53 protein-coding genes and 1 riboswitch (1 of these 54 running past the window's edge) are annotated in these 56240 nt (G+C 71.7%); of the genes, 32 read left to right on the top strand and 21 right to left on the bottom strand.

Going from position 1 to position 56240, the window contains the following annotated elements; translation table 11 throughout:
* A protein-coding gene (locus BG418_RS19005) for a sugar-binding transcriptional regulator (RefSeq protein WP_188275103.1) crosses the window boundary here: on the top strand, positions 1–721 show its 3' portion. The gene continues 332 nt to the left of window position 1, outside the view; only the last 721 of its 1053 coding nucleotides appear in the window; its start codon lies beyond the left edge, outside the window; the stop codon is at positions 719–721.
* Between the two features lie 53 nt (positions 722–774).
* Here the strand turns inward: BG418_RS19005 and BG418_RS19000 are convergent, their stop codons facing one another.
* From BG418_RS19000 to BG418_RS18990, 3 genes are read right to left on the bottom strand one after another with little or no spacing between them, the layout of a single operon-like run.
* The gene (locus BG418_RS19000) at positions 775–1920 is read right to left on the bottom strand and encodes an amidohydrolase family protein (RefSeq protein WP_223185094.1); all 1146 of its coding nucleotides are present in this window, start codon (positions 1918–1920) and stop codon (positions 775–777) included.
* Entirely contained in the window at positions 1921–3249 is a 1329-nt protein-coding gene (locus tag BG418_RS18995; RefSeq protein ID WP_188275102.1) for a glutamine synthetase family protein, read from the bottom strand. It lies immediately after the preceding gene.
* Positions 3250–3254: 5 nt separating this feature from the next.
* Positions 3255–4799 carry an ATP-dependent DNA ligase gene (locus BG418_RS18990; protein WP_188275101.1) on the bottom strand — a complete coding sequence of 515 codons (1545 nt, stop codon included), beginning with the start codon at positions 4797–4799 and terminating at the stop codon, positions 3255–3257.
* A gap of 59 nt (positions 4800–4858) precedes the next feature.
* On the opposite strand from BG418_RS18990, the gene BG418_RS18985 reads away from it, so the two are divergent.
* The 3 genes from BG418_RS18985 to BG418_RS18975 all read left to right on the top strand — a co-directional run bounded on the left by BG418_RS18985 (position 4859) and on the right by BG418_RS18975 (position 7209).
* Positions 4859–5287: a ribonuclease domain-containing protein gene (locus BG418_RS18985; protein ID WP_188275100.1), complete on the top strand. Its 429-nt coding sequence runs from the start codon at positions 4859–4861 to the stop codon at positions 5285–5287.
* Entirely contained in the window at positions 5284–5628 is a 345-nt protein-coding gene (locus tag BG418_RS18980; protein ID WP_188275099.1) for a barstar family protein, read from the top strand. The genes BG418_RS18985 and BG418_RS18980 overlap by 4 nt, the downstream gene beginning before the upstream one ends.
* Before the next feature lie 99 nt (positions 5629–5727).
* Entirely contained in the window at positions 5728–7209 is a 1482-nt protein-coding gene (locus BG418_RS18975) for a GuaB1 family IMP dehydrogenase-related protein (RefSeq protein ID WP_223185092.1), read from the top strand.
* A 129-nt stretch (positions 7210–7338) separates the two neighbouring features.
* Here BG418_RS18975 and BG418_RS18970 read toward each other — a convergent pair whose 3' ends face one another.
* Positions 7339–8322 carry a GDSL-type esterase/lipase family protein gene (locus tag BG418_RS18970; protein WP_188275097.1) on the bottom strand — a complete coding sequence of 328 codons (984 nt, stop codon included), beginning with the start codon at positions 8320–8322 and terminating at the stop codon, positions 7339–7341.
* A gap of 362 nt (positions 8323–8684) precedes the next feature.
* On the opposite strand from BG418_RS18970, the gene BG418_RS18965 reads away from it, so the two are divergent.
* From BG418_RS18965 to BG418_RS18950, 4 genes are all read left to right on the top strand, one after another.
* Complete coding sequence (locus tag BG418_RS18965; protein WP_188275096.1) at positions 8685–10169, top strand: amino acid permease; 1485 nt, start codon at positions 8685–8687, stop codon at positions 10167–10169.
* Between the two features lie 10 nt (positions 10170–10179).
* Positions 10180–10635, top strand: a complete 456-nt coding sequence (locus tag BG418_RS18960; protein WP_188275095.1) for an Lrp/AsnC family transcriptional regulator — start codon at positions 10180–10182, stop codon at positions 10633–10635.
* 188 nt (positions 10636–10823) lie between these two features.
* A complete protein-coding gene (locus BG418_RS18955) occupies positions 10824–11621 on the top strand; it encodes a carbon-nitrogen hydrolase family protein (RefSeq protein ID WP_188275094.1) in 798 nt (265 codons plus the stop codon).
* A gap of 59 nt (positions 11622–11680) precedes the next feature.
* A complete protein-coding gene (locus BG418_RS18950) occupies positions 11681–13375 on the top strand; it encodes an NAD(P)/FAD-dependent oxidoreductase (protein WP_188275093.1) in 1695 nt (564 codons plus the stop codon).
* 87 nt (positions 13376–13462) lie between these two features.
* Here the strand turns inward: BG418_RS18950 and BG418_RS18945 are convergent, their stop codons facing one another.
* Together BG418_RS18945 and BG418_RS18940 are read right to left on the bottom strand one after the other, a co-directional pair.
* A complete protein-coding gene (locus BG418_RS18945; RefSeq protein ID WP_188275092.1) occupies positions 13463–14392 on the bottom strand; it encodes an LLM class F420-dependent oxidoreductase in 930 nt (309 codons plus the stop codon).
* Positions 14356–15156 carry a DUF5995 family protein gene (locus BG418_RS18940; RefSeq protein WP_223185091.1) on the bottom strand — a complete coding sequence of 267 codons (801 nt, stop codon included), beginning with the start codon at positions 15154–15156 and terminating at the stop codon, positions 14356–14358. The genes BG418_RS18945 and BG418_RS18940 overlap by 37 nt, the downstream gene beginning before the upstream one ends.
* A gap of 179 nt (positions 15157–15335) precedes the next feature.
* On the opposite strand from BG418_RS18940, the gene BG418_RS18935 reads away from it, so the two are divergent.
* Positions 15336–16433: a glycoside hydrolase family 6 protein gene (locus BG418_RS18935; RefSeq protein WP_188275124.1), complete on the top strand. Its 1098-nt coding sequence runs from the start codon at positions 15336–15338 to the stop codon at positions 16431–16433.
* On the opposite strand, the gene BG418_RS18930 is transcribed toward BG418_RS18935, so the two are convergent.
* The 3 genes from BG418_RS18930 to BG418_RS18920 all read right to left on the bottom strand — a co-directional run bounded on the left by BG418_RS18930 (position 16415) and on the right by BG418_RS18920 (position 21586).
* Positions 16415–17827, bottom strand: coding sequence for a uracil-xanthine permease family protein (locus BG418_RS18930; protein WP_188275091.1), 1413 nt, complete (start codon positions 17825–17827; stop codon positions 16415–16417). The two genes, BG418_RS18935 and BG418_RS18930, sit on opposite strands and share 19 nt — an antisense overlap.
* Positions 17828–17970: 143 nt before the next feature.
* Positions 17971–19134, bottom strand: a complete 1164-nt coding sequence (locus tag BG418_RS18925; protein ID WP_317453695.1) for an MFS transporter — start codon at positions 19132–19134, stop codon at positions 17971–17973.
* A 106-nt stretch (positions 19135–19240) separates the two neighbouring features.
* Positions 19241–21586 carry a chitinase C-terminal domain-containing protein gene (locus BG418_RS18920; RefSeq protein ID WP_188275090.1) on the bottom strand — a complete coding sequence of 782 codons (2346 nt, stop codon included), beginning with the start codon at positions 21584–21586 and terminating at the stop codon, positions 19241–19243.
* Between the two features lie 291 nt (positions 21587–21877).
* A riboswitch (FMN riboswitch) is annotated at positions 21878–22008 on the top strand.
* Between the two features lie 162 nt (positions 22009–22170).
* Between BG418_RS18920 and ribD the strand changes: the two genes are divergently transcribed.
* From ribD to BG418_RS18870, 10 genes are all read left to right on the top strand, one after another.
* Positions 22171–23283, top strand: coding sequence for a bifunctional diaminohydroxyphosphoribosylaminopyrimidine deaminase/5-amino-6-(5-phosphoribosylamino)uracil reductase RibD (ribD, locus tag BG418_RS18915; protein ID WP_188275089.1), 1113 nt, complete (start codon positions 22171–22173; stop codon positions 23281–23283).
* A 2-nt stretch (positions 23284–23285) separates the two neighbouring features.
* Positions 23286–23894: a riboflavin synthase gene (locus BG418_RS18910; protein WP_188275122.1), complete on the top strand. Its 609-nt coding sequence runs from the start codon at positions 23286–23288 to the stop codon at positions 23892–23894.
* Positions 23891–24535, top strand: coding sequence for a nicotinamide riboside transporter PnuC (locus tag BG418_RS18905; RefSeq protein WP_188275088.1), 645 nt, complete (start codon positions 23891–23893; stop codon positions 24533–24535). The genes BG418_RS18910 and BG418_RS18905 overlap by 4 nt, the downstream gene beginning before the upstream one ends.
* Positions 24532–25821, top strand: coding sequence for a bifunctional 3,4-dihydroxy-2-butanone-4-phosphate synthase/GTP cyclohydrolase II (locus tag BG418_RS18900; protein WP_188275087.1), 1290 nt, complete (start codon positions 24532–24534; stop codon positions 25819–25821). The genes BG418_RS18905 and BG418_RS18900 overlap by 4 nt, the downstream gene beginning before the upstream one ends.
* A gap of 56 nt (positions 25822–25877) precedes the next feature.
* A complete protein-coding gene (ribH, locus tag BG418_RS18895) occupies positions 25878–26363 on the top strand; it encodes a 6,7-dimethyl-8-ribityllumazine synthase (protein WP_188275086.1) in 486 nt (161 codons plus the stop codon).
* 34 nt (positions 26364–26397) lie between these two features.
* Positions 26398–26679 (top strand): phosphoribosyl-ATP diphosphatase, encoded by a 282-nt coding sequence (locus BG418_RS18890; protein WP_188275085.1) that lies wholly within the window; start codon positions 26398–26400, stop codon positions 26677–26679.
* A gap of 45 nt (positions 26680–26724) precedes the next feature.
* Entirely contained in the window at positions 26725–27573 is an 849-nt protein-coding gene (gene hisG / locus BG418_RS18885) for an ATP phosphoribosyltransferase (RefSeq protein WP_188275084.1), read from the top strand.
* 47 nt (positions 27574–27620) lie between these two features.
* On the top strand, positions 27621–28076 hold the full coding sequence (locus BG418_RS18880) for a PH domain-containing protein (protein WP_188275121.1): 456 nt from the start codon (positions 27621–27623) through the stop codon (positions 28074–28076).
* Between the two features lie 203 nt (positions 28077–28279).
* The gene (locus BG418_RS18875; RefSeq protein ID WP_188275083.1) at positions 28280–29620 is read left to right on the top strand and encodes a hemolysin family protein; all 1341 of its coding nucleotides are present in this window, start codon (positions 28280–28282) and stop codon (positions 29618–29620) included.
* Positions 29617–30693, top strand: a complete 1077-nt coding sequence (locus tag BG418_RS18870; protein WP_188275082.1) for a hemolysin family protein — start codon at positions 29617–29619, stop codon at positions 30691–30693. The genes BG418_RS18875 and BG418_RS18870 overlap by 4 nt, the downstream gene beginning before the upstream one ends.
* Before the next feature lie 316 nt (positions 30694–31009).
* On the opposite strand, the gene BG418_RS18865 is transcribed toward BG418_RS18870, so the two are convergent.
* The gene (locus BG418_RS18865; RefSeq protein ID WP_188275120.1) at positions 31010–32905 is read right to left on the bottom strand and encodes an AAA family ATPase; all 1896 of its coding nucleotides are present in this window, start codon (positions 32903–32905) and stop codon (positions 31010–31012) included.
* 347 nt (positions 32906–33252) lie between these two features.
* The gene (locus BG418_RS18860; protein ID WP_188275081.1) at positions 33253–33882 is read right to left on the bottom strand and encodes a uridine kinase; all 630 of its coding nucleotides are present in this window, start codon (positions 33880–33882) and stop codon (positions 33253–33255) included.
* A 166-nt stretch (positions 33883–34048) separates the two neighbouring features.
* Between BG418_RS18860 and BG418_RS18855 the strand changes: the two genes are divergently transcribed.
* A complete protein-coding gene (locus BG418_RS18855) occupies positions 34049–35425 on the top strand; it encodes a peptidase C39 family protein (protein WP_188275080.1) in 1377 nt (458 codons plus the stop codon).
* Positions 35426–35542: 117 nt separating this feature from the next.
* Positions 35543–35707 (top strand): SCO1431 family membrane protein, encoded by a 165-nt coding sequence (locus tag BG418_RS18850; RefSeq protein ID WP_188275079.1) that lies wholly within the window; start codon positions 35543–35545, stop codon positions 35705–35707.
* Here BG418_RS18850 and BG418_RS18845 read toward each other — a convergent pair.
* Genes BG418_RS18845 through BG418_RS18835 form a run of 3 tightly spaced genes read right to left on the bottom strand, consistent with a single transcriptional unit; the run spans position 35685 to position 38051 of the window.
* Entirely contained in the window at positions 35685–36572 is an 888-nt protein-coding gene (locus BG418_RS18845) for a hypothetical protein (protein WP_188275078.1), read from the bottom strand. The two genes, BG418_RS18850 and BG418_RS18845, sit on opposite strands and share 23 nt — an antisense overlap.
* Before the next feature lie 19 nt (positions 36573–36591).
* Complete coding sequence (locus tag BG418_RS18840; RefSeq protein ID WP_317453694.1) at positions 36592–37512, bottom strand: DUF6114 domain-containing protein; 921 nt, start codon at positions 37510–37512, stop codon at positions 36592–36594.
* Complete coding sequence (locus BG418_RS18835) at positions 37503–38051, bottom strand: DUF6230 family protein (protein WP_223185100.1); 549 nt, start codon at positions 38049–38051, stop codon at positions 37503–37505. The genes BG418_RS18840 and BG418_RS18835 overlap by 10 nt, the downstream gene beginning before the upstream one ends.
* A 168-nt stretch (positions 38052–38219) precedes the next feature.
* Here BG418_RS18835 and BG418_RS18830 point away from each other — a divergent pair, with 168 nt between their 5' ends.
* From BG418_RS18830 to BG418_RS18815, 4 genes are all read left to right on the top strand, one after another.
* Positions 38220–38846 (top strand): TetR/AcrR family transcriptional regulator, encoded by a 627-nt coding sequence (locus tag BG418_RS18830; RefSeq protein ID WP_188275076.1) that lies wholly within the window; start codon positions 38220–38222, stop codon positions 38844–38846.
* 268 nt (positions 38847–39114) lie between these two features.
* Positions 39115–40287: an acyl-CoA dehydrogenase family protein gene (locus tag BG418_RS18825; RefSeq protein WP_188275075.1), complete on the top strand. Its 1173-nt coding sequence runs from the start codon at positions 39115–39117 to the stop codon at positions 40285–40287.
* A 116-nt stretch (positions 40288–40403) separates the two neighbouring features.
* Positions 40404–41525: a hypothetical protein gene (locus BG418_RS18820; protein ID WP_188275074.1), complete on the top strand. Its 1122-nt coding sequence runs from the start codon at positions 40404–40406 to the stop codon at positions 41523–41525.
* 40 nt (positions 41526–41565) lie between these two features.
* Complete coding sequence (locus tag BG418_RS18815) at positions 41566–42660, top strand: phosphotransferase family protein (RefSeq protein WP_188275073.1); 1095 nt, start codon at positions 41566–41568, stop codon at positions 42658–42660.
* A gap of 6 nt (positions 42661–42666) precedes the next feature.
* Here BG418_RS18815 and BG418_RS18810 read toward each other — a convergent pair whose 3' ends face one another.
* Positions 42667–43095 carry a hypothetical protein gene (locus tag BG418_RS18810; protein WP_188275072.1) on the bottom strand — a complete coding sequence of 143 codons (429 nt, stop codon included), beginning with the start codon at positions 43093–43095 and terminating at the stop codon, positions 42667–42669.
* A 203-nt stretch (positions 43096–43298) separates the two neighbouring features.
* Here BG418_RS18810 and BG418_RS18805 point away from each other — a divergent pair, with 203 nt between their 5' ends.
* From BG418_RS18805 to fxsA, 4 genes are all read left to right on the top strand, one after another.
* Positions 43299–43739 carry an Lrp/AsnC family transcriptional regulator gene (locus BG418_RS18805; protein ID WP_188275071.1) on the top strand — a complete coding sequence of 147 codons (441 nt, stop codon included), beginning with the start codon at positions 43299–43301 and terminating at the stop codon, positions 43737–43739.
* A 9-nt stretch (positions 43740–43748) separates the two neighbouring features.
* The gene (locus tag BG418_RS18800) at positions 43749–45428 is read left to right on the top strand and encodes an amidohydrolase (RefSeq protein WP_188275070.1); all 1680 of its coding nucleotides are present in this window, start codon (positions 43749–43751) and stop codon (positions 45426–45428) included.
* 413 nt (positions 45429–45841) lie between these two features.
* Entirely contained in the window at positions 45842–46609 is a 768-nt protein-coding gene (locus BG418_RS18795; RefSeq protein ID WP_188275069.1) for a polyprenol monophosphomannose synthase, read from the top strand.
* A gap of 102 nt (positions 46610–46711) precedes the next feature.
* Positions 46712–47296 (top strand): FxsA family membrane protein, encoded by a 585-nt coding sequence (fxsA, locus tag BG418_RS18790; RefSeq protein ID WP_188275068.1) that lies wholly within the window; start codon positions 46712–46714, stop codon positions 47294–47296.
* Between the two features lie 132 nt (positions 47297–47428).
* On the opposite strand, the gene BG418_RS18785 is transcribed toward fxsA, so the two are convergent.
* From BG418_RS18785 to BG418_RS18770, 4 genes are all read right to left on the bottom strand, one after another.
* Positions 47429–47803, bottom strand: a complete 375-nt coding sequence (locus BG418_RS18785) for an RNA polymerase-binding protein RbpA (protein ID WP_067155573.1) — start codon at positions 47801–47803, stop codon at positions 47429–47431.
* Positions 47804–48057: 254 nt separating this feature from the next.
* Positions 48058–49407 carry an MFS transporter gene (locus BG418_RS18780; protein WP_188275117.1) on the bottom strand — a complete coding sequence of 450 codons (1350 nt, stop codon included), beginning with the start codon at positions 49405–49407 and terminating at the stop codon, positions 48058–48060.
* Positions 49408–49465: 58 nt separating this feature from the next.
* Positions 49466–50230: a glycerophosphodiester phosphodiesterase gene (locus BG418_RS18775; RefSeq protein WP_188275067.1), complete on the bottom strand. Its 765-nt coding sequence runs from the start codon at positions 50228–50230 to the stop codon at positions 49466–49468.
* The gene (locus BG418_RS18770) at positions 50227–50979 is read right to left on the bottom strand and encodes a YitT family protein (RefSeq protein ID WP_223185087.1); all 753 of its coding nucleotides are present in this window, start codon (positions 50977–50979) and stop codon (positions 50227–50229) included. Before BG418_RS18770 ends, BG418_RS18775 begins: the two co-directional genes overlap by 4 nt.
* Here BG418_RS18770 and BG418_RS18765 point away from each other — a divergent pair.
* On the top strand, positions 50978–52474 hold the full coding sequence (locus tag BG418_RS18765; protein WP_188275066.1) for a PLP-dependent aminotransferase family protein: 1497 nt from the start codon (positions 50978–50980) through the stop codon (positions 52472–52474). The two genes, BG418_RS18770 and BG418_RS18765, sit on opposite strands and share 2 nt — an antisense overlap.
* A 48-nt stretch (positions 52475–52522) precedes the next feature.
* On the opposite strand, the gene BG418_RS18760 is transcribed toward BG418_RS18765, so the two are convergent.
* Positions 52523–54079 carry a hypothetical protein gene (locus BG418_RS18760; protein ID WP_188275065.1) on the bottom strand — a complete coding sequence of 519 codons (1557 nt, stop codon included), beginning with the start codon at positions 54077–54079 and terminating at the stop codon, positions 52523–52525.
* Between the two features lie 37 nt (positions 54080–54116).
* Positions 54117–54311 (bottom strand): hypothetical protein, encoded by a 195-nt coding sequence (locus BG418_RS18755; protein WP_188275064.1) that lies wholly within the window; start codon positions 54309–54311, stop codon positions 54117–54119.
* 323 nt (positions 54312–54634) lie between these two features.
* On the opposite strand from BG418_RS18755, the gene BG418_RS18750 reads away from it, so the two are divergent.
* Both BG418_RS18750 and BG418_RS18745 read left to right on the top strand, forming a co-directional pair.
* The gene (locus BG418_RS18750; protein ID WP_188275063.1) at positions 54635–55027 is read left to right on the top strand and encodes an ankyrin repeat domain-containing protein; all 393 of its coding nucleotides are present in this window, start codon (positions 54635–54637) and stop codon (positions 55025–55027) included.
* Positions 55028–55284: 257 nt separating this feature from the next.
* A partial coding sequence (locus BG418_RS18745; protein ID WP_188275062.1) for a HEAT repeat domain-containing protein occupies positions 55285–56240 on the top strand: 956 nt, incomplete at its 3' end.

Here is a 56240-nt window from a genome sequence, read left to right as displayed (position 1 = left end):
GCCGGACCCGGAGAACCTGGGCGAGGTGGCCGCCGACCTGCTCGGCGAGCTGGTCAGCGAGGGCGATGTGCTGGGCCTGGCCTGGGGCCGGTCCACCATCCACATGGCGGCGGCCCTGGACCGGCTGCCCCCGTGCACGGTCGTGCAGCTCACCGGTGTGTACGACGCGGGCACCGCAGAGCGCGGCTCGGTCGAGGCCGTACGGCGTGCCGCCCAGGTGTCCGGCGGTGACGCCCACCCGATCTACGCGCCCATGCTGCTGCCGGACGCGGCCACCGCGGCCGCGCTGCGCAACCAGACCGGGATCGCGCGGGCCTTCGAGTACTTCGACAAGGTAACGGTCGCCGCGGTCTCGATCGGGTCGTGGGAGCCGGGCATCTCGACGGTGCACGACATGCTGACCGACGAGGAGCGGGCGCACTACGCCTCGCTCGGCGTCGCGGCCGAGATGTCCGCGCACCTCTTCGACGCCGACGGCCGCCGGGTCGGCCGCGACCTCGGGGAGCGCTGCATCACCGTCGAGGCGGACCGGCTGCGCCGGATCCCGGAGGTCGTCGCGATCGCCGGGGGCCAGCGCAAGGCGTCGGCGATCGACGCGGTGCTCCGGTCCGGCCTGGTGACCAGCCTGGTCACGGACACGGCCGCGGCGGACTTCCTGCTGCACGAGACGGGGCCGCAGCCCCGCCCCGCGCTCGACCGTGCGGACCCGGACGGTGACTGAGCCCTGGGGTGCCCGGGGTCTGTCGACCCAGGGCACCCGGTGAGCCGTACCGGCTAAATCCCGTACACCCGGCGGGAGTTGTCCGCCGCGATCAGCCGCTCCACCCGGGCCGCGTCGCCCCGCGACCACGCCCCCGACGCCGTCCACGCGGCCAGCAGCTCGTCCAGGCCCTCCCGGAAGAGGCGGGCCCCGACCACGTACAGCTCGGGGAGCCCGTACGCGTCGGTGGAGAACAGGAGCTTGCCGAACGGGGTGAGTTCCAGCATCTCGGCCAGTACGGCCCCGGCGCGGGCGCCCGTGTGGCTCAGGGTGAGGCCCATGTCCGCGTACACATGCGGATAGATATGGGCGAGATAGGCGGCATTGCGGTGGTACGGGTAGCCGTGCAGCAGGATCAGCGGGGTGCCCGACGCGCGCGAGGCGCGGATGAAGTCGGTCAGGAGCAGCGGGTCGCAGCGCTGCAGCCGTAGGTCCGGGTCGCCGAAACCGGTGTGCAGCTGGAGCGGCAGGCGGGTGTGCACCGCCGACCAGAGCAGATGGCGCAGCAGCACCGGATCGGTCAGACGGCCGCCCGCCGGACGTTTTTTCAGCCATTTCGCGGCGGCGTCGCGCACATCGGCCAGCGCGGGCGGCTCGGGGGCGAGATCCAGGCCGTGCCGGTAGGCGGCGACCGACTTGAAGCCGACGGCCTGCGTCGCCGCCGACCGGATCGCCGCCGCAAGCTCGGCGAGAAAGCGGTCCGCGTCCCGGGCCGTGTTGGCCACCCGCTCGGCCAGCAGCTCAAGCCGGACGATCTCGTGCACCGGGGCCCCGCTGAGCTCGGCGAGCTCGCCCGGGGTCGTCAGGTCGCCCGGCAGTCCGGTGTCCATGAGGTAGCCGCCGATGCCGCTGCCGCCGAGCAGCAGTCGCGTCGCCTCCACGGCGCCGAGCTCGCGCCGCCGGGCCAGATAGCGCTCCGGCGAGCTGTGCGGCTCCAGGCCCAGCAGCGGCGGGCACCAGCGGCGCACCGCGAAGCCCAGCTGCGTGTCGAAGAAGCTGGTGCCGGGCGCGGCGGGCGCGTCCGCCTCGGTCAGGAACGCCTCGAAGGCGCCCAGGTCGGGGTCGGTGCGCAGCACTCCGTGGCAGTGGTGGTCCAGGAGCGTGCCCTCCGGGATCTCCCCGGGCGTCTCATGGGGCATCCCGGGCGTCTCGTGGGCCATTCAGTACCGTCCCCGCGTCGCGTCCGCGATCTCCTGCGGGGACTTGCCCTCGAACAGGGCCGCCTCCGCGTGCCGCACGGCCGCGAACGCCTCGAAGAGCCTGGTGCCCATGGCCTCGCGCAGCATGTCCGAGGCGATGAAGTGGGCGAGCGCTTCCGGAAGAGAGGCGGGCAGGCGCCGCTGGCCGCTGTCGCGCGCCGGGTCGCCCGAGACCGGCTCGGGCAGCGACGCCTTGGCGTCCAGTCCCGCGAGGCCCGCCGCGATCACCGTGCCGACCACGAGGTACGGATTGGCAGCCGGGTCGAAGCACTTGACCTCGGCGTTGGCCGCGTCCGGGTCGTCGGGGGCGCCCGCGATGAAGCGGAGGGCGGCCTCCCGGTTCTCCAGCCCCCAACACTGGAACGCGCCGGCCCAGCGGGAGGGTTCCAGGCGCAGATAGCTGGCGGGGGAGGGGGCGCCGACGGCGAGGAGGGCGGGCAGGGCCGCAAGGATGCCCGCCAGGAACGCCTCGCTGGTGGCGGTCATGGCGAACGGGCCGTCGCCGCCCCGGCACAGGTTGCGGCCGTCCTGCCACAGGCTGAGGTGGAGGTGGCCGCCGTTGCCGACGCCGCCCGCCGTGACGATGGGGCCGAAGTAGGGGGTGAGTTCATGCCGTACGGACACCGCGCGGATCGTCTCGCGCACCAGCACCGCCAGATCCGCCGCGCCCACCGGATCGCTGGGCGCCACCGACACCTCGAACTGGCCCTCGTTGTACTCGGGATGGATCTGGAGCACCTTGACGCCCTGGTCCACCAGTGCGGTGACCACATCGTTCATATACGCGGACCGCTCCACCAGCCGCGCCATGCCGTACGCCGGGCCTTCGAGGGTGGGCGAGACCGTCCACTCCGTCTCGAAGCCCATCCGCAGCGAGATGCCCCGCTCGGCGGCCCGCTCGGTCATCCGGCGGGCGAACAGCCGCTGGCAGCCCGGGTGTTCGGCGCCCGCCTGGTCGTAGCGGTCCACCGGCGCCCAGGCCCAGCCGGGCTGCGCGGCGAGCGTGGTCAGCCGGTCCAGGTCCGGGAAGAGCCGCAGATCGCCGTCCGGGCCGCCGCTGTCGCGGCTGGCGGTGGCCGAGTCGTCCACCAGGAAGACGTCGAAGCACGGCGACGCGCCGACCCCGCGCGCGACGGCGGCGGCGAGACGGGCCGTGGGCACGGCCTTCACCCGGGCGATGCCCGCGTTGTCCACGAAGGTCAGCGCGACCGCCTGGACCCCCTCCGCGCCCAGCCGTGCCGCCTCCTGTCGTGCCCGCTGCTCGTGTTCCCGTGTCTGTTGCGACCGCACTTGATTCAATCCCTCCCGGCGCGCAGCGCGACCACTGCCGCGACCGTGTCGGCGTCCGAGGCCTTCTTGTCCTCGCGATAGCGCACTACCCGCGCGAACCTCAGTGTCACCCCCTCCGGGTAGCGGGACGATCTCTGCACCCCGTCGAAGGCGATCTCGACGACGAGTTCCGGCCGAACCCGCACACCCCACGGCTCCTCGGCCACCGCCAACTCCCGCAGCCGTGTCGTCTGCCAGGCCAGCAGGGCATCGGTCAGGCCCTTGAATGTCTTGCCCAGCATGGCGAACGAGCCGTCCGGGCGGCGCGCGCCCAGATGCAGGTTGGAGAGCGTTCCGGTGCGTCGCCCATGCCCCCACTCGGCGGCGAGCACCACCAGGTCGAGCGTGTGCACCGGCTTCACCTTCAGCCAGGCGGCACCCCTGCGGCCCGCGCTGTACGCCGATTCCAGCTCCTTCACGACCACGCCCTCGTGACCGCGCTCCAATGTCAGGGCCGCGAACTCCCGTGCCGCCTCGCGCTGTTGGGGATCGCCCGGATCCTCGACCGTCACCCGGCGTACGCGTCGGGGCTCGGGCGTCACGCGGGCGAGCTCGGCGCCGCGCTCGCGTACCGACAGATCGAGCAGGTCGCGCCCGTCGACGTACAGCAGGTCGAAGAAGACCGGAAACAGTGGCAGCTGGGCCTGCGCACCCGCCACATCGAGCCGGGAGCCCACCCGGCCCGCGATGTCCTGGAACTGGCGCGGCCGCCCCTCGGGGTCGAGCGCGATCACCTCGCCGTCCAGAATCGCCCGCCCGGCCGTCAACTCCCGTGCGGCGGCCACCACTTCGGGCAGACGGTCGGTGATGTCGTCCAGCGTACGGGTGAAGACGCGCACCTCGTCGCCGTCGCGGTGCACCTGGACCCGGATCCCGTCCAGCTTCTCCTCCACCGCGCACGGGCCGAGCCGGTCGAGCGCGTCGTCCACGTCCTTGGCGGTCTGCGCCAGCATCGGCAGGACGGGACGGCCCACATCGAGCCGGAACGCGGCAAGCGCTTCGGCGCCGCCGCCGAGCAGCGCCTCGGCGACCGTGCCCAGCGAGCCGCCCAGCATCACCGCGCGCCGTACATCCGCCGCCGAGGTGCCGGTCGCCTCGGCGAGCCCGTCGACGGCGGCCGCGTCCAGGGCGCCCTGGCGGACCTCGCCGGTGATCAGGCCGAACAGGAAGCGCTGCTCGTCCTCGGTGGCGGCGGCCATCAGCTCCCGGGCCAGCCGCCCGCGTTCGCCCTGCGCGCCCTTTCCGGCGACGGCCGACACGCGGTCCAGGGTCGCGTCGACCTCGCGGACCGTGAGAGTGGGGGTCTCGGCGGGCGGCGGGCGGTCCTTCAGCGTGCTCCAGCCGAGCCCGGTGCGGCGCTGCGGCAGCCGTCCGGCGAGATAGGTGACCACCAGCGCCGCCTCGTCGGGCGCGGTGTCCCGGAACAGCCCGGCGAGCAGGGCGGACTTCTCCGTACGGGAGGACGTCGCCGCGATCTCCCGGGAGGTTCTGGCCACGTCGGCGAGGAGCATGTCCCCATCGTCACCCGGCGGGTTCGCGTCCGCAGTCCCGCGATGGGACCATCGTGCGCATGCTCACCAGGTACGCCCGAACGACCGTCCCCGTCCTGCTCGCGTGTCTGGCGCTGCTGCTCACGGGCTGCGGCGGCAAGTCGAAGCACGACGTGAAACCATCCGGATCCACCGCCTCCAGCGCCGCCGCGACACCCGGCTGGGTCAAGGGCATGGCCACGGTCCGCGCCGCGCAGCTGCCGACGGAGGCGCAGCAGACCCTGAAGCTCATCGACCAGGGCGGCCCGTTCCCGTACGCCAAGGACGGCACCGTCTTCGGCAACTTCGAGAAGGCCCTGCCGCAGCAGAAGCGCGGCTACTACCACGAGTACACCGTCATCACCCCCAAGTCGCGCGACCGGGGCACCCGCCGTCTGATCAGCGGCCAGAGTGGCGAGATCTACTACACCGGCGACCACTACAAGACGTTCAAGGCGGTGCTGCGATGACGGCCGACGCGTTCGACGGCGTACGGGCCAGTGGCTGGCAGGTCGACGTCCTCGACCTCACCGGGGTCGGCGACAAGGCGGGCTTCATGGACCGCTGCGCCCGCGCGCTGCGGCTGCCGGAGTGGTTCGGCCGCAACTGGGACGCCCTCGCCGACTGCCTGGGCGACCCCGACTGGGGCCCCGCCCGGCCCGGTCGGCTGCTGGTCGTGACCGGCTGGCAGGACTACGAGAAGGCGCAGCCGGACGAGTGGCTGACCGCACGCGAGGTGCTGGCCGAGGCGGCCGTCACGGGCGCCGACGGCACCCTCGCCGTGGTGCTCGCGCTCGGCGCCTTCGGATGATCGCACCAGGCGCCCTGCCCGAGTCCTGGACGATCGGCCCGGGCAGCGCAATCGTGTCGACATGGGACAATGAAGTACGTGCGTTTGGCCCCGGCTGAAATGCCTGGGGTAACTCCGATCGACTGGGATGTTCTGCACGTGCGTTTCCTCAACGACATCAAGCCGCCGTACGACCTCACGTACGACGATGTGTTCATGGTGCCGAGCCGCTCCGCGGTCGGTTCCCGCCAGGGCGTGGACCTCTCCTCGCCCGACGGCACCGGCACCACGATCCCGCTCGTCGTCGCCAACATGACGGCGATCGCGGGCCGCCGCATGGCCGAGACCGTGGCCCGCCGCGGCGGGCTCGTCGTCATCCCGCAGGACATTCCGATCGAGGTCGTCACCGACGTCATCACCTGCGTCAAGACGCGCCACCACGTGCTCGACACCCCGATCGTCCTCGCCCCGACGCAGACCGTCGCCGACGCGCTGGCGCTGCTGCCCAAGCGCGCCCACAACGCGGGCGTCGTCGTCGACGGCGACCACCGGCCCGTCGGCGTCGTCACCGACGAGGACCTGACCGGCGTCGACCGCTTCACGCAGCTCTCCGAGGTCATGTCCAAGGACCTGCTGCTGCTCGACGCGGACATCGACCCGCGCGAGGCGTTCAACAAGCTCGACAACGCCAACCGCCGCTACGCCCCGGCCGTGGACAAGGACGGCCGCCTGGCCGGCATCCTCACCCGCAAGGGCGCCCTGCGCGCGACCCTGTACACCCCGGCCGTCGACGCCAACGGCAAGCTGCGCATCGCCGCCGCCGTCGGCATCAACGGCGACGTCGCGGGCAAGGCCAAGCAGCTCCTGGACGCCGGCGCCGACACCATCGTGGTCGACACCGCGCACGGCCACCAAGAGTCGATGATCTCCGCGATCAAGGCCGTCCGCGGCCTGGACCCGCAGGTCCCGATCGTCGCGGGCAACATCGTCGCCGCCGAGGGCGTCAAGGACCTCATCGAGGCGGGCGCCGACATCATCAAGGTCGGCGTGGGCCCCGGCGCCATGTGCACCACCCGGATGATGACGGGTGTCGGCCGCCCGCAGTTCTCCGCCGTCCTGGAGTGCGCCGCCGAGGCGAAGAAGTACGGCAAGCACGTCTGGGCCGACGGTGGAGTGCGCCACCCGCGCGACGTCGCCATGGCGCTCGCCGCCGGTGCCTCCAACGTCATGATCGGCTCCTGGTTCGCCGGTACGTACGAGTCCCCGGGCGACCTCCAGCAGTCCGCCGAGGGCCACCTGTACAAGGAGTCGTTCGGCATGGCCTCGGCGCGCGCGGTCCGCAACCGCACCAGCGACGAGTCGGCGTACGACCGCGCCCGCAAGGCGCTCTTCGAGGAGGGCATCTCCACCTCGCGCATGTTCCTCGACCCGACCCGGCCGGGCGTCGAGGACCTGATCGACTCGATCATCGCGGGCGTGCGGTCGTCTTGTACGTACGCTGGCGCGAGCTCGCTGGCCGAGTTCGAGGAGAAGGCCGTCGTGGGGATCCAGTCCGCCGCTGGTTACGCGGAGGGTAAGCCTCTGCACGCCAGCTGGAGCTAGTGCTCCGGGGGCCGGTTATTCGTCTGCGGGTCCGCTGTGGCTGGTCGCGCCCACGCGGCGGAGCCGCACAATGTCACAGCCCCGCACCCCTAAAGAGATGGCCCCCGCGCTGTGCGCGGGGGCCATCTCTCATACGTGGGGCCCCAGGGCCTCTGTCACCGCCGCTGCGATCTTCCGATGCCCCCTGTCGTCGGGATGCAGGCCGTCCGTCAGGTCTGCCGGGGTGAGCAGGTCGCGGCCGGCGAGCGCGTGGAGGTGGCTGTCGCCGTCTGCGATGCGATCCCGCGCCGCGTCCTCCATCGCCCCGCGCAGCTCCGTCAGCGTCGCCCCCACCGTGTTCGGCGTCTGCTCGGCCGCCGGGCGCAGTAGCGGGGAGATCAGCAGCAGAGGCGTGTGCGGGTGGCCGCGGCGCACCATGGACAGGAAGTCCCGGGTCCGCGCGTACAGCCGCCGCGCCGAACAGGGCGCGCCCGACCAGCAGTTGGTGCCGAACGCCAGGGTCAGGACGTCGGCGGGCAGGGCGGCCAGCTGCTCGGCGGTGGCGAGTTCGCCGTGTGCGCCGCCCGCGTACCCCAGATTGACGGTGTCCAGGCCGAGCGCGCGTCCGGCCACCGAGGGCCAGGCGTGGGCGGGGCGGGTCGACCACCAGCCCTCGGTGATGGAGTCGCCGTGCACCAGCCAGCGGGGCGCTGCGGGCACGGGCGCGAGCGTGCCGCCGACGCCGCGCACGGCCAGGACCACGGGCGCCATGGCCTCGGGCGGATGGACTGTGAACTGGCCGTCCGCGCCAGGGAGTTGGAGGCGTGCGACCGCCTCCCTCGCCGGTGCCACCGTCGTCTCGCGCACACATCCGCCGTCCGCCCAGAGCGCGAAGGTGTGGGCCAGCGCGGACAGGGACTCGCCCGGCGCGGGCACCGCCGCGCGGTAGCGGATCTCGACCGCCGACGCCCCCTCTGCGGCGAATTCCAGCCGTACTCCTATCGGCAGTCCGGCCCGTTCGGCGGTGGCCCAGGGCAGCCGGGCCAGGTCGGCCGGATCGGCGCGGACCGCCCGCCCCGACGCGTCCCGCCAGGCCACTCCGCGCAGAAACGGCTCCGGGTCCAGCCAGGTCATCGAACGCCTCCTTCGCCGCCCGCACGGACCCCACTCCTACCCCGCCGCCCGCGAACGATGTAGCCCCACGACGAAGCCCCACGACAAAGCCCCTTGACGCATGGATCGAACGCTGATGCGCAACAAACACCCATGCGTCGCCCTTGTGCGCAATGATCATTCACCGATGCGCAAGGTTGCTGCATTACGACTGAGAAGCGGAACCTCGTATGGTTCTCGCGATACGTGGAGTGGCGGCGACCGCCTGCTCGGCGGTACCGGCCACGGTGTGCTTCAGTCATGCCCGATTTGCCCCTTCGTGCGCGAAGGCCGGAACGTCGCGGTCGTCGCTGTCCCCAGGCAGCGACAAGGAGCCCTCTGAAGTGTTGGACCACGGCACAGCGCCCCCCTCCGCAGCAGCACCGACCACCGGGGCCCCGCGACCCGGCAATCCGCTGCTGCGGCGCAAGCCGGTAGAACTGCTGGTCGCCGAGGGTGGCAAGGGCGAGGGCGGCACTCTGCGCCGCACCCTCGGCATGTGGCAGCTGACGATGATCAGCATCGGCGCCACGCTCGGCACCGGCATCTTCGTCGTCCTCGGCGAGGCCGTCCCCAAGGCCGGACCCGCCGTCACGATCTCCTTCGTGCTCGCCGGACTCACCGCACTCTTCTCGGCGCTCTCCTACGCCGAGCTCGCGGGCTCCATCCCCGTCGCGGGCTCCTCGTACTCGTACGCTTACGCAACGCTCGGCGAACTCGTCGCCTGGATCTGCGGCTGGTGTCTGATCCTGGAGTACGGAGTCTCGGTGGCGGCGGTGGCCGTCGGCTGGGGGCAGTACCTCAACGAGTTCCTGGACGGCACGATCGGCGTCACCATCCCCGACGCGCTGTCCGCGCCCCCCGGCGACGGAGGGATATTCAACCTGCCGGCCCTGCTCGTCGTCGTCCTCGCGATGGGCCTGCTGCTCGGCGGCGCCCGCGAGTCGGCACGCGCCAACACCATCATGGTCGGCGTGAAGATCGCCGCCCTGGTGCTCTTCTGCGTGATCGGCTTCATGGGCTTCAAGTCGGGCAACTACTCCGACTTCATGCCGCTCGGCCGGGCCGGTATCAGCGGCGCCGCCTCCACGCTGTTCTTCTCCTACATCGGCTTCGACGCGGCCTCCACGGCCGGTGAAGAGGCGAAGAACCCCAAGAAGGACCTGCCGCGCGCGATCATGCTCTCGCTGGTCATCGTCACCGCGCTGTACGTCCTCGTCGCCTTCGTCGCGGTCGGTGCCCGCCCCTGGAAGCAGTTCCAGGGCTCCGAGGCGGCGCTCGCCGGAATCATGAAGGACGTCACCGGCCACTCGTTCTGGGCCACGCTGCTCGCGGCCTGCGCCGTGATCGCCATCGCCAGCGTCGTCCTGACCGTGCTGTACGGCCAGACCCGCATCCTCTTCGCGATGTCCCGCGACGGTCTGGTCCCCAAGGTGTTCGCCAAGGTCAGCCCGCGCAGCGGCACGCCGGTCGCCAACACGGTCGTCGTCTCGCTGTTCTGCGGTGTGCTCGCCGCCGCCGTGCCGCTCGGCAACCTCGCGGACGCCACCAGCATCGGCACGCTCTTCGCCTTCGCGCTGGTCAACATCGCGGTCATCGTCCTGCGCAGGACGCGCCCCGACATGCCGCGCACGTTCCGGGTGCCGCTCGGCTGGGTCGTCCCGATCCTCGGCTTCGCCACCTGCGGCTACCTCATGTGGAACCTTTCCGGCATCACATGGCAGTACTTCGGATACTGGATGGCCGCCGGTCTCGTGATCTACTTCGGATACGGCATCCGCCGCTCCCGACTGGCCACGGCCTCGGACACCGTATCCGCAGAGAAGTGATCCACCCGCAGTGCGACTCAATGACCTCGACGAGCGCATCGTCCACGCGCTCGCTGAAGACGCCCGCCGCTCGTACGCCGACATCGGCTCGCTGATCGGCCTGTCCGCGCCCGCCGTGAAGCGGCGCGTGGACCGGCTGCGCGCCGAAGGGGCCATCACCGGATTCACCGTCCGGGTGGACCCGGCGGCGCTCGGCTGGGAGACCGAGGGGTTCATCGAGATCTACTGCCGTCGCAACACCTCGCCCGAGTCCATCAAGCGCGGGCTTGAGCGGTACCCCGAGGTCGCGTCCGCCTCCACCGTCACCGGTGAGGCGGACGCGATCGTCCAGGTCTTCGCCTCCGACATGCGCCACTTCGAGCGGGTCCTGGAACGGATCGCGGGCGAGCCGTATGTGGAGCGCACCAAGTCGGTCCTGGTGCTCTCGCCCCTGCTCAGGCGCTTCTCCTCGGGCTCGCCCGCCTGATCCTCCTGATCTTGAAGGCGCGGGGGGCGTCAAGGCCGCGTCAGGGCCGCGCAACGAATCGCCGCCCAGGGCCCCGGACGCGCAACGAATCGTTCTCCGGCGCGCAACAGTCGTGCCTTGTCGGGGTAGAACGGTGGAACGTACCGTCTAGGTGACCCCTTCAACCACTTTCGCCTCCGAGGACTGCCATGCCCCCGCTGCGCACCGCCCTGCTCCAGAGCTCCGGCCGCCCCGGTGACGTCGCCGCGAATCTGAAGGTGCTGGACGAGGCCGCGGGCAGGGCCGCTGCCGCCGGGGCCGGGCTGCTCGTCTGCGCGGAGATGTTCCTGACCGGCTACGCCATCGGGGACGAGGTGCCCAAGCTGGCCGAGGCCGCCGACGGGCCCAGCGCGCAGGCCGTCGCCGAGATCGCCGTACGCCACGGGCTCGGGGTCGTCTACGGCTACCCGGAGCGCGACGGCGAGAGCGTCTACAACTCCGCACAGCTCATCGGCCCCGACGGCACACGCCTGGCGAACTACCGCAAGACCCATCTCTTCGGCTGCTTCGAGCAGGAGTGGTTCACGCCGGGCGAGACACAGGTCGTCCAGGCCGAGCTCGGCGGGCTGCGGCTCGGGATGATGATCTGCTACGACGTGGAGTTCCCCGAGAACGTCCGCGCGCACGCGCTGGCCGGCACCGACCTCCTCCTGGTGCCCACCGCGCAGATGCACCCCTTCCAGTTCGTCGCCGAGTCCGTGGTGCCGGTGCGCGCCTTCGAGAACCAGATGTACATCGCGTACGTCAACCGGACCGGCCCCGAGGGCGAGTTCGAGTTCGTCGGGCTGAGCTGTCTGGCCGGACCCGACGGAACCGCCCGGGCTCGCGCGGGCCGCGAGGCCGAGCTCGTGATCGGTGACGCCGACCCCGAGTTCCTGGCCGCCTCACGCGTGAACAACCCGTATCTGCGCGACCGCCGCCCCGGCCTCTACACCTCCCTCGTCTGACCCGGACCCCTCCGGCCGCCCCCACCCCCTCTTCGTCCTGCGCAAGGAGTCCGTACCCCATGACGTCCACGGTGCCCACCGCCGTCCCGCACACCGACGGCCAGCCGCCGATCACCATGTTCGGTCCGGACTTCCCCTACGCGTACGACGACTTCCTGGCCCACCCGGCCGGGCTGGGGCAGATACCCGCGACCGAGCACGGCACCGAGGTCGCCGTCATCGGCGGCGGGCTCTCCGGCATCATCTCGGCGTACGAGCTGATGAAGATGGGCCTCAAGCCCGTCGTGTACGAGGCCGACCAGATCGGCGGACGGCTGCGCACCGTCGGCTTCGAGGGCACCGGCACGGACGAGCTGACCGCCGAGATGGGCGCGATGCGCTTCCCGCCGTCCTCGACGGCCCTCCAGCACTACATCGACCTCGTCGGCCTGGTCACCGAGCCGTTCCCGAACCCGCTGGCCGAGGCGACCCCCTCGACGGTCGTCGACCTCAAGGGCGAGTCGCACTACGCCGAGACGATCGCCGACCTGCCGCAGGTCTACCGCGACGTCGCCGCCGCGTGGAACGCCTGCCTGGACGAGGGCGCCGACTTCTCGGACATGAACACCGCCATGCGCGAGCGCGATGTCCCGCGCATCCGCGAGATCTGGGCGAAGCTCGTCGAGAAGCTGGACAACCAGACGTTCTACGGCTTCCTCTGCGAGTCCGAGGCGTTCAAGTCGTTCCGGGCCCGCGAGATCTTCGGCCAGGTCGGCTTCGGCACCGGCGGCTGGGACACCGACTTCCCCAACTCCATCCTGGAGATCCTGCGCGTCGTCTACACCGAGGCCGACGACCACCACCGCGGCATCGTCGGCGGCTCCCAGCAGCTGCCGCTGCGGCTGTGGGAGCGCGAGCCGCAGAAGATCGTGCACTGGGCGCAGGGCACCTCGCTCTCCTCGCTGCACGGGGGCGCGCCGAAGCCCGCCGTGACCCGGCTGCACCGCACCGCGGGCAACCGGATCACCGTCACCGACGCGTCCGGCGACATCCGTACGTACCGGGCCGCGATCTTCACCGCCCAGTCCTGGATGCTGCTTTCGAAGATCGAGTGCGATGACTCGCTCTTCCCGATCGACCACTGGACAGCGATCGAGCGCACCCACTACATGGAGTCCTCGAAGCTGTTCGTTCCCGTGGACCGGCCGTTCTGGCTGGACAAGGACGAGGAGACGGGCCGGGACGTCATGTCGATGACGCTCACCGACCGGATGACCCGTGGCACCTACCTGCTCGACAACGGGCCGGACAAGCCCGCCGTCATCTGCCTCTCGTACACCTGGTGCGACGACAGTCTGAAGTGGCTGCCGCTGTCGGCGAACGAGCGCATGGAGGTCATGCTCAAGTCGCTCGGCGAGATCTACCCGAAGGTCGACATCCGCAAGCACATCATCGGCAACCCGGTGACCGTGTCGTGGGAGAACGAGCCCTACTTCATGGGCGCGTTCAAGGCGAACCTGCCGGGCCACTACCGCTACCAGCGACGCCTCTTCACCCACTTCATGCAGGACACGCTGCCCGAGGACAAGCGCGGCATCTTCCTCGCGGGCGACGACATCTCCTGGACGGCCGGCTGGGCCGAGGGCGCGGTGCAGACGGCGCTGAACGCGGTGTGGGGCGTCATGCACCACCTCGGCGGCGGCACGGACGCCACCAACCCCGGCCCGGGCGACGTGTACGACGAGATCGCGCCGGTCGAGCTGCCGGAGGACTGATTCCGGCTCGCGGTACGGGACTTGAGGGCCCGGGGGCTGTTGCCCCCGGGCCCTTCGCGTTCCGCCCGCCGACCGTGCGGGGTCGGACTACAGCCCCGCCGCGCGCACCTGCGTGTACACCTCCGCCGCCACGTCCTTCAGCTCCTCCGCGTCGCGGGGCGTGGCCTGGAGGTCGATCAGGAACTCGCCTATGCCGTCGTGGGCATGGGCCACCAGGTCCTCGACTATCTGGGCGGTGCTGCCGGTGAAGGGCGGGCGGTCGGCGCCGTCGTACGGCTTCGGCATATGGCGCGCGTTGACCCGGGCACACACCTCGACCGGGCGCTCGCGGCCGCGCTCGGCGGCCAGGGCCTGGATCCCGGTCCACTCCTCGGCGAGCTGCGCGGCTCCCATGGCCCCCGGCATCCAGCCGTCCGCCCGGTCGATCAGGCGGCGGGCCGCCTTCGGGCTGCCCGCCGGCAGATACACCGGGATCGGCCGGGCCGGCTTGGGGCCGACCTCGGAGGGGGCGATGGTCGTCAACTCGCCCTCGTACGAGACGGGGTCCGCGCCCCACACGGCCGCGAACACGTCCAGCGTCTCGTCGAGCACCTTGCCGCGCTTCTCGAACGGCGCCACGGACGCCGCCGCGTACTCGTCGTGCGACCAGCCCGTGCCGATCCCCGCGACCACCCGGCCGCCGCTGGCCGCGTCCAGGGTGGCGAGCGAGCGGGCCAGCTGGAACGGGATGTGCAGCGGCGCCACCAGCACGCTGGTGCCGAGCCGCGCGCGCTCGGTGGCCGCGGCGGCGAGCGCGAGGCAGACCAGCGGGTCGGCCACCGACCGGTAGGCGTCCGGCCAGGCCAGGCCCGGCACCCCGTACAGCCCCTGGGTCGCCGGGGTCGGGAAGATCACCCGCTCGAACACCCACAGGCTCTCGTAGCCCGTCTCCTCGGCGGCGCGCGCCACGGCCGGGATGTCACGGCCGATGTCGTACTGCCTCATCTGCGGGATGCCGAGCCCGAGCCGGATTGCCATGGGAGAACTCCTCGTACCGAAGAAGGGCCAACGTGAGGCGTCAGCAGGCACCGCCCCACCAGGCCGACGCCTGCGTCCATCCTCTCCCTGAACTCCCGGGACAGGTCCGGAAGTTCCCGCAGTCGCCACAGCAATCGCGCCGAAGACCAGGCGGCGTCCCTGGCCCGCTCCAGGCTCCAGGACGCCAGCAGATGGGTGAGCGGGTCCGCGACCTCCAGCAGGTCGGGCCCCGGCATCAGCTCCTCGCGGACCCGCTCCTCAAGCGCCACGAGCAGGTCGCCCACCCGGTCGAAGTCGTCCTCCAGATCGGCCGGTTCGCACGCGAGGCGGTGGCAGCTGTCGACGACGGCGAGCGCCAGGTCGTGCCCGATGTGCGCGTTGATGCCGCAGAGAGCGAACTGGAGCGGGCGTACGCCCGGGTGGCGGCGGTACTGGAACAGCGGCCGCCAGCAGGCGGGCGGGCGCAGGCCCGTCGCCACCGCGTCGACCGCCCGCAGATACCGCCCGGCGAACAGCACGTCCAGCGTCGCGGCGGCCCGGGGGTCGGCGAACGCGCCCCGGGTGAGGCTCCGGCCGATCTCCTCGGTGACCGCCAGATAGACCCGGTTGAAGACGGCGAGCCCGTCCTTGGGCGGCAGGCTCGCGCGCAGCGCCCGCATCCGCGCCACCACGGTGTCCACCGAGACGTCCACCGACGGCCCGGCGAGGCCCGTGCCACCGGCCAGGAGCCCCGTCCCACCTGCCAACTGTTCGATCTGCGCCATGAGGGCAGCGTCCCAGCCCTACGCTTTACCGGACGCCGCCGGGCCCGGGGCTTCCCCGGAACGGGTGAACGTGGGGCCATCGCACCTGTGGGGGAGGGGAGTTCACGGTGACCGGGACGCCGGACACGCGCGCGCACAGACGCCGGGCCGCCCGGCGCCGGGCCGCACGGCGCAACGCCATGGTGGGGTTCGCCTTCGCCGTCGCGGCGGTCGGTGCCGTGGCGGGCGCGGTCTCCGCCCTCGGAGGCGGTGGCGGCGTATCGGCGCGGCCGCAGGTGACCCGGTCGCCCACCCTCGCGCCGCTGCCCGCAGTGCCCTCGCCGTCCCCCACGCGCGCGTCCCGCGTGCCGCGCCCTTCGCACACCCCGGAGCCGTCCCCTTCTCCGAAGCCTTCCCCGTCGCAGCCGCCGGAGGCCGTCTCCGCCGCGCTCTACCGCTCGCCCGACTCGCAGGTGCTCGACTGGGTCCAGGCCCATCCCGACGACCCGAGGCGACCGTTGATCGAGCGGCGGATCGCGGACCGGCCCGCCGCGGTCTGGTTCACCGAGTACGACCCGGACCGGATCACCGGGGAGGTGCGACAGGTGACGTCGGCGGCCGCCGACGAGGGCCGGGTGCCGGTGCTCGTGCCGTACGCGATTCCCGGCCGGGACTGCGGCGGCGCGTCCCAGGGTGGCGCGCCTGATCTCGCCGCGTACGACGGATGGATCCGGAACTTCTCGGCGGGGCTCGGTCGTTCACCGGTCATCGTCATCCTGGAACCCGACGCGATCGCCCAGTCCGACTGCCTCTCGGACGGTGACCGCACCGCCCGCTTCGCCTCGCTGGCCGGTGCGGGGCGCGGCATCCACGCGGCCGACCCCCGCGCCAGGGTGTACTTCGACGCGGGCCACTCCGGATGGCACGACGCCGAGGAGATGGCCGCCCTGCTGCGCGCGGCCGGTGCGGCCACCAGCAGCGACGGCATCTTCACCAATGTGTCCAACTTCCGCGCCACGGCCGACGAAGTGGCGTACGCACGGCGGGTGCTCGCCGGGCTGGGCGGTCCCGCGCGGCTGGGCGCGGTGATCGACACCAGCCGCAACGGCCGGGGCGCGCCGCCCGACGGCCAGTGGTGCGACCCGGCCGGCCGGGCGCTGGGGCGTGCCCCGACGACGGACACCGGCGAGGAGCGGATCGACGCGTACCTGTGGGTGAAGCTGCCCGGCGAGTCCGACGGCTGCCGGGGCGCGGCGGGCAGCTTCAGCCCCGAGTACGCCTACGAACTGGCGCGCTGAGCCGCTTCGGCCGTGGCCTCGGCGTCCTCGTCGTACGACGACGTGCCCTCGTCGAGCAGCGGCTCCTGCTCCTTCATGTGGGCCGGGGCCAGGGCGCGCAGCACGTGGTAGCCGGTGATGACCACGATGGTGCCGAGGGCGATCCCGCTGAGCTGGAAGTTGTCGGTGAACTTCAGGGTGACGCCGCCGATGCCGATGATGATGCCCGCGGCGGCCGGGACCAGGTTGAGCGGATTGCGCAGGTCGACCTTGGCGTTGATCCAGATCTGGGCGCCGAGGAGGCCGATCATGCCGTACAGGATGACGGTGATGCCGCCGAGGACGCCGCCCGGGATCGCGGCGACGATCGCGCCGAACTTCGGGCAGATGCCGAAGAGCAGCGCGAAGCCGGCGGCGGCCCAGTAGGCGGCCGTCGAGTAGACACGGGTGGCGGCCATGACGCCGATGTTCTCGGAGTACGTGGTGTTGGGCGGACCGCCGACGGCGGTGGAGAGCACCGAGGCCGCGCCGTCGGCGGCGATCGCGGTGCCCAGCTTGTCGTCGAGGTTGTCGCCGGTCATCTCGCCGACGGCCTTGACGTGTCCGGCGTTCTCGGCGACCAGCGCGATCACGACGGGCAGCGCGACCAGGATCGCGGACCATTGGAAGCTCGGGGCGTGGAAGGACGGCAGCCCGATCCACTCGGCCTTGCCGACGCCGGAGAGGTCGAGCCGCCAGTGGTCGGTGGCCGCGCCCGCGCCCGGCACGGAGTGGATCTTGCCGAAGACGCGGTCGAAGAGCCAGGAGATGCCGTAGCCGAAGAGCAGGCCGAGGAAGATCGCGACCCGGGACCAGAAGCCGCGCAGACAGACCACGGCGAGCCCGGTGAAGAGCATCACCAGCAAGGCCGTCCACTGGTCCTGCGGCCAGTACGTGGCCGCGGTGACCGGCGCCAGGTTGAACCCGATCAGCATGACCACCGCGCCGGTCACGATCGGCGGCATCGCGGCGTGGATGATCCGCGCGCCGAACCGCCGTACCGCCAGGCCCGCCACGAACAGCACGGCACCGACGACGAGGACCGCGCCGGTGACGGTGGCGCTGGTGCCGCCGGTGGCCCGGATCGCGGCCGCGACGCCGACGAAGGAGAGGGAGCAGCCGAGATAGCTGGGCACCCGGCCCTGGGTCGCCAGCAGGAAGATGACCGTGGCGACACCGGACATCATGATCGCGAGGTTGGGGTCCAGGCCCATGAGCACCGGCGCCACGAACGACGCGCCGAACATGGCCACCACGTGCTGGGCGCCGAGCCCGATGGTCCGGGGCCAGGAGAGCCGTTCGTCCGGGCGTACGACGGCACCCGGGGCGGGGGTCCGCCCGTCACCGTGCAGGGTCCAGCGCACGCCGAGGCCCATGAATTCGCTCCAGTTCGTTCCGTGCTGAGAAGAATCAGCGCAATTTTAGTGCGAGGGCAGGTCCCATCCGTGAATCCTGCGCGGGGCATTGTCACCCGGAAGTGCCAGCTCTCCGCTCACGCGGTCGTGTTCATGAACAGTGTTCAGCTATCTGACGACAGGTTCCCCGCTCGCAACACGCTCGCCCCCACCACCAGCCCCACCGCCAGCACCGTCACCACCCCGAACGACACCACCAGCGAGCTCAGATCGGCGATCGTCCCCATGGCCGACGGGGCGATCAGGCCCGACGTGTACGTGATGGTGGCGACGCCCGCGATCGCCTGGCTCGGGTTGGACCCGCCCCGCCCCGCCGCCGCGAACGCCAGCGGCACCACCACCGCGACCCCGAGCCCGATCAGCGCGAACCCGCCCATGGCGACGGCGGGTCGGGGCGCGAGCACCACGAGCATCCCGCCCGCCGTCGCCAGGACGCCCCCGCACCGCACGGTCCGTACCGCCCCGAAGCGGTCCACGACTCTGTCGCCCGCGATCCGCGCCACCGCCATGGTCAGCGTGAACGCCGTGGTGCAGGCGGCCGCTAGGCCCGCCGAAGTGTCGAGGGAGTCGCGCAGATAGACCGCCGACCAGTCGAGGCTCGCGCCCTCCGCGAACACCGCGCAGAAGGCGACCAGGCCGATGATCACCGCTGACCGGGGCGGCAGGGCGAAGCGCGGCGGTGGCGCCTCGTCGGGTGCGCTGCGCAGATCCAGTACGCGGCCGCAGGCCAGCGCGCCGAGCACGGTCAGGACCGCCGCCGCCACCGCGTGGTGGACGCGTGCGTCGGTGCCGGTGTGCGCGGCCAGGGTGCCGGCCGCCGAGCCGAGCAGGGCGCCCGCGCTCCACATGCCGTGCAGCCCGGACATGATGGACCGGCCGAGCCGGGCCTCCGTCTCGACGCCCAGCGCGTTCATCGCCACGTCCGACATGCCCGAGCTCGCCCCGTACAGGAAGAGCGCCCCGCACAGCGTGTAGACGTTCGGGGCGAGCGAGGGGAGCGTGAGGCCCAGGGTCCACAGCGCGAGCAGTCCGCGCAGCGCCCGGCGCGAGCCGAAGCGATGGGTGATCGCGCCGGAGAGCGGCATCAGCAGCGAAGAGCCGATCGCGGGGAACGCGAGTGCCAGGCCGAGCTGGCCGGTGGAGATTCCGGCGTGCTCCTGGATCCAGGGGACGCGGGTGGCGAAGTTGCCGGTGACGGCGCCGTGCACGCAGAACACCGCGGCTGTCGCGATCCGCGCCCGCCGCAACTGGCGTATGTCGTCGTCCACTTGGGTCGCCAATCCGCCCGAGCCTTCCCCTCGCTCCAGAAGAAAGTTTGGGGCCCGGCGGCGGCAAGGGCCGTTTTGCGCCGCCGGGCGTTCGGGGGGCGGGGGTTCAGCAGGCGCCGAGGTCCTGCCAGACGCCCCAGTCGCCGGTGGTGCCGGGCTCGTCGCCCTTTGTCCACCACTTCGACTTCCAGGTGTGGGACTTGTACGAGACGGTCGTGGCGCCACCGTACTCGGCCGTGGCCGACCAGGCAGGTGCCGTGCACGTGCCGCCCGACGGAGTGGGGGTCGGAGTCGGAGTGGGGGTCGGGGTCGGCGACGGGGTCGGGGACGTCGTGCCCGGGTCCACCGGCGTCGCGCCCCGCGTGAGGTCACCGGCCAGCGCGTACGTCTGACCGCCGAAGCTCACCGTCCAGTTGGACGGGGTCGAGACCGGCAGGTAGTAGACGAAGTCCAGCGTCACCGAGGCGCCGGGCGCCAGTGTCTGCCAGGCCGGGAGCTTCAGCGAGACACGGTTGTAGTCGCCCTTCAGACCGCCCACATTGCTGCCGCTGTGGTCGCTGCGGACCACCGTCGTACCGAATCCGGACTGGTCCTTGGCGTTCGCCGGGGCCGAGGTCCCGTAGTCGAACTGGAACTCCGTGCCGCCCGGCAGCGTCGCCGTGGTGTTGTTGGTGATCGTCACCTTGGGGCTGATCGGGTAGTTGGAGTCGCCGAGCGGGAACTGCCCGAAGTCCACGCCGATGTCGAGCGCCCGCGTCGGCAGATCGATGGTGGAGCGCTTGGCGCCGTACGGAGTGGCCGACTTGAACTTGTCGTACATCGCGCTCGTCAGCGTCGAACCCGGCTCGTACTGGCCCTTGGCCGCGTTGTACCGGTAGTCGCCCGCGAGCTCCCACACCATGGTGCCGCCGATGCCCTTGTCCACCACGTAGTCGGCCTTGGCGTTCACCGACTGCTCGTCCTCGGTGGACAGGAACACCTTCTTCTGGTCGTTCCACAGCCAGGGCGCGACCAGCGTCGAGTCGTAGTTGCGGGCATACGTGCCGGTCAGCTTGGTGTCGGCGGGGAAGCCGAACTTGGTGACGTAGTCGCCGACCACGCCCTTCTCCAGGTTCTTGGCGTGCCACATCGGGTTGGAGCCCGCCGGGGCCTCCTTGCCGTTGGCGTCGAGGTCGTGCCAGAGGTTGTCGATTCCGGTCGCGCCGTCACCGCATTTGGTGAGCCCCGACCCCGCCGGGCAGGTGGTCGTGGCCGCCTTGCCCCACAGTCCGTTGGTCCCGCCGGCCACGTTCTGGAATCCGCGCGTGTAGTACGGCAGGCCCATGTTGATACGTCCGGCGGGCATCGAGCCACGGAAATAGTGGTACGCCCAGTCCGCGTTCAGATAGCCGGTTCCGCCGTACTGGGACGTGGAATAGACGCCCGCAGCGGCGAGTTCCGCGTCCTTGCCGTCGTCGAAGAGCGAGGCGTTCGGGCCCACGTATTCGTTCCAGGCGCCGTGCAGGTCGTACGACATGATGTTGACGTAGTCCAGGTACTTCTGGACCTGGAAGGTCTCCATGCCGCGCAGCAGATAGCCGGAGGAGGGCGCCGCGACGGAGAGCAGATAGTGCTTGCCGTCGGCCGCTCCCGCGCGGTCCAGCTTCTCGCGCAGCGACTTCATCAGCGCCGCATAGCCCTTGACCAGGCCCGCCCGGCGGGCGTTGGAGAGCGACCAGTCCAGCGGATTGCCCGCGTCCTTCATGGTCGTCGGGTATTCGTAGTCGATGTCGACGCCGTTGAACCCGTACTTCTTGATGAAGGCGACGGCCGAGTCCGCGAAGGTGTCGACGCCCGGCTGGTTCACCGAGCCGTCGGCGTTGGTGGCCATGGAGTAGAAGCCGCCCGAGCCGACGCGCTTTCCGTCGTCACCGAAATAGCCGCCGGTCTCGGCCCAACCGCCCACGGAGATCAGGGTCTTCACGTTCGGGTGCTGCTTCTTGAATTTGTTCAGCAGATTGAAATGGCCCTTGTAGGGGAGTGCGGGGTCCATCTCGGCGCCCGCGACACCGGGCCAGGTAATTCCGGTCGCCGCGTTCTTCTCGCTGTCGGAGCCGACCGAGATCTTGTTGTCGGAACCGACGTGCGCGAAGGCGTAGTTGATGTGGGTGACCTTGTCCCACGGAATGTCGGAGGCGAGATAGGCGGGGGTCCCGTCCTGGCCGGTGCGCCATCCGGTGAAGTACCCGATGACCCGGCGCTGATGGTCGGCGCCCATCTTCTCGCGGCCGTCGGTGTCGTACACGGAGCAGTACGGGACGTCGACGCCGGGCGTCTTGTAGAGCCCGTCGGGGCGACAGGACTCGTTGTCGGCGGCGTGCGAGACGCCGGTGGCGAGCGAGGAGAGCAGCAGCCCGGCGACGGTGGCACCGGTCGTGAGCAGCGTGGCTCTCGCGCGAAGGGGGGACGGCACGATCTGTTCCTCCTGGGGGAGGTCGGCGAAGCACAGCGAACAGGGGACGGTCGTGCGGCGGCCCCGGCGTGCGCACACCAGCGGGCCTCACCTCGGAGGTGACGCAGAGGTTAAGAGGACTAGACCAGTGGGGTCAATAGGTACGGACCAATGGCCGGGATACCTGGGGATGTGCCGCAGAGGGGGCTCGGGGGCGGAGGGTCACACTCCGCTACGAGCTGTGACTCAGGCCACAGGCGTTCGCTCGTATGGCCGACGATCAGTCGTGGCACACTGACCCTGTACCAGCAGCAGCGCACTCCGGGGTCGGTGTAATTCCGAACCGGCGGTAATAGTCCGCGACCCGGCCGCATCCAGTGGCCGGTTGACCAGGTGGAATTCCTGGACCGACGGTGAAAGTCCGGATGGGAGGCAGTGCGCGGCGGGCGGACCTGGCAAGGGTCACGTCGGCCGTTGTTCCGTTTCGCCCTCCGTGGCGATCGGTGTCCTTCGGCCGTGCGTGAGCTGTATCCATGGTCCATTTCCCGCTCTCTGTCGTCATCGACAGGCCCCGGAGTCCGTGCCCGAAGAGGCAGGAGGACCCGGTGGCCACCGCAGCCGACGCAGACGCCATGCGCCGAGCCATTGAGCTCGCCGCGCGCGGACTCGGCTCCACCAGCCCCAACCCGGTCGTCGGGTGCGTCATCACCGACGCCTCGGGCGCCGTCGTCGGCGAGGGCTTCCACCGCAGAGCGGGCGGCCCGCACGCCGAGGTCCACGCACTCGCCGACGCGGGCGAGCGGGCCCGGGGCGGCACCGCGTACGTCACCCTCGAACCCTGCAACCACACCGGTCGCACCGGCCCCTGCGCCCAGGCGCTGATCGAGGCCGGCGTCAGCCGGGTCGTGTACGCGGTCGGCGACCCGAACCCGCAGGCCACCGGCGGTGCCGACACCCTGCGGGCGGCCGGCGTCCAGGTCGAGCAGGGCCTGCTCACCGAGGAGGCCGAGGCGGGCAACGCCGCCTGGCTCACCTCCGTACGCCTCGGCCGTCCCTATGTCCTGTGGAAGTACGCGGCCACCCTCGACGGGCGGATCGCGGCCCAGGACGGCACCAGCCGCTGGATCAGCTCCGCCGAGTCCCGCGCCGACGTCCACCGGCTGCGCGCCGAGGCCGACGCGGTGGTCGTCGGCTCCGGCACCGCCCGCACCGACGACCCCCACCTGGCCGTACGCGGCATCGAGGACGCCGTCCAGCCGCTGCGGGTCGTCGTCGACACCGAGGCCAAGGCCGTGCGGCCCGGCGCCCGGGTCCTCGACGACGCGGCGCCCACCCTGATCGCGGTCGCCGAGGACGCCGACACCGGCCACCTCGCGGACGTCGACGTCGTACGGCTGCCCCGCACCGCCACCGGACTGGACATCCCCGCACTGCTCGCCGAACTGCACGGGCGCGGCGTGCGGTCCGTACTCCTCGAAGGCGGGCCGACCCTGGCCGGGGCCTTCGTCGCCGCGGGCGCGGTCGACAAGGTCGTCGGCTATCTCGCCCCCGTCCTGCTCGGCGCGGGCCCGGCGGCCCTGACCGGGGCCCACATCACCACCCTCACCGACGCGCTGCGGCTCGAACTGACCGAGACCGTCCGCGTCGGAGCGGACCTCCGCATCACCGCAACTCCCGTATCTGCCACTGCCGTTACGTCCACTGCCAAGGAGCGATGAGCGTGTTCACCGGAATCGTCGAAGAGCTGGGTGAGGTAACCGCCGTCGAGAAGCTCGGCGACTCCTCCCGCTTCCGTCTGCGCGGCCCCGTCGTCACCGAGGGCGCCGGGCACGGCGACTCGATCGCCGTCAACGGCGTCTGTCTGACCGTCGTGGAGTTCGGCGACGGCGAGTTCACCGCCGACGTGATGGAGGAGACGCTCAAGCGCTCCAGCCTCGGCGCGCTCGAAGTCGGCTCCCGGGTCAACCTGGAGCGGCCGATGGCCGTCGGCGGCCGCCTCGGCGGGCACATCGTCCAGGGCCACGTCGACGGCACCGGCACCATCGTGTCGCGCACGCCGTCCGAGAACTGGGAGATCGTCAAGGTCTCGCTGCCGTCGGAGCTCACCCGTTACGTCGTGGAGAAGGGCTCGATCACCGTCGACGGCGTCAGCCTCACGGTCGTCGACGCGGGCCCCGACTACTTCACCATCAGCCTCATCCCGACCACCCTCGCGCTGACCACGCTCGGCCTGAAGCAGCCCGGCGACCCGGTCAACCTGGAGGTCGACGTGATCGCCAAGTACGTCGAGCGCCTGCTCGGCGCACGCGGCCAGGAGGACCCCAAGTGAACTGGCTCAACTCCGAGGCCTTCACCGCCTTCGACCAGCACATCATGTGGTCCGACATGATCGGCAACACGATCGGTCTGGCCGCCCTCGCGCTCGGCTGGCGGCGCTCCATATGGACCTGGCCCGCCCAGTTCCTCTCCGGCGTCATCCTGCTGGCCGCGTTCAGCACGGCCCACCTCTCCGGCAGCGCCGGCAAGCAGGTCGTGGTCATCGTGGTGGCGCTGTGGGGCTGGTACCAGTGGCAGAACGGCAAGCGGCAGGGCCAGGACGGTTCCGTCGCGGTGCGCTTCGCCAGCTGGCGCGAGCGCGGACTGCTCGTCGCGGGCGCGGCGCTCGGCACCCTCGCGGTCGGCGCCCTGTTCACCGCGTTCCCGACGCTGTCGTGGGACCCGTGGCCCGACGCGTACATCTTCGTCGGCACGGTCGTCGCCATGTACGCCCAGGCGCGCGGCATGGTCGAGTTCTGGCTCGCGTGGCTGCTGGTGGACGCCGTGGGCGTGCCGCTCAACTTCGCCAACGGCTTCGCCTTCTCCGGCTTCGTCTACGTCATCTACGGCGCGATCGTCCTGTGGGGACTGCGCGACTGGTGGCTGCGCTCCCGTACGAGTGCGCGGCCCGTCCTGGAAGGAGCGGCGGCATGAGCGCCACGACACCCACCTGGTACTCCACCGACAACCGCGAGGACCTGTCCCTCGACCCCGTCGAGCAGGCGATCCGCGACATCGCGGCCGGTCGGCCGGTCGTGGTCGTCGACGACGAGGACCGCGAGAACGAGGGCGACCTCGTCATCGCGGCCGAGAAGGCGACCCCCGAGATCGTCGCGTTCATGATGAGCGAGTGCCGCGGTCTGATCTGCGCGCCCATGGAGGGCGAGGTGCTCGACCGGCTCCAGCTGCCCCAGATGGTCGACCACAACACCGAGTCGATGAAGACGGCGTTCACCGTCTCGGTCGACGCGTCCGCCGCGCACGGCGTCTCCACCGGCATCTCCGCCGCCGACCGCGCCACCACGCTGCGCCTGCTCGCCGACGGGGGCTCGGACGCCGGGGACTTCGTGCGCCCCGGGCACATCTTCCCGCTGCGCGCCAAGCCCGGCGGTGTGCTGGTCCGCAACGGCCACACCGAGGCCGCCGTCGACCTCGCCCGGCTCGCGGGGCTCGCCCCGGCCGGCGCCATTGTGGAGATCGCGGGCGAGGACGGCGTGATGCTGCGGCTGCCCGAGCTCATCCCGTTCGCCCGCAAGCACGGCCTGACGATCATCTCCATCGAGGACCTGATCGCCTACCGCCGCTCCGCCGAGCCGACCGTGCGCCGCGAGGCCGAGGTGCATCTGCCCACCTCCTTCGGCGAGTTCACCGCCTTCGGCTACCGCTCCACCGTCGACGGCGTCGAGCACGTCGCCCTGGTCCACGGCGAGATCGGCGACGGCGAGGACGTGCTCGTGCGCGTCCACTCCGAGTGCCTGACCGGCGACATCTTCCACTCGCAGCGCTGCGACTGCGGCCCCCAGCTCCAGGCCTCCATGGAGCGCATCACCGAGGCGGGCCGCGGCGTCGTCGTCTATCTGCGCGGCCACGAGGGGCGCGGCATCGGCCTGCTCTCCAAGCTCCGCGCGTACGAACTCCAGGAGCAGGGCCGCGACACGCTCGACGCCAACCTGGAGCTCGGGCTGCCCGCCGACGCCCGCGACTACGCGGCCGGTGCGCAGATCCTGCAGAACCTGGGCGTGCGCAGCCTGCGCCTGATGACCAACAACCCCGACAAGACCACCGCCCTGGTGCGGCACGGCCTCAAGGTCAGCGGCCGCGAGCCGATGCCGGTCCAGGCGGGCGAGCACAATCTGCGCTACCTGCGCACCAAGCGGGACCGGATGGGACACGACCTGCCCTGGCTGGACGCGACCGCGTCGGCCTGCGGCAACCAGTAACACAGCACATAAGACACCAACGAGAACGAGCACCGAAGCACCGAGGAGACAAGCACGTGAGTGGCAAGGGCGCACCCGAACTGTCCGTACGCAACTGCGCAGACCTCCGGGTCGCGGTCATCGCGGCGCAGTGGCACGAGAAGGTGATGGACGGACTCGTCGACGGCGCCCTGCGCGCGCTGCACGAGCTCGGCATCGACGAGCCGACGCTGCTGCGCGTCCCCGGCAGCTTCGAGCTGCCGGTCGTCGCGAAGGTGCTGGCGGGGCGCGGGTACGATGCGGTCGTCGCGCTCGGCGTCGTCATCAGGGGCGGTACACCGCACTTCGACTACGTGTGCCAGGGTGTGGCCAACGGTCTCACCCAGGTCAGCATCGACACCGGCGTACCCATCGGGTTCGGCGTGCTGACCTGCGACACCGAGGAGCAGGCCCTGGACCGGGCCGGCCTCGAAGGGTCGAACGAGGACAAGGGGCACGAAGCGGTCACCGCCGCCGTCGCCACGGCCGCCACGCTGCGCACCGTCAGCGAACCCTGGCGCTGAGTGGCCGGGATCCACCCCTTACCCTAAGAGCATCATGGCGAACAAACCCTCCAAGAGTTTCGAAGAGCTCTTCACCGAGCTCCAGCTCAAGGCCGCCAACGGCGACCCGTCCACCTCCCGCACCGCCGAGCTGGTGGACAAGGGTGTGCATGCCATCGGCAAGAAGGTCGTCGAGGAGGCCGCCGAGGTCTGGATGGCCGCCGAGTACGAGAGCAAGGACGCCGCCGCCGAGGAGATCTCCCAGCTGCTGTACCACGTCCAGGTGATGATGGTCGCGCGCGGGATCTCCCTCGACGACGTCTACGCCCACCTCTGAGCACACCCGAACATCCCACCCCCTTACGTGAAGGAAGCTGACCTCATGCTGCGCATCGCCGTCCCCAACAAGGGTTCACTGTCCGGACCTGCGTCGGCGATGCTCCATGAGGCCGGCTACCAGATGCGCAAGGAGTCCAAGGAACTCGTCCTGGTCGACCCCGAGAACGAGGTCGAGTTCTTCTATCTCCGCCCCCGCGACATCGCGATCTACGTCAGCTCCGGCCGCCTGGACATCGGCATCACCGGCCGCGACCTGCTGCTCGACTCCGGCGCCGACGCGGAGGAGATCCTGCCGCTCGGCTTCGCCCGCTCGACCTTCCGCTACGCCACCAAGCCGGGCACGGCCAAGGGTGTCGGCGACTTCGACGGGATGACGATCGCCACCTCGTACGAGGGCATCGTCGCCCAGCACCTCAAGGACAGCGGCGTCGACGCCTCCGTGGTGCACCTGGACGGCGCCGTCGAGACCGCCATCGAGCTGGGCGTCGCCCACGTGATCGCGGACGTCGTAGAGACCGGCACCTCGCTGCGCAACGCGGGCCTCGAAGTGATCGGCGAGCCGATCATGAAGTCCGAGGCCGTCGTCATCCGGCGCACCGGCGCGGACATCGAAGAGCCCAAGGTGCAGCAGTTCCTGCGCCGCCTCCAGGGCGTCCTGGTGGCCCGCAGCTACGTGATGATGGACTACGACTGCCGCGCCGAGCACCTGGAGCGGGCCGTCGCCCTCACCCCGGGCCTGGAGTCGCCGACCGTCTCGCCGCTGCACAACGAGGGCTGGGTCGCGGTGCGCGCCATGGTCCCGGCCAAGGAGGCCCAGCGGATCATGGACGACCTGTACGAGCTGGGCGCCCGGGCCATCCTCACCACGGCCATCCACGCCTGCCGTCTCTGACCGGCCTGTTCACCCTTATTCACCCCCGTACGGAAGTGACGTACCCCGTGTCCGCCCCCGCGCCCCAACTCCCCGTTCTCCCGGTCACGTTCCGGCCGACCCGCACCCGGGCCGTCCTGCTGACCGTCGGCACCGTGATGTTCGCGGTGCTCACCGGAGTCGCCCTGCTCCTGGAGAACATGAGCGGGGGCGAGCGGGCCAGCTTCGTGTTCACCGCGGCGATGTTCTTCGCGGTCCTCGCGCTGCTGAGCCGCCCCAAGGTCGTCGCCGACGACACGGGCGTCACGGTCGTCAACCTCACCCGTACGCGGCGGCTCGCCTGGGCGGAGATCCTGCGCGTGAACCTGCGCCCCGGCGACCCCTGGGTCTTCCTGGACCTCAGCGACGGCACCAGCCTGCCCGCGCTCGGCATCCAGCCCGGCATCGCCAAGGAGCAGGCCATACGCGACGCCCGCGCGCTGCGCGCCCTCGCCGAGTCCCACGGCACCGGCCAGGACGGCTGACCCGCCGCATCGCGCACCGGGGCAAGCATTGCGGCGACGATCTCAATGGCTACCCTGGTGACGGTGGCGCCCATCGCGCCCCGCCCCGCGCACTGGCAGCACGATCGGCCGACGGGGCACCAGCGACCCGAGGAGTGACTCCCTCCAGCAATGGACGGATCGTCCGGTAGTATCTGCGCCGCCCCCTCGTACGAGGCGGCGGCATGACCATCCCGCTTCTGCTGCTCGCCGCGGCATTCCTTCTCATCCTCGCCAACGGCTTCTTCGTGGCCGCCGAATTCGGCCTGATCACGGTCGAGCGGCCGGACGCCGAGCAGGCCGCCGCCGACGGCGACCGCCGCGCCTCCGCCGTCGTCAAGGCCCTGCGCGAGCTCTCCTTCCAGCTCTCGGGCACCCAGCTCGGCATCACCATCACCTCGCTCGTCGTCGGCATGCTCGCCGAGCCCGCGCTCGCCGGACTGCTCGACGGGCCGCTCGCCGCGACCGGGCTGCCGGACGGTGTGGTGCCCGGGGTGAGCGTCGTCGTCGGCATGCTGCTCGCCTCCGCCGTCCAGATGGTGATCGGCGAACTCGTACCGAAGAACTGGGCGGTCTCACGCCCGCTCCAGGTCGCCCGGTTCGTCGCCGGTCCGCAGAGCCGCTTCTCCCGGCTCTTCCGGCCGGTGATCTCCCTGCTCAACACCGTCGCCAACCGTCTCGTACGGGCGCTCGGCGTGGAGCCCGCCGACGAGCTGGCCTCCGCGCGTACACCTGGTGAACTGGTCTCCCTGGCCCGCCACTCGGCGCGCGCCGGGGCGATCGAGCAGGACACCGCCGACCTGTTCGTCCGCACGCTGGCGCTGCGCCGGCTCACCGCGGAGAACGTGATGACGCCGCGCGTGAAGGTGAGCGCGCTGCAGACGTCCGCGACCGCCGCCGACGTCCTCAACCTCACCCGGGCCACCGGCCTGTCCCGCTTCCCCGTCTACCGGGAGCGGATCGACGAGGTGGTCGGCATGGTCCACCTCAAGGACGCGCTCGCGGTCCCGCCGCAGGACCGGCGGCGCACCCCGGCCGCCCGGATCGCAGTACCGCCGCTGCTGGTTCCCGAGACGCTGCCGGTGCAGCAGCTGCTTGAGCGGCTGCGCAGCGAGCAGCCGATAGCCGTCGTCGTCGACGAGTACGGCGGCACGGCCGGGGTCGTCACCCTGGAGGACATCGTCGAGGAGCTCGTCGGCGAGGTGCGCGACGAGCACGACGCCGAGGGCGAGACCCCGCCCGAACTCGCCGTGGTGGCGGGCGAGGACGGCCGCCAGGCGTGGGAGGCCGACGGCAGCTGCCGGGTGCTGAGCCTGCGGCGCATAGGCCTGGACGCGCCGGACGGCCCGTACGAGACGGTGGCAGGACTTGTCGCCGATCTGCTGGGCCGCATCCCCGTCCCCGGCGACCGCGCCGAACTGCCCGGCTGGCGGATCCAGGTCCGCCAGGTCGAGCGGTACCGGGCGGAGCGGGTGCGGTTCGTGCGTACGGCCGACGTCAAGAGTGTGGCGGAGGCCGTGCGATGAGCTTGCTGCAACTCCTGTTCGCCCTGCTTCTCGTGCTGACGAACGGCTTCTTCGTGGGGGCCGAGTTCGCCCTCGTCTCCGTGCGCCGCAGCCAGATCGAACCGCTCGCCGCGACGTCCGCGCGGGCCCGGCAGGTGCTGCACGGTCTGGAGAACCTGCCACGCATGATGGCGGCGGCCCAGTTCGGCATCACCGTCTGCTCGTTGACGCTCGGCGCGGTGGCCGAGCCCACCGTGGCCAAGCTCCTGGAGCCGGTGTTCCACGCGGCCCGGGTCCCCGACGGTCTGGTCCATCCGCTGGGTTACGCGATCGCGCTGGCGCTCGTCGTCTTCCTGCATCTCGTCATCGGCGAGATGGTCCCCAAGAACCTGGCCATGGCGGCCCCCGAGAAGACCGCGCTCTGGTTCAGCCCGGGTCTGGTCGCCTTCGCCCGGGTCTGCCGTCCGGTGACCGTGGCACTCGGCGCCTGCGCGCGTCTGGTGCTGCGGGCGTTCCGGGTGGAGCCGAAGGACGAGGTGGAGGCCGTCTTCACCAGCGAGCAGCTGAACCGGCTGGTGGAGGACTCCGGCCAGGCGGGTCTGCTCGGCCCGCAGGAGCAGGAGCGCCTGGAGGACGCGCTGGAGCTGGGCAGCCGCCCGGTGACGGATGTGCTCCTGGACCGGGGCTCGCTGGTCACGGTCGGGTGCTCGGTCACACCCCGGGAGGTGGAGGAGCTGACGGTCCGTACGGGCTACTCGCGCTTCCCGGTGTGCGCGGAGAGCGGCGCGTTCATGGGGTTCCTGCACGTCAAGGACGTACTGGACCTGGAGGACCGGGAGCGCGCGGTGCCGCAGCACGTGTGGCGTCCGCTGGCCACGCTGCGGGCGGAGCTGCCGCTGGACGACGCGCTCACGGTGATGCGGCGTGCGGCGGCGCACCTTGCGCAGGTGGCGGATGCGTCGGGGCGGGTCCTTGGGCTGGTGGCTCTGGAGGACGTGCTGGAAATGCTGGTGGGCGAGGTCCGCGACCCGTCCCATCGGATGTTCCCGATCCAACCGAGGAAGGACCCGGCGGAGCAGGCGCTGGCGGGTTGACCGGGGGATTGACCCCCACCCCGCCCCTTCCCTAAACCCTCCGGGGGTGGGTGGGGGTTGGGGTGGGCTGCCGGGGGCTACGTCCCCGGACCCCCGGGCGGGGCCTGCGGCCCCTGCACCCCGCTGGGGGGTGGGTACGCGGGGCTTCGCCCCTGCGCCCCGCTTCGGCTGCGGATCGTGCTGGGTTGCTCGCGCAGTTCCCCGCGCCCCTAACTACCTAGGGGCGCGGGGAACTGCGCGCTCAGCCCAAGACGGCCCGCAGCCGACGAACCCGGCCGCCCGCCAAGGGCTTTCGGGAAGGGGCGGGGTGGGGAAGCTACAGCGGGTCCACCGGGCCGCCCCGCCCCGACAGCACCTCCCCGTACGCCTGCATCAGGTCCGGCAGCCGCAGCGTCGACAGGTCGTCGCGGCCCGGCGTGGTCGGGTACATCGACAGCCGCAGGTCACGGTACGCGCAGCTCTTCTCGTACAGCGTGCGCAGAAAGCGACCGTTCCCCAGCTCGTCGATCCACCCCTGGTCCACCACATGCCCGCTGATCGAGCGCAGCTCGTCAAGCGCCTCCTCGTCCCACACGTCCCCGTTCTCCGCCGCCAACACCTCACCGATCGCGGTCAGTTCGAGGGGTCGGTAGGAGGGGAAGTCCACGCGGGTGGTGAAGCGGGAGGACAGGCCGGGGTTGGCGGCGAGGAGGCGGTCCATCCCCTCGGGGTAGCCCGCGAGGATCACCACGAGGTGGTCGCGGTTGTCCTCGGCCCGCTTGAGGAGCACCTGAAGCGCCTCGTCGCCGTACGCGTCGCCCTTGCTGTAGCCGGAGTTGGACAGGCTGTACGCCTCGTCCACGAAGAGGACGCCGCCGAGTGCCGAGTCGATCAGCTCGTTCGCCTTGACGGCCGTCTGGCCGAGGAACTCGCCCACCAGATCGGCCCGTTGGGCCTCCACCAGATGGTCTCCGCCGAGCAGGCCGAGCGCGTAGAAGACCCGGCCCAGAATGCGCGCGACCGTGGTCTTGCCGGTGCCTGAGGGGCCGGAGAAGACAAAGTGACGTTTCGGCGGCTGTACGGGCAGACCCTGCCCGACCCGTAGCCGGGCCATGTTGAGCTGCGCCGACAGCGCCTTCACCTGGCGCTTGACCGGTTCGAGGCCGACCATCCGCTCCAGCTCGGCCAGGGCCTGCGCGAGCAGGGCCGAGTCCGTCGGGCCGGTCGGGACCGGCGGCGGCCCGGGCTGGGCCGGGATGCCCGGCTTCTCCCGTACGCCTTCGGGCCGAGGCGGCACCGCGGCCGGACCTCCGAGCGGCACCCGTACCTCGCGGCCCTCCGGCGGTTCGAGCCCCTGCGCCGCCTCGCTCTCGACCGGGCCGCCGTCGGCGATGCTGTCCTGGCCGAGTCCTGCCAGCGAGACGGCCGCGAGATCGGCCGGGTCGTCGGGGCCGTACGCGCCGTCGAGGCCGTCCGACTCGGTGATCGCGGCCAACCGCGCCGAGGTGTCCATGAACGCCGGGTCGACCCGGTGCACCGCCCGGTAGAGCGGCAGCGCGGCGGCCGAGCGGCCGGTGCCCTCATGGGCCCGGGCCAGCCAGTACCGCAGCTCCTTGCGCTGCGGCTGTTCGCTGCGGCAGCGCATCAGCGCCGCCGAGAGCAGCGGCTCGGCCTGCCCGAACATCTCCAGACGTACCCGCGCCATCCCGCCGAACAGTCCGGCCTCGATCCCGAGCAGCGGATCGCCGAGCAACGGCTCGGTGTGGCGCACCAGTTGGTCCCAGTCCTTGACCAGATACGCCCGGCAGGCGTGCAGGAAGCGGACCTGGGGGTCGGCGTCGACCGGTGGCAGACCGGCCAGTGCGCGGTCCAGTTCGGGCACATGGCGGCCGTCCAGCCAGTGCGAGGCGTGCGCGAGCAGCAGATCGCGCGGGCTCTCCAGGACCGGCTGGACCCACCAGCCCAGCCAGTACCAGGAGTTGAGGGTCCGTCGGTGCCGGGCGCGCTGTTCGCCGAAACGTTCTCGATGGCGGTACATGCGCAGCAGCGCCGTGGTGGTGTCCACCCGCAGCGCATGCAGTCCCAGCCAGCCGTCCACCATGCCCGGATCCATCCGCACCGCGGTCCGGAACTCCTCCTCGGCCTGCGGATACGCGCCCATGGTGTACGCGTCGATGCCCCGCAGCCAGGCGAGATCGGCCGGGGCGTGCGAGCCCTGCGTGCCGAAGTCCATCACGTCCCCCACCACCGTGCCCCCGTGCTGAACCGCCAATTCACAGAAGGGAATTGACGGGAATTGACCGCACCAGGTGCATCGTACCCGCGAGGGGGCCCCGTACCGAAGGGTGCGGAGAGGGGAGCGGAAGCACGACGTGGCCGGTGACCGAGGGTGAGCGAAAAGCGTCGACGCGGTGCGATCAAGACGCTGGAATGGCAGAACGAAGCCCCCGATCACGGGGGAACAACCGGGGGCTTCGCGTCTGCGGCGGCTCCGGAAAGCCGCACATTCAGAACGTAAGACCTGTACGGCCCTTGGGTCAAGCGGAGTTGAGCCTCTGGGAGGGGCGGTTTTACGACGGTTCAGCGGGGTGGGGGGAAGCCATCACCGTCCGTGACGGAACGGTGTGCGGTGGGTGCGGAATCGCGCCTCTGACGCCACTCGTACCCCTCCTGACCCTGGCGTACCAGTACATCGGCATACGGAAGGGAGGGATCCGCAGCGAAATGGCGCATCTCCGCCGCCGTCCACTCGTCCCAGAAGCCGGAAAGAGCCGTTCCGTCCCTTCGGCGCCCGCGCTCCCAGGACGCCTCGGCGGCCATTTCCATCCACACGAGCAGCGCCAGCCACGGCCGCACCGCCCGTCGGCCCGCCCCCACGCCCTCGACGATCACCACCGGCGCGGGCTCCAACGGGGTGGGCTCGCCGAAGCGGCGCGCGTTCCAGTCGTATACGGCGAGCCGTCCGGCCTCCCCTCGCGCGAAGGGGTCGAGCACCTGCTCGCGCAGCCGATGCGTCCAGGCGAAGAACTCCTCGTGCGTGGCGAGGTCGTCCAGATGCACCACCGGCGCCCCGCCGAGCGCCGCCGCGAGCCGCGCGGCGAACGTGGACTTGCCGGAGCCCGCGTGGCCGTCGACGCCGATCAGCCGGACCGAGCCGCAGGAGGGCGCGGCCGCGCGCACGAGGGCCGCGATCGCGTCGGGTTCTGCCATGCCCCCACCCTAGATCCACATCGGCGTCGCAGGTCACGCCAGTGGTCCAGACCCATATTGGTGGTGCCGCGCGGTGCGCGTCACTGGCAGAAGTCGGCCGGGACCCGCGATAGTTGGCCCACTGCCGTGCGCCCACCGCCCCATCCTTCGACTGGGGGTCCCGATCATGACCAGTTCCACCCCGCGCAGAACCGTCCTGGCCGCCGCGCTGGCGGCGGCCGCGGGCACCGCCGTCCCGGCCTCGGCGGCCGCCGCCCCGGCGACCGCGCGGCCCGCCGCGAGCCGCCCCTCGAAAGGCATCCCCTCGCTGGTGGACAACCGCGCCTGGACCTCGCATCCCGACTGGCGCTCCGGCGACGCGGAGGGCACCCGGGCCGTGCCGGGCCGCCGACCCGGTCTGGTCATCGCCCGCCCGGCGGGCCGCACCGACTACACCGACCCGCACACCAAGAAGACGGCCACCTGGGAGTACGCCACCTGGACCTCGCCGGTGCACCGCTCGGCCGTCCCGGCCACCGAGCTCGTCGCGCACTGGAACGCGCACACCCCGGCCGGCACCTGGCTCCAGGTCGAGCTCCTGGGCACCTACTCCGACTCCACGGCGACCCCCGCGTACGTCATGGGCCGCTGGACGGCGGGCGACGGCGACGCCGACATCCGGCGGACCTCGGTGGACGGCCAGAGCGACGGCAGGAGCACGATCTACACGGACACGTTCTCCATCGACAACGCGGCGAGCGGCCTGCGCCTGGCCTCGTACCGGCTGCGCCTCACCCTCTACCGCACCCCGGGCACCCGCCTCACCCCGACGGTGTGGCGGCTCGGCGCGATGGCCTCGGACATCCCGGACCGCTTCACCGTGCCCGCCTCCACCCCGGGGTACGCGGGCGAGCTGATCGTGCCGCGCTACTCGCAGGAGATCCACAAGGGCCAGTACCCGCAGTACGACAACGGCGGCGAGGCCTGGTGCAGCCCCACCTCCTCGCAGATGATCATCGAGTACTGGGGCCGCAGACCCACCCCGGCCGACCTCGCCTGGGTCGACCCGTCCTTCACCGACCCCCAGGTCTGCCACGCGGCCCGGTTCACCTACGACTACCAGTACCAGGGCTGCGGCAACTGGCCCTTCAACGCCGCGTACGCCACCACGTACCGCGACCTGAGCGCCGTGGTGACCCGGCTGCAGTCGCTGAACGACCTGGAGACGCTGATCCGGGCGGGCGTCGCGGCCATCACGTCGCAGTCGTTCCTCAAGACCGAGCTCACCGGCGCCGGTTACGGCACCTCCGGCCATCTGATGACGGTCATCGGCTTCACGCCGGACGGCGACGTGATCGCCAACGACCCGGCCTCGCCGAACGACCCGGCCGTGCGCCGCGTCTATCGGCGGCGCGAGTGGGAGAACATCTGGCTGCGGACCAAGCGGTACAACGCGAGCGGCAAGGTCGTCTCGGGCACCGGCGGCGTCTGTTATCTGTACTGGCCCGCGCACCCCGGCGAGCACGTCCGCAGGGCGCTCGCTTCGGTGGGAGTACGGGCCTGAGCAGGTCGCGCGGCCCCGGGGCGTGACCAACGTCTCTACCGCCGGGGCCGCATCCGCTGGCACTCTGAGACGGTCACCCGGGGGGACCGTCCGCTCTCGACGACCGAGTGAGTTCCCATGACGCTGCACGCGACCACCGCCGACGACCCGCGCGCCCTGGCCGAGCTGAGGGCCCGTACCGGCGGCCCCCAGGACGACGGCCCGCGCCTTTTGGAGCACGTGCTCGGCTGGACCCTCGTCGTGGTGCTCGCGATGCTGGTCACCCAGGTCGGGCTGCTGTGACCTGGAGGCCGGCCTTCCAGTGCCGCCCCGGGACGCCCACCAGGCCGTAGAGCCAGCGCACTGGCGAGCGCCGGGTGAGCAGCGTCACACCCGCGAGCACCGCGAAGAGGGGCAGGCCCAGCGCCCACCCCGTCAGGTGTACGAGAAGGCTGGCGCCGAGGGCCCCCACGAACGGCAGTCCGTAGACCCCGGCGGCCGCGATGCCCACCGCCACCATCCGGGGCACCTTGCGGTCCTCGTCGGCGCCCGGCAGCTGCCAGCCCTCGATCAGCCAGCCGATCTCGGTCAGGAACAGCGTGCCGAGCACGGCGGAGCCGAGGACGAGCAGGGCGAGGAACGTCCCCGAGGTCGCGAAGCGCAGCACGTTGTTGACCACGCTGTCCTGCGGCCAGTCGCGATAGGCGCGCACGCCGGTCGTGAGCGTTCTGCGGTAGCCGTCGCCGTCCCAGCCGTGGATCAGCGTCCCGAACAGCAGGAAGTGCCCGCCGACGCTCTGGAGATAGGCCCAGTAGCCCGCGCCGACCAGGACCAGGAATTGGGCCGCGAGGAATCCGAGCAGGGTGGCGACGACGATGCCCGCCGCGTAGAAGAGCACGAACCCGGCCCATACGCCGCTGTGGTCGGCGGCCACCTGCATGGTCGCCCAGGACGGGTTGTGCCACATCATGAACAGCCCGCTCGGGACGAGCAGCACCGCCGCGTAGAGCAGGGTGAGCGCGAGATACGGGTTGGCGGCGCGGCTGCGGGTGCGGACCCCTTCCCCGTACACCGAGCGCTCCCACCACTGGAGTTGGCGGCCCGCCGAGACGGCGAAGGTCGCGCCCGTTCCGTACGCCCAGAAGAGGGCCGCCTGGATCTGGATCACCGCGCCTCCTCTGTACGTCTCATGAGGCCGCCAGCTTGAGCCCGCCCGCGACGATCAAGTCCGAGGTGACGAGCGCCTGTTCGGCGCGCACATTCGTCATGAAGACGAAGGGCGGCACGAGCGGTGGCACCGGCAGTTTGTCCGGGGTGAAGGTGAGGCAGAGGACGCCTTCCAGGCAGCCGCTGAACTTGGTGAGGTAGAGCGTCACATCGCCGGTGAGGTCCAACGAGTCGGCGCTCAGGGCGAGTTCGTCATGGCCGTCGTGGGTGCTGAGACGGTAGTCGGTGAGCGAGGCGGAGTTCATCTTCAGGACCATCACCTTGACCGGGCCGCCCGCGCTCGGCACGGTGCGCACCCCGGCGAGCAGGAAGCCGTTCGGCGCGAACAGGGTCGTGGTCACCGTCGGCGTGACGCGCGGCACCTCGACCGTGCCGGGTGCGGGCGACTGCCGGGCGGTGGCCGGGGCGCCGAGGGCCATCAGCAGGGCCACCGGCAGCGCGGCCGCGAGCGTGCGTGTGCCGCGCCCGTCCACCGCGTCCGGGATCTCCGGTTCGCGCACCGGCGTCCAGGCGAACCCCATGGCGCTGCCGATGATGCCGAGCCCCATCCCGACCAGGAAGCCGCCCAGGTTGGTCGCGACGAACGAGAGCACCGACAGGAGCAGCGCGTTGATCGAGACGTAGTGCCGGGTGTGCGGCAGGAACCAGAGGAAGAGTCCGGCGACGACCAGCGCGAGCCCGATGCCGATGGCCGCGATCCCGCCGAGACCCAGGCTGACCAGGATCGTCAGCGGGGACAGCGGCACGAGCAGCAGCTCCGCGCCGCCGAGGATCAGCAGCAGCCCGGCCCAGAAGGGGCGGGTGCGGCGCCAGCGTCTGGCGAGGCGGCGGGCGTCCGGCAGTGGCAGCCTCCGGTCCAGCCACCCCTCGCTCAGAAGCACTGCTTGCCGCCGATGCTCACCGCGACCCGCATGCCCTTCAGCCGGAAGTTCCCGCCGGTCGCGGACCAGGCGTGCGAGCGCACCCCGGCGACCTCGATGTCCCCGGCCTGGAGGCCGAACTTCCCCTTCTCGCCGTGGACGCCGGGCACCTGGTCGAGCGTGGTGGCGTCCCGGCCGATCTCGGCGGTGCCGAAGCGGGCGTCCCCGACCAGGTCCTCGCCGTCGATGACCAGATTGCTGGCGGTCACCTCGCCCGCGTCACCGCCCGCCGTCAGTTTGAACACGACCGTGCCGAGCGGGGTCTTGACCTGGGCGGACTGGCAGATGTCGCTGAGCTTGGCGTCACCGATGCCGAGCAGCGCCACCGGGTGGCCCTTGCCGTCGACGGATCTGTCGGTCTGTACGTACGAGGCGAGGCCCTGGCTCGTCAGCTTCCCCGACGACACCTGGAAGCTGGTGCCGGAGACCGCGAACGAGGCGGCGAGTGCGCCCTCGGCCATCACATCGGCCATGATCCCGACCGCGAGAACTGCCGGCATCGCGACGAGCGCGGTCTTCTTCCAGGCGGTTCTGCCCTCGGCCAACGGCCGCCTGTCTGCCCTCACTTGATCCTCCCGTACGTCCGTCGTCCAGCGGTGCAGGGGGAGTGCGTGCGCAGGTCTGCCATACTGCGGAGATCCTGTGGCAGTTGGAGACTAGGGCCGAATTTGAATAATAGTCAACAGCGAGGCGCGACCGAGAGATCCCAGGTCCGTCGCTCCGAACTCATCGCAACGGGCCGGAAGTTGTTCGCCGACACCTCGTACGACGCCTTGTCGATGGACGACATCGCCAAGCACGCGGGCGTCGCCAAGGGCCTGATCTACTACTACTTCAAAAGTAAACGCGGCTATTACCTGGCCATCGTCGAGGACTCGGTGGCCGACCTGGTCGCCCGGGCCGCGAGCGACACCGAGCTGCCGCGCGCGGACCGCGTCCGGCGCACGATGGAGGGGTATCTGCTCTACGCCGAGCACCATCAGGCCGCGTACCGCACCATCGTCACCGGCGGCGTCGGCTTCGACACCGAGGTGCAGGCGATACGCGACGCCGTGCGCGCGGAGCTGATCGCGACCATCGCGGAGGGCGCCTACGGCAGACGGGACATCCCCGTGGTCGCGCGGCTCGCGCTGCTCGGCTGGATGGGGTGCGTGGAGAGCGTGACCCTGGAGTGGCTGGGCTCCCTTGAGCCCGGCCGCGAGACCGTGCGGGAACTGCTCGTGCGGATGCTGCGGCAGACGCTGGACACGATCGGCGAGTTCGAACCCACCTGCCCCTCTCCCGAGCCGGGCTGATCCCGGCAGGGGCGGGGCGGCCGGGCCGCGTGGTCCGGCCGCCCCGTGGGACCTGCCCGTTCCTCCGTTCGGCCCATGCTCAACCGTGATCTTGGATCCAGTGACGGGACGCGTCCGATCGGGCATACTCACAGCGCCACGGCCACCAACCTGCGGCTTCCGTGATCCGGGAGGGTAGGTATCGGCTGTCCGGCAGAGTCACCCGGCGGCGCCGCCACACCCTGCGCGCGCGACCGCCGAAGCGCCCGACAGGGAGGAGAGCGCCGCCATGCCCGACCGCGCCCCGCAGCCGGTGGACCGACAGCTGCCCACCGAGGAGGCCCGCGACCTCGTCGCGCTCGTACGCGACATAGTCCAGCGGGAGATCGCTCCGCACGCCGCCGAGCAGGAGGACGCCGGTGCCTTTCCGCGCGAGGTCTTCTCGCTGCTCTCCGAGTCCGGGCTGCTCGGTCTCCCGTACGACTCCGAGTTCGGCGGCGGGGACCAGCCGTACGAGGTGTACCTCCAGGTCCTCGAAGAGCTCGCCGCCGCACGCCTGACCGTCGGCCTCGGCGTCAGCGTCCACTCGCTCGCCTGCCATGCGCTGGCGGGCTACGGCACCAAGGAGCAGCAGGCCGACCATCTGCCCGCCATGCTCGGCGGCGGCCTGCTCGGCGCCTACTGCCTCTCCGAGCCGTCCTCCGGCTCCGACGCGGCCTCGCTGCGCACCAAGGCCGTCAGAGACGGCGACGACTGGGTGATCACCGGCACCAAGGCCTGGATCACGCACGGCGGCATCGCCGACTTCTACACCGTGCTCGCCCGCACCGGCGCCGAGGGCTCCAAGGGCATCACGGCCTTCCTGGTCCCCGGCGACGCCGAGGGCCTGACGGCCGCCGCGCCCGAGAAGAAGATGGGCATGAAGGGCTCGCCCACCGCCCAGCTGCACTTCGACGGCGTACGGGTGCCGGACAGCCGCCGCATCGGCGAGGAGGGCCAGGGCTTCGCCATCGCGCTCTCCGCGCTCGACTCGGGCCGCCTCGGGATCGCCGCCTGTGCCATCGGCGTCGCCCAGGCCGCCCTCGACGAAGCGCTGTCGTACGCGACCGGACGTCAGCAGTTCGGCCGGCCGATCGCCGACTTCCAGGGCCTGCGGTTCATGCTCGCGGACATGGCCACCCAGATCGAGGCGGGCCGGGCGCTGTATCTGGCGGCGGCGCGGCTGCGCGACGCCGGACGGCCGTTCTCGCGGCAGGCCGCGATGGCCAAGCTGTTCTGCACGGACGCGGCGATGAAGGTCACCACCGACGCCGTCCAGGTGCTCGGCGGCTACGGCTACACCGCCGACTTCCCGGTCGAGCGCCTGATGCGCGAGGCCAAGGTCCTCCAGATCGTCGAGGGCACCAACCAGATCCAGCGCATGGTCATCGCCCGCCACCTCGCGGGGCCCGAGACCCGCTGAGCGCCTGTCCTTGAATCCCACCGGGACCGGTCGGCGCGGGTCGACCGGTCCACGGGGGCTTGTTTTTCACGGCTTCTGACGTACCGTCAACTTTCCTGTCGTCCAGGAGGTTAGCCGTGTCCCAGGACCGTCCGATCGCACTCGACGAATACCCGATCCACCAGGTCCCGCTCTCGCTGAAACACGTCGCCACCGGCGACCGCAACGCCTACGACCGCTGCATCTTCCATGTCTTCGACCACCACGGCCGCGCACTGCTGATCGCCGGTCTCGGCGTCTACCCCAACACCGGGGTCATCGACGCCTACGCGACCCTGCGGCTGGGCGAGCGGCTGCACGCCGTACGCGCCTCGGACGCGCTCACCGACGACCGGATGAACCTCTCGGTCGGCCCGCTGCGCATCACCGTCGACGAGCCGCTGCGCCGCCTCACCCTGCACTGCGCCGCCGACCCGGCCGACCCGGACTCACTCTCGTACGAGATCACCTGGCAGGCCGACTTCCCGGCCGTGTGGGAGCCGCACCACGTCCAGCGCCGGGGCGACCGCCTCACCCTGGAGGGGCGCCGGTTCGTGCAGGCGGGCCGCTGTGACGGGGTGATCCGGGTCAGGGGCGAGGAGATACCCGTCAGCTCGGGGGAGTGGACCGGCACCCGGGACCGCAGCTGGGGGGTGCGGCCGATCCCGGGTGAAGAGGCGGGGCGCGGCGAGGAGTACCGGCCCGAGGGGTTCCACTGGCTCTGGGTCCCGGTCCGCTTCGAGGACCGCTTCCTGATGGTGATCGCCCAGGAGGACGCCGACGGCTACCGCACCCTCAGCGAGGCCGTACTCGTCCGCGACGGCCACCCCGACGCCCAACTCGGCTGGCCGCGGGCCGACATCGCGTACCGCCCGGGCACCCGCCACCCCGAACGCGCGGCCGTCCATCTCACCGACGCCGCCGGCAAGCCCCTCGAACTCGGCGTCGAAATCCTCACCTCGTCCCCGCTCGCGATCGGCGCCGGGTATCCGCCCGCCGACGACTGGCAGCACGGCACCTGGCAGGGCCGGGCCTGGACCGACCGGCGGGCCTACGACTTCTCCGATCCGGCCGCGCACCCCATGGCGGCCTACGGGGTCACCGACCACGCCGCCCGCTTCACCCTGGAGGGGCGCACCGGCTACGGCATCTTCGAGCACGGCAGCTTCGGCCGCCACGACCCCAGCGGCTTCACGGACTTCACGTCCGTCGCGCCTTGAGCCCGTACTTCCCACAGGCCCATCCGAGAAGGGAAACGCCATGGCCACGGCGCCACGCCCCCGCACCACCACGCGCGACCCCGACGCGCTCGGCCGCAGGCTCACCGGCTGGCTCGACGCCAGGCTGCCCGGCGCCAAGGTCACCGACGTCCAGGTCCCGTCGTCCAACGGCATGTCGAGCGAGACCCTGCTCTTCGGCCTCGACCACCCGCGTGCGCCGGTGCGCGGCTGCGCCCTGCGGCTGGCCGCCGACCCGGCCGCGTACACCGTCTTCCCCGTCTACGACATGGCCCGCCAGCAGCGCGTGATGCGCCTGGTCGCCGAGCACAGCGATGTGCCGGTGCCGAGGGTGCTGTGGCTGGAAGAGGACCCCACGGCGCTGGGCGCGCCGTTCTTCGTGATGGAGCGCGCGGAGGGGCGCGTGCCGCCGGACGTCATGCCGTACACATACGAGGGGAACTGGCTGCACTCCGCGAGCGACGCCGAGCGGGCGCGCCTCCAGGACGCCACGGTCGATGTCCTCGCCCGGCTGCACGACCAGGTCCCGGCGGAGGCGGCCGCCTTCCTGCTCCCGGAGGGCGACGGCTCACCGCTGCGGCGCCATGTGGCGTCCCAACTCGCGTACTACGCATGGGTGGTTGAGGGGTTGCCCCGCTCGTCCCTCATCGAGTCCGCCTTCTCCTGGCTCGACGCGCACTGGCCCGCCGACGAGGGTCCCTCGGTGCTCTGCTGGGGCGACGCGCGGATCGGGAACATCGTCTACGACGGCTTCGAGCCCGCGGCCGTACTCGACTGGGAGATGGCGGCGTTCGGCCCGCGCGAGCTCGACCTCGGCTGGACCGTCTATCTGCACCGCTTCTTCCAGGATCTGACGGTGGGTTTCGGCCAGCCGGGGCTGCCGGACTTCCTGCGGCGCGCCGACATCGAGGCGCGCTACGCCGAGCTGACCGGGCACACCCCGCGCGCGATGGAGTTCCACACGCTCTACGCCGCCCTGCGGCACGCGATCGTGATGCTCAGGATCGCCTACCGCCAGCTGCACTTCGGCGAGGTCCGGGTCCCCGAGGACCCGGACGCACTGATCCTGCACCGGGCGAGCCTGGAGGCGATGGTGCGCGGAACGTACTGGGAGTGAGGGGGCTCAGGCGGCGGGCCGCATCCCCGGGACGCGCAGCGGGCGCGAGCCCGGGCCGCCGACGTGGGAGAACGGCTGGGTGCGCCAGTCCAGGCCCTGGGGGAGCGTCAGGAGCAGCGCGGTGTCCTGCTCCTGGACGTCCAGGGAGACGTCCGCGGGCCGGCTCTGCGCGGCCGCGCGGCCGGTCCCGGCGCACACGGTGAGGACGAAGGGGTTCCACGGGCTCGGGCACAGTGCGTGCTCCGGCAGCACGGTCTCGTCCGCCAGGAGCGCGATCGGCTGCGCGCAGTCCGGGCAGATCACCCGGTACATCTCCAAGGTGTCGTAGGCGTCCGCCGCCGCCTCGTCGTCGAGTTCGTCCTCGACGATGGGATCGACGGGCTCCGGACCGGTGCGTTCATTCGACACACGTCCGCCACGCTTGATGTTCTGCATTGGGTTCTCCCCCTCGGGTGGGCCGGCATGGGTGCCGTCGCCGCGACCACAGCAAGCAATTCCCGCCATGTCCCCGCCGTAACCGCCCGACCCCGCCACAGACCCTCACAGCCCTGTGGCATTCGTCACATGCCGCCCGCAGGTGCCCCTTCCCGTTGTCGCCGACTGTGCCGGAGGGGACCTGGGGGAATAGGTTGATCCGTATGGAGGAGCTGGACCGTCAGATCGTGGATCTGCTCGTCAAGGACGGGCGGATGAGCTACACCGACCTGGGCAAGGCCACGGGCCTGTCCACCTCGGCGGTGCACCAGCGGGTACGCCGCCTGGAGCAGCGCGGAGTCATCCGCGGCTACGCGGCCGTCGTCGACCCGGAGGCGGTGGGGCTGCCGCTGACCGCGTTCATCTCGGTCAAGCCGTTCGACCCGAGCGCGCCCGACGACATCGCGGACCGCCTGGCGGACGTACCGGAACTGGAGGCGTGCCACAGCGTCGCGGGCGACGAGAACTACATCCTCAAGGTGCGCGTCGCGACCCCCCTGGAGCTGGAGCACCTGCTCACCCGCATCCGCACCCAGGCCGGCGTCTCCACCCGGACGACCGTCGTCCTGTCGACCCCGTACGAGGCACGGCCGCCGCGTATCTAGGCTGTTCCCATGAGTTCCGAGAGCGCCGCCGCCCTGCCGGCCCGAACCGTCGCCCCGCTGCCCGACCGTGAGGGCGAACACCGCACCGTGCTGCTGCGCGGCGGGGACGTCCACAGCCCGGCCGATCCGTTCGCCACCGCCATGGTCGTCGAGCGCGGACATGTCGCCTGGGTCGGCTCGGAGGGCGCGGCCGACGCCTTCGCGTCCGGCGTCGACGAGGTGATCGACCTCGAAGGCGCCCTGGTCACCCCGGCGTTCACCGACGCCCATGTGCACACCACAGCCACTGGCCTGGCGCTCACGGGCCTGGACCTGTCGTCCGCCCGCACCCGCACCGAGGCACTGGCGGCGGTACGGGCGTACGCCGCGAACCGCCCCGACGACGACGTGCTGCTCGGCCACGGCTGGGACGCCGCGCGCTGGCCCGAGCAGACCCCGCCCACCCGCGCCGAGCTCGACGAGGCCACCGGCGGGCGCCCGCTGTACCTGCCGCGCATCGACGTCCACTCCGCCGTCGCCACCACCGCGCTCCTCGACCGCGTCCCGGGCGTCACCGCCCTCGACGGCTTCCACCCGGACGCCCCGCTGACCGCCGCCGCCCACCACGCGGTGCGCGCCGCGGCCCACGCCGCCGTCACCCCGCGCCAGCGCGAGGAGGCCCAGCGGGCCGCGCTGACCCGGGCGGCCTCGCTCGGCATCGGCACGGTCCACGAGTGCGGCGGCCCCGAGATCTCCGACGAGGACGACTTCACCGCGCTCCTGGAGCTGGCCCGGGACGAGGCGGGCCCGCGCGTCTTCGGCTACTGGGCCGACCGCGTCACCGGCCCCAAGGACGCCGACCGCATCCGTGAACTCGGCGCGATCGGCGCGGCCGGCGACCTGTTCGTCGACGGCGCCCTCGGCTCGCACACCGCCTGCCTGCACACCCCGTACGCGGATGCCGCCCACACCGGCACCGCCCACCTGGACGCGGCGGACGTGGCCGCCCATGTGGCAGCCTGCACCGAGGCCGGGCTCCAGGCCGGGTTCCACGCCATCGGGGACGCGGCCGTCACCGCCGTCGTCGAGGGCGTGCGCGCGGCCGCCGCCAAGGTGGGCCTGGCGCGCGTGCGGGCCGCCCGGCACCGCGTCGAGCACGCCGAGATGCTCACCCCCGAGACGATCGCCGCCTTCGCCGAGCTCGGACTCACCGCCTCCGTACAGCCCGCCTTCGACGCGCTGTGGGGCGGCGAGGACGGCATGTACGCCCAGCGCCTGGGCGCCGAGCGGGCCCGCACCCTCAACCCGTACGCGGCCCTGCTGCGCGCCGGGGTGCCGCTCGCCTTCGGCTCCGACTCGCCGGTCACCCCGCTCGACCCGTGGGGCACCGTCCGCGCGGCGGCCTTCCACCGCACCCTCGACCACCGCGTCTCGGTCCGCGCCGCCTTCACCGCCCACACCCGGGGCGGCTGGCGCGCGGTCGGCCGGGACGACGCGGGCACCCTGGTGCCGGGCGCGCCCGCCGACTACGCGGTGTGGCGCACGGGCGAGCTCGTGGTGCAGGCGCCCGACGACCGGGTGGCGCGCTGGTCGACCGACCCGCGCTCGGGCACCCCGGGTCTGCCGGATCTCACGCCGGGTGCGGAGCTGCCCGTCTGTCTGCGCACGGTGGTGTTCGGACAAACGGTCTTCGTCCGGCCGAACGAGTGACGTAAGGGCGATTCGTACGGCCGACAGGCTGCCCTCCCGGCGCCGTCGCCACCTGCGGATCCTCCGTACTGACCTGGGCGTTTCCCTCGACACCGCAGGTCGCGCGACTGTTGACAGGAAGCGGCCACCGGCGGGTAGGTTCGGCCGGGTCCACCACAGGACGTCCGGTCGGCAGAAGGTTTCTGCCGCTCGGGGGATCCCCCCTGCTCCACCGGAGCGCGGGGGAGGGTGCGACCCGGATGGGGCCCGGACGTTCAGTAGACAACGGCTCCAGTTCGGCCCGCAGCCAGCGGGTCCCAGGCCGGCCCGAAGGGCGCCGGGCCCCCATTCCGACACCCCGGGACCTCGCGGTGCACTGCCACCCGGACCGCTCGCTATGGTGGTGCCCTGCGTACGGACAATAAGGGGCAGCAGTGAACGACGGCGGTCAGAGGCGATACGGCCCGCTCGGCAGAGCCTTGGTGATCATCCCGACCTACAACGAGGCGGAGAACATCAAGCCGATCGTCTCCCGCGTCAGAGAGGCGGTCCCCGAGGCCCATGTCCTGATCGCCGACGACAACAGCCCCGACGGCACCGGCAAGATCGCCGACGAGCTGGCCGGCACGGACGATCACGTCCACGTCCTGCACCGCAAGGGCAAGGAGGGCCTGGGCGCCGCCTACCTCGCGGGCTTCCGCTGGGGCCTGGACAAGGGCTACGGCGTCCTCGTGGAGATGGACGCCGACGGCTCGCACCAGCCCGAGGAGCTGCCCCGGCTGCTCACCGCGCTCAAGGGCGCCGACCTGGTCCTCGGCTCGCGCTGGGTGCCGGGCGGCCGGGTGGTGAACTGGCCCAAGTCCCGCGAGTTCCTCTCGCGCGGCGGCTCCACGTACTCCCGACTGCTCCTGGGCGTCCCGATCCGCGACGTCACCGGCGGCTACCGGGCCTTCAGGCGCGAGACCCTGGAAGGACTCGGGCTCGACGAGGTGGCCTCGCAGGGCTACTGCTTCCAGGTCGACCTGGCCCGCCGGGCCGTCGGGGCCGGGTACCACGTGGTCGAGGTGCCGATCACGTTCATGGAGCGCGAGTACGGCGACTCCAAGATGAGCAACGACATCGTGGTCGAGGCGCTGTGGCGGGTCACGGCGTGGGGCGTCGGCTCCCGCGCCAACAAGCTCCTGGGCCGCAAGCCTTCCTGACCCCGGGCGCGAGCCCACCGGGTGCGCTTGTGAGGGCTTCGGTCCCCGGGCCCTGGTCCCCCCTTTACGCCGTCCTGTCATGCTCCCAGGCACACTGGGAGCATGATGACCGGCACACCGCCCCCGACCGCGCCCAAGCGGTCCCGCGCCCGCACCCTGGTCCCGCTGGGGATCGCCGCCTGGCTCCTGGTGGAGATCTGGCTGCTGATGATGGTGGCGAGCGCCGCCGGCGGCCTGACGGTCCTCGCCCTGCTGGTCGGCGGGGCCGTGCTCGGCGGATACGTGATCAAGCGGGCCGGGCGCCGCGCCTTCAGCACCCTCACCGAGCAGCTTCAGCAGCAGCAGTTCGGGGCGCCGAGCCCCGGGCCGCGAGGCGGCAGCGAGGGCAACGCGCTCACCATGCTGGGCGGCCTGCTCCTCATCGTGCCGGGCCTGATGTCCGATGCGCTGGGGCTGCTCTGCCTGGTCCCGCCGGTGCGCAAGGCGGTCGGCCGGTACGCCGAGCGCTCGCTGGAGAAGCGGATGCGCATGGCCGCGCCCGGCAGCCTGGGCGACGCCTTCGCGCAGGCCCGTATGCACCAGCCGGACGGCAAGGTGGTGCAGGGTGAGGTGATCCGCGAGGACGCGGGGCCCGCTTCCCCCGGCGACCGCCACGACCAGGGTTCCCGTCCGCCGCTGACGCCCTGAGACGAGTCGGCCGACGCCCTGACAGACGAGTGGGCCGACGCCGTGGAAAACGTCGGAAAACGTTGAGGGCCGGTCACACCGAAACGGTGTGACCGGCCCTCAACTCACAGGTCCGCCGAAGCGCTTGCGCGCCTACGCGGACTTACGGCTGTCGCGCGGATGCACGGCAATGTTCATGGCGCCGGAACGGAGAACCTCCAGCCTCTCGGCCAGAACCTCCTCCAGCTCCTCACGGGTGCGCCGCTCCATGAGCATGTCCCAGTGCGTACGTGCGGGCTTGCCCTTCTTCTCCTCGGGACCTTCGCCGTCCACCAGGAGTGCCATGGCGCCACACGCCTTGCACTCCCACTCCGGCGGGATGTCCGCCTCCACCGAGAACGGCATCTCAAATCGATGTCCGTTCTCGCATGCGTACTCCACCGCCTGGCGCGGGGCCAGATCGATGCCGCGGTCGGTCTCGTAGCTGGTCACCACGAGGCGCGTGCCGCGAAGAGCTCGCTCACTCATGAATCGTGCCTCCCGGGCTTGTCGCCCACAGGACAGGTGTCGCTGTCGTCGTCATCCGGTCAACGTCCGGTCGGCGTTAAAGATTCCCGTTGCGGGTCATGTGTCGCCGTCGTGCCGCCCCTTGTTGTACCCACCAGTGCCCGGTTTGTCACATCTGGCAGCAGATGTCACCCAGCGTCTTCACTACTTGAGCACGCAGTAACGGTCCGCCTGGCAGGCCAAAGGCGTACACTACCGGCCTTTCACTTCAACGTCTAAATCCGCGCCGGAACAGGGTTCCCGGCGGCCTCGATGGCGGCCCGCACCGGCACCCGGGCGAGCAGGACGAAACCGACGCCGAAGAACAGTACGAGAGAGATGATCGCATCCCGGTAGCTCCCGGTCAGCTGGTACGCGAGGCCGAACACCAGTGGCCCCAGCCAGCTCAGTCCACGGTCGCTCATCTCGTAGGCCGAGAAGTATTCGGCCTCCTTGCCGCTGGGCACCAGGTGTGAGAAAAGCGACCGCGACAGCGCCTGGCTGCCGCCGAGCACGGTCCCGATGGCGCCCGCCAGAAGGAAGAAGAGCACGGGCGAGTGCGCGGGCAGGAAGAATCCGGTGCCCAGGATGACCGCCCACACCGCGAGCGAGCCCATGATGGTGCGCTTGGCGCCGTACGCCTGGGCGAGGCGGCCCATCCCGAGCGCCCCCGCCACCGCGAGGACCTGGACCAGCAGCACGGCGACGATCAGCGTGTTCTGGCCGAGCCCCAGCTCCTCGGAGCCGTAGAGCGAGGCCTGCGAGATCACCGTCTGCACGCCGTCGTTGTAGATCAGATACGCGAAGAGGAACGCCAGGGTCAGCGGACGCGCGCGCATGTCGCGCAGCGTCGAGATCAGCTGCCGCCACCCGGCGCCGACCCGGCCCTCGGCGGGCGTGTGCCCAGCGGGCACTCCCCGGTCGCGCAGCGTCCGCAGCGGTACGAGCGTGAAGGCGCCCCACCACAGACCCGCCGAGGCGAGACAGATCCGTACGGCCGCGCCCTCGGAGAGTCCGAAGCTGTCGTGGCCCGAGTAGAGGATCAGGTTCAGCACCAGGACCGAGGCGCCGGCGGTGTAGCCGAAGGCCCAGCCGCGCGAGGAGACCTGGTCGCGCTCCTCGGGACCGGCGATCTGCGGCAGATAGGCGTTGTAGAGCACCATCGAGACCGAAAGCGAGGCATTGGCGACGATCAGCAGCACCGCGCCGAGCAGATAGCGGTGGCCGTCCAGGAAGAACATGCCCGTGGTCGCCGCCGCCCCGGTGTACGCGGCCGCCGCGAGCAGCGGCTTCTTGCGGCCCGTACGGTCCGCGGCCGCGCCCACCATCGGCATGAGGATCACCGCGAGGATCACCGAGGCCGACACCGCGTACGCGAAGAGCGAACCGGCGCGGACCGGGACGCCCAGCGGGTGGACGAAGCCGTCCGCGTCGGCGGCGTCCTTGGCGATCGCGGTGAGATACGGACCGAGGAACACGGTCAGTACGGTCGTGGAGTAGACCGAACACGCGAAGTCGTAGAAATACCAGCCGCGTTGCTCGCGGCGGCGGTCGGTGTCCGGCGCCGCCTCGGCGGCCCGGCCCATGGTCTCGGCGGTCAAACCCGCGCCCTCTCGCTTGTCCCCGTCGGGCGCGCGCGGGGTGTCAGAACCAGACTCCCCGGTCGGTCAGTACCTTGCGCAGCGTCTCCAGATGATCGGTCATGATGCCATCGACCCCGAGATCCAGGAGTTTCGTCATCCGATCGGGATCATTGATTGTCCATACGTGTACCTGCAGGCCCAGGGCGTGCGCGGTCCGTACGAAGCGGCGGTCGACCACCTTGATCCCGTACTGGGACTCGGGCACCTGCGCGCACACCGCGCCCCGCCGCAGCGGCGCGGGCACACCGAAGGAGCGCAGCCGCAGGGCGGTCACGCCGCGTACGCCGTACGAGGTCGCCAGGCGCGGGCCCGCCAGTTGCTGCGCGCGGGCGACGCGCGCCTCCGAGAACGAGCCCACGCACACCCGGTCCCAGGAATCGGTGCGGCGGATCAGCTCGACGAGCGGGACGAGCGCGGAGCCGGTCTTCAGGTCGACGTTCCAGCGGGCGTCCGGGAACGCGTCGAGCAGGTCCTCGAAGAGCGGCAGCGGCTCGCGGCCCGCCACCCGCGCCTGGCTGACCTCGGCCCAGGGCAGATCGGCGATCCTGCCGACCGCGTCCGTGACCCGGTCCAGGGTGGCGTCGTGGAAGGCGACCAGGCGGCCGTCGACGGTGGTGTGCACGTCGGTCTCGAAGTAGCGGAAACCGGCCGCCGCCGCCCGTGCGAAGGCGGCGGCGGTGTTCTCGATGCCGTCCGCCGCCCCGCCCCGGTGGGCGAAGGGGATCGGCGTCGGGTGGTCGAGGTAGGGGTGGCGTACGCGAGTCACCCGGGCAGTATCGCCCGCTCCGGTGTCGGCGCCGTGACGACCACCGGTTGCGTGGGCTGCTCGGGAACGGCGAACAGGCGCAGGAAGAACTGGGCGAGCGGGCCGATGGCCAGGGCGTACGCGACCGTGCCGACGCCGACCGTGCCGCCGAGCAGGAAGCCGGTCGCCACGACGACGACCTCGATCGAGGTACGCACCAGCCGGATGGAGCCACCCGTCGCCCGGTGCAGCCCGGTCATCAGACCGTCGCGCGGGCCGGGGCCGAACCGGGCCGCGATGTACAGACCGGTCGCCCCGCCGTTCAGGACGATGCCCGCGACCATCATCGAGATCTCGGCGGGCAGGCCGTGCATGTCCGGTACGAGGGACAGGGTGGCGTCCATCGCGAGGCCGATGGCGAACACATTGGAGACCGTGCCGAGGCCGGGCCGCTGCCGGATCGGGATCCACAGCAGCAGGACAAGCGCGCCGATGACGATCGAGACGGTCCCCATGCTGAGCCCGGCGCGCTCGGCGACCCCCTGGTTCAGCACGCCCCACGGTTCGAGCCCGAGACCGCAGCGCACCATCAGCGCGGCGCTGATGCCGTACAGCGCCAGGCCGACGTAGAGCTGAAGCAGCCTCCGGGTGAGATGCGTGGACACGTGAATGCCCCCCTGTCTGGTGGTAGTGGACCGACTCGTGACACTCTGTGGCTGGGAAACCCATCCCAACCATGGCCAATTCGGGGAAGGTGGACTGACTTCCATGGCGCAGTGGACCTCGGCGGTCGGGCCGGCACAGCTCGCCCGTCAGCTCAACGCACAGCAGCCCCGCCCGGCGGGCACGGGCGCGCGCAAGCCGCCCGCCTACCGGGCACTCGCCGACGGGATCCGGCTCCTGGTCCTGGAGGGCCGGGTTCCGGTGGCCGCGAGGCTGCCCGCCGAGCGTGAGCTCGCCCTCGCGCTCTCGGTGAGCCGCACCACCGTCGCCGCCGCCTATGAGGCGCTGCGCTCCGAGGGGTTCCTGGAGTCCCGCCGGGGCGCCGGCAGCTGGACCGCGGTCCCGGCGGGCAATCCGCTGCCCGCGCGCGGCCTGGAACCGCTGCCGCCGGAGTCACTGGGTTCGATGATCGACCTGGGCTGCGCGGCGCTGCCCGCGCCCGAGCCGTGGCTGACCCGCGCGGTCCAGGGCGCCCTGGAGGAGCTGCCGCCGTACGCGCACACGCACGGCGACTACCCGGCCGGGCTGCCCGCGCTGCGGCAGAGGCTCGCGGACCGCTACACCGCGCGCGGCATCCCGACGATGCCCGAGCAGATCATGGTCACCACCGGCGCGATGGGCGCCATCGACGCCATCTGCCATCTCTTCGCCGGGCGCGGCGAGCGGATCGCCGTCGAGTCGCCCTCGTACGCCAACATCCTCCAGCTGATGCGCGAGGCCGGGGCCCGGCTCGTGCCGGTCGCCATGGCCGAGGGCCTGAGCGGCTGGGACCTGCCCCGCTGGCGGCAGGTGCTGCGGGACTCCGCGCCCCGGCTCGCCTATGTCGTCGCGGACTTCCACAACCCGACCGGGGCGCTCGCCGACGAGGACCAGCGCCGCGCCCTGGTCGACGCGGCCCGTTCGGCCGGCACGGTGCTCGTCGTCGACGAGACCATGTCGGAGCTGTGGCTGGACGAGGTCGACATGCCGCGCCCGGTCTGCGCGTTCGACCCGGCGGGCTCGACCGTGCTCACCGTCGGCTCGGCGAGCAAGGCGTTCTGGGCGGGCATGCGCATCGGCTGGGTGCGCGCGGCCCCCGACGTCATCCGCTCCCTGGTCGCGGCACGTGCCTACGCCGACCTCGGCACGCCCGTCCTGGAACAGCTCGCCGTCAACTGGCTGATGGCGACGGGTGGTTGGGAGCAGGCGGTCGACCTGCGCCGCGCGCAGGCCCGGGAGAACCGTGACGCGCTGGTCGCGGCGGTGCGCCGGGAGCTGCCGGAGTGGGAGTTCGACGTGCCGGTGGGCGGCCTCACGCTCTGGGTGCGCACCGGCGGGGTGTCGGGCTCGCGCCTCGCGGAGGTGGGGGAGCGGGTCGGCGTACGCGTCCCGTCCGGCCCCCGGTTCGGCGTGGACGGCGCCTTCGAGGGGTATGTACGGCTGCCGTTCACGGTGAGCGGGCCGGTCGCGGACGAAGCGGCCGCGCGGCTCGCGGCGGCGGCGCGGCTGGTGGAGAAGGGCGCGAGCAACGGGGGCGAGTCGCCGCGTACGTTCGTGGCGTGAGGCTGTCGGCCGGGGTCCTTCGGCAGGAGGGGCGCCCGGCCGTGTGCCTCAGCCCTCCGCCGGTACGGCCTCCTGCTCGCGGGGCACCGCCTCGACCGGAAGATCCCGCTCCGGCAGCAGCTCCAGGACGGCCTGGCGGTGCGCCTCGCTCGTCGCGTCGTCGTACGGGTCCGGGGTCGCCGGGACCTGGAGGCGCAGGACCGGGCCGGTGCCCAGGCGCGCGTAGCCGCGGCCGGGCGGCACGGCCGCGGTCGGCGTGGTGTGCGGCGGAGCGCCGAGCACCGACTCGGCCCGGTCCGTGGTGCACGGGCCGAGCACGACCCGCGCGCGCGTGTGCGTGCGTACCGGCTCGGACAGCGCCTCCAGGCTGTCGAACTGCTCGGCGACCACCACCGTCACACCCGCCGCGCGCCCGTGCCGCAGCGGGGTCTGGAGCAGCTGCTGCGGGTCGGGGCGGCCGTCGGCGGCCGCGAGATGACCGAAGACGCTGGGCCGGTCGAGCAGGATCCACAGCGGCCGCTTGATGTCGTCGGGGGTCGGGTGGCCGGCCTGGCGGGCGCGGTTGGCGGAAATGAGCCGGCGCTCGGTCTCGTGCGCGGCCCACTCCAGGGTGGCGAGCGCCCCCGCGAGCCCGCACTCCACGGCGAGCACTCCCGTACGCCCGGTCAGACACGCGTACTCACCGGTGCCGCTGCCCTCGACCACGAGCACGTCACCGTGCTGGAGCGCCTGGAGGGCGATGGAGCGCAGCAACGTCGTCGTGCCGCTGCCCGGTTCGCCCACGGCCAGCAGATGCGGTTCGGTGGAGCGTGGGCCGGTGCGCCACACGACCGGCGGCGCGTCCCGCCCCTCCTCGCCGTCGAGGACCGGCACGGTCCGCTGCACCGCGTCGGCGTCGGTGAAGCCGAGGACGGTCTCGCCCAGGCCGACCACGAAGTGCTGGGCGGCGATCGAGGTGGAGAGCGCGTCCAGAACGCGCATGACCAGCTGGTTGCCCTCCTCGTCCCACTCGAACCGGTACTCCCGGCCGCGTCCCGACTTGGCGTGCAGCAGCTGCTCGATCCGGGCGCGGCAGTCGGGCTCGCCGTCCATGAAGTACGCGGGGTAGCGGATCACGAGGTGGGTGACCCGGCCCGCGCCGTCGAACGCGTACTCACTGAAGGCCGCCGTCCACTCGCCGCCGTGGGCGAAGAGCGGAGTGGGGTCCTCCGGTACCGAGAAGTAGGGCACCAGAGCCTCGTAGAGGGCCTTCAGACGGCCCAGCTCCGCGTCGTCGGGCCCCGTCTTCACCGGGGTGCGTTCGCGGCCCTGCCAGGCGGCCGCGGCCATCACCGTGATCAGGGCGAGCAGCGGCCCGTACGGGATGAGCGCGACCACCAGGACGACGGCCGCCACCAGGAACAGCGCGGGACCACGCCGATCCTTGGGCGTGGCGGCCCACCGGCCCCGCAGTCCGGCGGCGATCCGTCGCAGGCCGCGGCTGATCGTGATGAGCGGATGGAGGACGTCGGTGGCGCTGTCGGCGGCCGTGCGCGCGATCTCGCGGCTGCGGGCGATCGGGACGCTGGTGCTGCTCAGAATGCGGGGAAGCGGTCGCCGGGCCACGTCGGTCTCCTGTGGGGGTGATGGGGACTGCGGCAGGTCAGAACTTGATCCCGCCCAGCAGGCTCGCGAGGCTCTGGCCCCCGGCCTTGATGCTCGGGGCGATGGCCGTGCCCGCGAGGTAGAAGCCGAACAGCGAGCAGACCAGGGCGTGCGACGGCTTGAGGCCGTCCTTCTTGAAGAAGAGGAAGGTGATGATGCCCAGCAGGACGACGCCGGAGATGGACAGGATCATGAGGAGATCTCCTGGTAGAGGGGGACAGTCACCATGAGTTCTTCCAGGATCACAGGAAGTATCTATGTGATAAAAGCTGCAATCGAGTGAAATTCTGCGATTTTCACTGGAGTGGCGGATACGGAACGGGGTCGGGAGCGGGACACTGTGCGGCCGCCGGGGCGAGTGGGCGTCACTCGCGGTGAGCTCTGCCCCGGGCGGGCCGGGTCATGTGCTCCGGCGGGCAGTACCCTGTCGATTCACTCGTACGGCGCCGGTGCCGTACGGGCCAGGTCACAGGCGCCCCGAGCGGTGCCGCAGCGGTGTGAAAGGCGGTCCGTCCGATGAGCGATGCCCTCGATCCCGAGGTGGTCGAGCTGGCGACCAAGATCTTCGATCTGGCGCGCCGGGGCGACAGCGAGGCGCTCGCCGCGTACGTCGACGCCGGGGTCTCGCCCAACCTCACCAACGAGAAGGGCGACACGCTCGTCATGCTCGCCGCCTACCACGGGCACGCTCAGGCGGTGTCCGCGCTCCTCGCGCGCGGTGCCGAGGCCGACCGCCCCAACGACCGAGGCCAGACCCCGCTCGCGGGTGCGGTCTTCAAGGGCGAGCAGGCGGTGATCGAGGCCCTGCTCGCGGGCGGAGCCGATCCTTCCGCCGGGACACCGTCCGCGCTGGATACCGCACGCATGTTCGGCAAGGCCGAACTGCTCGCACTGTTCGGCGAACGCTGAGGTTTGCGCCGGGTGCCCCCTGCGTACCTGGTGAGAGGGGCTCGTAAATGTGGTCGCGGTGGCGAAATGCCTGGGTCATCATGACGACGAGCCCCTACATCCGGGGCAGGGTCCTTACATCGGGGGCCACGACGAGAGGCAGGAAGATGGTCCACAACAAGCGGAAGACGGCGGACGGCCGAACATGTTGGCGCGCGGCCTACTAGGGCACGGCACGAATCCCGGTTGCGTCGACAGCTTGATGTGAGGCTATTTCCATGTTCGATCCAGTCATAGCGCCGAGCGGTACGCTGCTCGGCCTGCTGCAGAGGGGCCGCGGCGACGGCACCCTGCACGCGCTCGCCGCCCCGCGCCCAGAAGCCCTGGCGGCCCTGAACCACTGTGTACTGAGCGACCCCCGCCACGACTGGCAGGTGGAGAACCGCTCCCTGTACTACGCGCGCCTCTACCTGGATCTCGACGGCGGACTCGACGAGATCGAGGCCCATCTGTTCAGTACGGATGACGTCCTGGACGGCGACGAGCACCGCACCGGGCTCGCCCTCGCGGTCCTGGGCCACCTCGCCTCCTACGGCAGGGACGACGCGCTCCTGCTGCTGCGCCGGTACGCTGTGCACGGCGCCAACTGGGGCTGGGCGCTCGACGAGCTCGCGCTGCGCGACGACGACGCCGGGCTGCGCGCCCTCGCCGACTCCGTCCTCGCCCGCTTCCCCAGCACCCCCGAGGGCGACGCCGAACTCGCGGCCACCGTCCGCGACGCCTTCGAGCCCCGGCCCTGGCGGCTGTGGGCCGAGGACATGCGGGACGCGGTGGGCGCGCGCGTGCGCGCCGCCCAGGAAGCCGGGTCCTTCGACCGCTGGCAGCGCCAGATGCGGCCGTCCGGACCCCGCCCCGGCTGGAGCGTCGCGGCGGTCCTGCACTGGGCCGAGGAGGGCCGCGAGCGCGGCGCCGACCTGTCGCTGCCCGCCGCCCGCTGCCTGGGCGCGGTGGCCGGACCCGACGACCGCGAGGCGATCGTCGAAGCGGCCGGCACCGGCTCCGACGGCGCCCGCTGCGCCGCCCTGCACTACCTCGCCGAGTCGCGCGACGCCCGCGTCCTGGACCTGGTCGAAGCCGCCGTGAGCACCGGTTCACCGACCGTCGCCGAGGCCGCCGTCCAGGCCTTCGAGCGGATGTGCGGGCCCGAGGCCGTGGACCGCGCGCGCGGCTGGGT

Source organism: Streptomyces sp. CBMA152 (assembly GCF_014596475.1).
Lineage (GTDB): Bacteria > Actinomycetota > Actinomycetes > Streptomycetales > Streptomycetaceae > Streptomyces.
This window is presented reverse-complemented; position numbering and strand designations above follow the sequence as displayed.

Bases quoted from the DNA above. Each gene is read 5' to 3' on its own strand.
- BG418_RS19000 (WP_223185094.1), bottom strand. From the start codon at position 1,920: ATGGCCCACGAGACGCCCGGGATGCCCCATGAGACGCCCGGGGAGATC.
- BG418_RS18990 (WP_188275101.1), bottom strand. From the start codon at position 4,799: ATGCTCCTCGCCGACGTGGCCAGAACCTCCCGGGAGATCGCGGCGACG.
- BG418_RS18985 (WP_188275100.1), top strand. From the start codon at position 4,859: ATGCTCACCAGGTACGCCCGAACGACCGTCCCCGTCCTGCTCGCGTGT.
- BG418_RS18980 (WP_188275099.1), top strand. From the start codon at position 5,284: ATGACGGCCGACGCGTTCGACGGCGTACGGGCCAGTGGCTGGCAGGTC.
- BG418_RS18975 (WP_223185092.1), top strand. From the start codon at position 5,728: ATGCCTGGGGTAACTCCGATCGACTGGGATGTTCTGCACGTGCGTTTC.
- BG418_RS18970 (WP_188275097.1), bottom strand. From the start codon at position 8,322: ATGACCTGGCTGGACCCGGAGCCGTTTCTGCGCGGAGTGGCCTGGCGG.
- BG418_RS18955 (WP_188275094.1), top strand. From the start codon at position 10,824: ATGCCCCCGCTGCGCACCGCCCTGCTCCAGAGCTCCGGCCGCCCCGGT.
- BG418_RS18950 (WP_188275093.1), top strand. From the start codon at position 11,681: ATGACGTCCACGGTGCCCACCGCCGTCCCGCACACCGACGGCCAGCCG.
- BG418_RS18945 (WP_188275092.1), bottom strand. From the start codon at position 14,392: ATGGCAATCCGGCTCGGGCTCGGCATCCCGCAGATGAGGCAGTACGAC.
- BG418_RS18940 (WP_223185091.1), bottom strand. From the start codon at position 15,156: ATGGCGCAGATCGAACAGTTGGCAGGTGGGACGGGGCTCCTGGCCGGT.
- BG418_RS18935 (WP_188275124.1), top strand. From the start codon at position 15,336: ATGGTGGGGTTCGCCTTCGCCGTCGCGGCGGTCGGTGCCGTGGCGGGC.
- BG418_RS18930 (WP_188275091.1), bottom strand. From the start codon at position 17,827: ATGGGCCTCGGCGTGCGCTGGACCCTGCACGGTGACGGGCGGACCCCC.
- BG418_RS18900 (WP_188275087.1), top strand. From the start codon at position 24,532: ATGAGCGCCACGACACCCACCTGGTACTCCACCGACAACCGCGAGGAC.
- BG418_RS18890 (WP_188275085.1), top strand. From the start codon at position 26,398: ATGGCGAACAAACCCTCCAAGAGTTTCGAAGAGCTCTTCACCGAGCTC.
- hisG (WP_188275084.1), top strand. From the start codon at position 26,725: ATGCTGCGCATCGCCGTCCCCAACAAGGGTTCACTGTCCGGACCTGCG.
- BG418_RS18875 (WP_188275083.1), top strand. From the start codon at position 28,280: ATGACCATCCCGCTTCTGCTGCTCGCCGCGGCATTCCTTCTCATCCTC.
- BG418_RS18870 (WP_188275082.1), top strand. From the start codon at position 29,617: ATGAGCTTGCTGCAACTCCTGTTCGCCCTGCTTCTCGTGCTGACGAAC.
- BG418_RS18865 (WP_188275120.1), bottom strand. From the start codon at position 32,905: ATGGACTTCGGCACGCAGGGCTCGCACGCCCCGGCCGATCTCGCCTGG.
- BG418_RS18860 (WP_188275081.1), bottom strand. From the start codon at position 33,882: ATGGCAGAACCCGACGCGATCGCGGCCCTCGTGCGCGCGGCCGCGCCC.
- BG418_RS18855 (WP_188275080.1), top strand. From the start codon at position 34,049: ATGACCAGTTCCACCCCGCGCAGAACCGTCCTGGCCGCCGCGCTGGCG.
- BG418_RS18850 (WP_188275079.1), top strand. From the start codon at position 35,543: ATGACGCTGCACGCGACCACCGCCGACGACCCGCGCGCCCTGGCCGAG.
- BG418_RS18835 (WP_223185100.1), bottom strand. From the start codon at position 38,051: ATGCCGGCAGTTCTCGCGGTCGGGATCATGGCCGATGTGATGGCCGAG.
- BG418_RS18825 (WP_188275075.1), top strand. From the start codon at position 39,115: ATGCCCGACCGCGCCCCGCAGCCGGTGGACCGACAGCTGCCCACCGAG.
- BG418_RS18815 (WP_188275073.1), top strand. From the start codon at position 41,566: ATGGCCACGGCGCCACGCCCCCGCACCACCACGCGCGACCCCGACGCG.
- BG418_RS18810 (WP_188275072.1), bottom strand. From the start codon at position 43,095: ATGCAGAACATCAAGCGTGGCGGACGTGTGTCGAATGAACGCACCGGT.
- BG418_RS18805 (WP_188275071.1), top strand. From the start codon at position 43,299: ATGGAGGAGCTGGACCGTCAGATCGTGGATCTGCTCGTCAAGGACGGG.
- BG418_RS18800 (WP_188275070.1), top strand. From the start codon at position 43,749: ATGAGTTCCGAGAGCGCCGCCGCCCTGCCGGCCCGAACCGTCGCCCCG.
- fxsA (WP_188275068.1), top strand. From the start codon at position 46,712: ATGATGACCGGCACACCGCCCCCGACCGCGCCCAAGCGGTCCCGCGCC.
- BG418_RS18785 (WP_067155573.1), bottom strand. From the start codon at position 47,803: ATGAGTGAGCGAGCTCTTCGCGGCACGCGCCTCGTGGTGACCAGCTAC.
- BG418_RS18780 (WP_188275117.1), bottom strand. From the start codon at position 49,407: ATGGGCCGGGCCGCCGAGGCGGCGCCGGACACCGACCGCCGCCGCGAG.
- BG418_RS18765 (WP_188275066.1), top strand. From the start codon at position 50,978: ATGGCGCAGTGGACCTCGGCGGTCGGGCCGGCACAGCTCGCCCGTCAG.
- BG418_RS18770 (WP_223185087.1), bottom strand. From the start codon at position 50,979: ATGGAAGTCAGTCCACCTTCCCCGAATTGGCCATGGTTGGGATGGGTT.
- BG418_RS18755 (WP_188275064.1), bottom strand. From the start codon at position 54,311: ATGATCCTGTCCATCTCCGGCGTCGTCCTGCTGGGCATCATCACCTTC.
- BG418_RS18750 (WP_188275063.1), top strand. From the start codon at position 54,635: ATGAGCGATGCCCTCGATCCCGAGGTGGTCGAGCTGGCGACCAAGATC.